The sequence below is a fragment of the Gillisia marina genome, assembly GCF_000258765.1.
In the GTDB taxonomy this organism is placed as follows: Bacteria; Bacteroidota; Bacteroidia; order Flavobacteriales; family Flavobacteriaceae; genus Gillisia; species Gillisia marina.
On the sequence record NZ_AJLT01000020.1, the window covers coordinates 1 to 57,671 of the forward strand.

General features: G+C 34.5%; 57 protein-coding genes, 1 other RNA gene and 5 pseudogenes (1 of these 63 running past the window's edge). 31 read left to right on the forward strand and 32 right to left on the reverse strand.

Annotated elements, in window-relative coordinates:
• From ON07_RS06125 to ON07_RS06135, 3 genes are all read left to right on the forward strand, one after another.
• Positions 1 to 947 (forward strand): T9SS type B sorting domain-containing protein (locus ON07_RS06125; protein ID WP_010229045.1); only part of this gene is annotated, 947 nt, incomplete at its 5' end.
• A 10-nt stretch (positions 948 to 957) separates the two neighbouring features.
• On the forward strand, positions 958 to 1,872 hold the full coding sequence (locus ON07_RS06130; RefSeq protein ID WP_029331586.1) for a PorP/SprF family type IX secretion system membrane protein: 915 nt from the start codon (positions 958 to 960) through the stop codon (positions 1,870 to 1,872).
• A gap of 83 nt (positions 1,873 to 1,955) precedes the next feature.
• Positions 1,956 to 3,797, forward strand: coding sequence for an OmpA family protein (locus tag ON07_RS06135; RefSeq protein WP_237708875.1), 1,842 nt, complete (start codon positions 1,956 to 1,958; stop codon positions 3,795 to 3,797).
• A gap of 458 nt (positions 3,798 to 4,255) precedes the next feature.
• Here the strand turns inward: ON07_RS06135 and ON07_RS06140 are convergent, their stop codons facing one another.
• The 5 genes and pseudogenes from ON07_RS06140 to pyrR all read right to left on the reverse strand — a co-directional run bounded on the left by ON07_RS06140 (position 4,256) and on the right by pyrR (position 7,858).
• The gene (locus ON07_RS06140; RefSeq protein WP_010229053.1) at positions 4,256 to 4,762 is read right to left on the reverse strand and encodes a CAP domain-containing protein; all 507 of its coding nucleotides are present in this window, start codon (positions 4,760 to 4,762) and stop codon (positions 4,256 to 4,258) included.
• A 174-nt stretch (positions 4,763 to 4,936) separates the two neighbouring features.
• Entirely contained in the window at positions 4,937 to 5,842 is a 906-nt protein-coding gene (locus tag ON07_RS06145; protein WP_010229054.1) for a ribonuclease Z, read from the reverse strand.
• A gap of 39 nt (positions 5,843 to 5,881) precedes the next feature.
• The gene (locus tag ON07_RS06150) at positions 5,882 to 6,214 is read right to left on the reverse strand and encodes a hypothetical protein (protein ID WP_010229055.1); all 333 of its coding nucleotides are present in this window, start codon (positions 6,212 to 6,214) and stop codon (positions 5,882 to 5,884) included.
• Positions 6,215 to 6,348: 134 nt separating this feature from the next.
• Complete coding sequence (locus tag ON07_RS06155) at positions 6,349 to 7,278, reverse strand: aspartate carbamoyltransferase catalytic subunit (protein ID WP_010229064.1); 930 nt, start codon at positions 7,276 to 7,278, stop codon at positions 6,349 to 6,351.
• Positions 7,275 to 7,858: pseudogene (gene pyrR / locus ON07_RS14710) on the reverse strand (bifunctional pyr operon transcriptional regulator/uracil phosphoribosyltransferase PyrR). Before pyrR ends, ON07_RS06155 begins: the two are co-directional and overlap by 4 nt.
• A gap of 417 nt (positions 7,859 to 8,275) precedes the next feature.
• Between pyrR and ON07_RS14715 the strand changes: the two are divergent.
• The 7 genes from ON07_RS14715 (at position 8,276) to ON07_RS14720 (ending at position 15,380) form a co-directional block, all read left to right on the forward strand.
• Positions 8,276 to 9,226: an MFS transporter gene (locus ON07_RS14715; RefSeq protein WP_316928099.1), complete on the forward strand. Its 951-nt coding sequence runs from the start codon at positions 8,276 to 8,278 to the stop codon at positions 9,224 to 9,226.
• Positions 9,216 to 9,542: a TfoX/Sxy family protein gene (locus tag ON07_RS06170; protein ID WP_010229068.1), complete on the forward strand. Its 327-nt coding sequence runs from the start codon at positions 9,216 to 9,218 to the stop codon at positions 9,540 to 9,542. Before ON07_RS14715 ends, ON07_RS06170 begins: the two co-directional genes overlap by 11 nt.
• 123 nt (positions 9,543 to 9,665) lie before the next feature.
• Complete coding sequence (locus ON07_RS06175; RefSeq protein WP_010229070.1) at positions 9,666 to 10,145, forward strand: hypothetical protein; 480 nt, start codon at positions 9,666 to 9,668, stop codon at positions 10,143 to 10,145.
• 2 nt (positions 10,146 to 10,147) lie between these two features.
• Positions 10,148 to 11,242 (forward strand): AmmeMemoRadiSam system protein B, encoded by a 1,095-nt coding sequence (amrB, locus tag ON07_RS06180; RefSeq protein WP_010229080.1) that lies wholly within the window; start codon positions 10,148 to 10,150, stop codon positions 11,240 to 11,242.
• Positions 11,243 to 11,400: 158 nt separating this feature from the next.
• On the forward strand, positions 11,401 to 11,817 hold the full coding sequence (locus tag ON07_RS06185; RefSeq protein WP_010229082.1) for a response regulator: 417 nt from the start codon (positions 11,401 to 11,403) through the stop codon (positions 11,815 to 11,817).
• A gap of 72 nt (positions 11,818 to 11,889) precedes the next feature.
• Positions 11,890 to 14,994 (forward strand): PAS domain S-box protein, encoded by a 3,105-nt coding sequence (locus ON07_RS15895; RefSeq protein ID WP_162097759.1) that lies wholly within the window; start codon positions 11,890 to 11,892, stop codon positions 14,992 to 14,994.
• 56 nt (positions 14,995 to 15,050) lie between these two features.
• Positions 15,051 to 15,380: a response regulator gene (locus ON07_RS14720; RefSeq protein WP_316928100.1), complete on the forward strand. Its 330-nt coding sequence runs from the start codon at positions 15,051 to 15,053 to the stop codon at positions 15,378 to 15,380.
• An 86-nt stretch (positions 15,381 to 15,466) separates the two neighbouring features.
• Here the strand turns inward: ON07_RS14720 and rpsA are convergent, their stop codons facing one another.
• From rpsA to lon, 3 genes are all read right to left on the reverse strand, one after another.
• On the reverse strand, positions 15,467 to 17,293 hold the full coding sequence (rpsA, locus tag ON07_RS06200) for a 30S ribosomal protein S1 (RefSeq protein ID WP_010229107.1): 1,827 nt from the start codon (positions 17,291 to 17,293) through the stop codon (positions 15,467 to 15,469).
• Positions 17,294 to 17,478: 185 nt separating this feature from the next.
• Positions 17,479 to 18,183, reverse strand: coding sequence for a (d)CMP kinase (cmk, locus tag ON07_RS06205; protein ID WP_010229109.1), 705 nt, complete (start codon positions 18,181 to 18,183; stop codon positions 17,479 to 17,481).
• Between the two features lie 112 nt (positions 18,184 to 18,295).
• The gene (gene lon, locus ON07_RS06210) at positions 18,296 to 20,746 is read right to left on the reverse strand and encodes an endopeptidase La (protein WP_010229111.1); all 2,451 of its coding nucleotides are present in this window, start codon (positions 20,744 to 20,746) and stop codon (positions 18,296 to 18,298) included.
• Positions 20,747 to 20,965: 219 nt separating this feature from the next.
• Between lon and ON07_RS06215 the strand changes: the two genes are divergently transcribed.
• Genes ON07_RS06215 through ON07_RS06230 form a run of 4 tightly spaced genes read left to right on the forward strand, consistent with a single transcriptional unit; the run spans position 20,966 to position 23,928 of the window.
• Positions 20,966 to 21,529, forward strand: coding sequence for an RNA polymerase sigma factor (locus tag ON07_RS06215; protein WP_010229113.1), 564 nt, complete (start codon positions 20,966 to 20,968; stop codon positions 21,527 to 21,529).
• Positions 21,519 to 22,085: a hypothetical protein gene (locus tag ON07_RS06220; RefSeq protein ID WP_010229115.1), complete on the forward strand. Its 567-nt coding sequence runs from the start codon at positions 21,519 to 21,521 to the stop codon at positions 22,083 to 22,085. The genes ON07_RS06215 and ON07_RS06220 overlap by 11 nt, the downstream gene beginning before the upstream one ends.
• On the forward strand, positions 22,066 to 23,172 hold the full coding sequence (locus tag ON07_RS06225) for a hypothetical protein (RefSeq protein ID WP_010229117.1): 1,107 nt from the start codon (positions 22,066 to 22,068) through the stop codon (positions 23,170 to 23,172). The genes ON07_RS06220 and ON07_RS06225 overlap by 20 nt, the downstream gene beginning before the upstream one ends.
• Before the next feature lie 24 nt (positions 23,173 to 23,196).
• Positions 23,197 to 23,928 carry a head GIN domain-containing protein gene (locus ON07_RS06230; RefSeq protein WP_010229120.1) on the forward strand — a complete coding sequence of 244 codons (732 nt, stop codon included), beginning with the start codon at positions 23,197 to 23,199 and terminating at the stop codon, positions 23,926 to 23,928.
• A gap of 41 nt (positions 23,929 to 23,969) precedes the next feature.
• On the opposite strand, the gene ON07_RS06235 is transcribed toward ON07_RS06230, so the two are convergent.
• Together ON07_RS06235 and ON07_RS06240 are read right to left on the reverse strand one after the other, a co-directional pair.
• Positions 23,970 to 25,304 carry an MFS transporter gene (locus ON07_RS06235; RefSeq protein WP_010229121.1) on the reverse strand — a complete coding sequence of 445 codons (1,335 nt, stop codon included), beginning with the start codon at positions 25,302 to 25,304 and terminating at the stop codon, positions 23,970 to 23,972.
• Between the two features lie 64 nt (positions 25,305 to 25,368).
• Positions 25,369 to 26,190, reverse strand: a complete 822-nt coding sequence (locus ON07_RS06240; RefSeq protein WP_010229122.1) for a M48 family metallopeptidase — start codon at positions 26,188 to 26,190, stop codon at positions 25,369 to 25,371.
• A 178-nt stretch (positions 26,191 to 26,368) separates the two neighbouring features.
• On the opposite strand from ON07_RS06240, the gene ON07_RS17725 reads away from it, so the two are divergent.
• The 6 genes and pseudogenes from ON07_RS17725 (at position 26,369) to lpdA (ending at position 30,312) form a co-directional block, all read left to right on the forward strand.
• On the forward strand, positions 26,369 to 26,710 hold the full coding sequence (locus tag ON07_RS17725; protein ID WP_316928101.1) for a hypothetical protein: 342 nt from the start codon (positions 26,369 to 26,371) through the stop codon (positions 26,708 to 26,710).
• Positions 26,637 to 27,239, forward strand: coding sequence for an alpha/beta hydrolase (locus ON07_RS14725; protein WP_316928102.1), 603 nt, complete (start codon positions 26,637 to 26,639; stop codon positions 27,237 to 27,239). The genes ON07_RS17725 and ON07_RS14725 overlap by 74 nt, the downstream gene beginning before the upstream one ends.
• Positions 27,240 to 27,265: 26 nt before the next feature.
• Entirely contained in the window at positions 27,266 to 27,766 is a 501-nt protein-coding gene (gene msrB / locus ON07_RS06250) for a peptide-methionine (R)-S-oxide reductase MsrB (RefSeq protein ID WP_010229123.1), read from the forward strand.
• Positions 27,767 to 27,777: 11 nt separating this feature from the next.
• Positions 27,778 to 28,176 carry a peptide-methionine (R)-S-oxide reductase MsrB gene (gene msrB / locus ON07_RS06255; protein WP_010229126.1) on the forward strand — a complete coding sequence of 133 codons (399 nt, stop codon included), beginning with the start codon at positions 27,778 to 27,780 and terminating at the stop codon, positions 28,174 to 28,176.
• Between the two features lie 17 nt (positions 28,177 to 28,193).
• Positions 28,194 to 28,601 carry a hypothetical protein gene (locus ON07_RS06260; protein ID WP_010229127.1) on the forward strand — a complete coding sequence of 136 codons (408 nt, stop codon included), beginning with the start codon at positions 28,194 to 28,196 and terminating at the stop codon, positions 28,599 to 28,601.
• Positions 28,602 to 28,919: 318 nt separating this feature from the next.
• Positions 28,920 to 30,312, forward strand: a pseudogene (lpdA, locus tag ON07_RS14730) (dihydrolipoyl dehydrogenase).
• Positions 30,313 to 30,407: 95 nt separating this feature from the next.
• Here the strand turns inward: lpdA and ON07_RS06270 are convergent.
• From ON07_RS06270 to ON07_RS06290, 5 genes are all read right to left on the reverse strand, one after another.
• Positions 30,408 to 31,130: a Dph6-related ATP pyrophosphatase gene (locus ON07_RS06270; protein ID WP_010229129.1), complete on the reverse strand. Its 723-nt coding sequence runs from the start codon at positions 31,128 to 31,130 to the stop codon at positions 30,408 to 30,410.
• 5 nt (positions 31,131 to 31,135) lie between these two features.
• Positions 31,136 to 31,555, reverse strand: a complete 420-nt coding sequence (aroQ, locus tag ON07_RS06275; protein ID WP_010229130.1) for a type II 3-dehydroquinate dehydratase — start codon at positions 31,553 to 31,555, stop codon at positions 31,136 to 31,138.
• Between the two features lie 35 nt (positions 31,556 to 31,590).
• Positions 31,591 to 32,157 (reverse strand): porin family protein, encoded by a 567-nt coding sequence (locus ON07_RS06280; protein WP_010229131.1) that lies wholly within the window; start codon positions 32,155 to 32,157, stop codon positions 31,591 to 31,593.
• Between the two features lie 302 nt (positions 32,158 to 32,459).
• Positions 32,460 to 32,876 carry a hypothetical protein gene (locus tag ON07_RS14735; protein WP_010229132.1) on the reverse strand — a complete coding sequence of 139 codons (417 nt, stop codon included), beginning with the start codon at positions 32,874 to 32,876 and terminating at the stop codon, positions 32,460 to 32,462.
• Between the two features lie 177 nt (positions 32,877 to 33,053).
• Entirely contained in the window at positions 33,054 to 33,674 is a 621-nt protein-coding gene (locus ON07_RS06290; protein ID WP_010229133.1) for a porin family protein, read from the reverse strand.
• 112 nt (positions 33,675 to 33,786) lie between these two features.
• Between ON07_RS06290 and xerA the strand changes: the two genes are divergently transcribed.
• Both xerA and ON07_RS06300 read left to right on the forward strand, forming a co-directional pair.
• Complete coding sequence (gene xerA / locus ON07_RS06295) at positions 33,787 to 34,689, forward strand: site-specific tyrosine recombinase/integron integrase (RefSeq protein WP_010229136.1); 903 nt, start codon at positions 33,787 to 33,789, stop codon at positions 34,687 to 34,689.
• A gap of 71 nt (positions 34,690 to 34,760) precedes the next feature.
• Positions 34,761 to 35,711, forward strand: a complete 951-nt coding sequence (locus ON07_RS06300) for an aldo/keto reductase (RefSeq protein ID WP_010229139.1) — start codon at positions 34,761 to 34,763, stop codon at positions 35,709 to 35,711.
• A 308-nt stretch (positions 35,712 to 36,019) separates the two neighbouring features.
• Here the strand turns inward: ON07_RS06300 and rny are convergent, their stop codons facing one another.
• From rny to ON07_RS06315, 4 genes are all read right to left on the reverse strand, one after another.
• Complete coding sequence (gene rny, locus ON07_RS06305; protein ID WP_010229141.1) at positions 36,020 to 37,585, reverse strand: ribonuclease Y; 1,566 nt, start codon at positions 37,583 to 37,585, stop codon at positions 36,020 to 36,022.
• Positions 37,586 to 37,635: 50 nt separating this feature from the next.
• Positions 37,636 to 37,755, reverse strand: a non-coding RNA gene (gene ssrS, locus ON07_RS16180) — 6S RNA.
• Between the two features lie 55 nt (positions 37,756 to 37,810).
• On the reverse strand, positions 37,811 to 38,104 hold the full coding sequence (locus ON07_RS06310; protein ID WP_010229144.1) for a cell division protein ZapA: 294 nt from the start codon (positions 38,102 to 38,104) through the stop codon (positions 37,811 to 37,813).
• 8 nt (positions 38,105 to 38,112) lie between these two features.
• Complete coding sequence (locus tag ON07_RS06315; RefSeq protein WP_010229151.1) at positions 38,113 to 38,403, reverse strand: hypothetical protein; 291 nt, start codon at positions 38,401 to 38,403, stop codon at positions 38,113 to 38,115.
• A 181-nt stretch (positions 38,404 to 38,584) separates the two neighbouring features.
• Here ON07_RS06315 and ON07_RS06320 point away from each other — a divergent pair, with 181 nt between their 5' ends.
• On the forward strand, positions 38,585 to 40,273 hold the full coding sequence (locus ON07_RS06320; RefSeq protein WP_029331592.1) for a M23 family metallopeptidase: 1,689 nt from the start codon (positions 38,585 to 38,587) through the stop codon (positions 40,271 to 40,273).
• A gap of 230 nt (positions 40,274 to 40,503) precedes the next feature.
• On the opposite strand, the gene ON07_RS06325 is transcribed toward ON07_RS06320, so the two are convergent.
• Complete coding sequence (locus ON07_RS06325) at positions 40,504 to 41,652, reverse strand: cysteine desulfurase family protein (protein ID WP_010229156.1); 1,149 nt, start codon at positions 41,650 to 41,652, stop codon at positions 40,504 to 40,506.
• 87 nt (positions 41,653 to 41,739) lie between these two features.
• Here ON07_RS06325 and ON07_RS06330 point away from each other — a divergent pair, with 87 nt between their 5' ends.
• A complete protein-coding gene (locus ON07_RS06330; RefSeq protein WP_155807155.1) occupies positions 41,740 to 42,681 on the forward strand; it encodes a hypothetical protein in 942 nt (313 codons plus the stop codon).
• Here the strand turns inward: ON07_RS06330 and ON07_RS06335 are convergent.
• Together ON07_RS06335 and ON07_RS06340 are read right to left on the reverse strand one after the other, a co-directional pair.
• The gene (locus tag ON07_RS06335; RefSeq protein ID WP_010229161.1) at positions 42,678 to 43,229 is read right to left on the reverse strand and encodes a Smr/MutS family protein; all 552 of its coding nucleotides are present in this window, start codon (positions 43,227 to 43,229) and stop codon (positions 42,678 to 42,680) included. The genes ON07_RS06330 and ON07_RS06335 overlap by 4 nt on opposite strands.
• Positions 43,226 to 43,438: a hypothetical protein gene (locus ON07_RS06340; protein WP_010229164.1), complete on the reverse strand. Its 213-nt coding sequence runs from the start codon at positions 43,436 to 43,438 to the stop codon at positions 43,226 to 43,228. The genes ON07_RS06335 and ON07_RS06340 overlap by 4 nt, the downstream gene beginning before the upstream one ends.
• 86 nt (positions 43,439 to 43,524) lie before the next feature.
• Between ON07_RS06340 and ON07_RS06345 the strand changes: the two genes are divergently transcribed.
• From ON07_RS06345 to ON07_RS06355, 4 genes are all read left to right on the forward strand, one after another.
• Positions 43,525 to 44,625, forward strand: a complete 1,101-nt coding sequence (locus ON07_RS06345; RefSeq protein WP_029331595.1) for a hypothetical protein — start codon at positions 43,525 to 43,527, stop codon at positions 44,623 to 44,625.
• A 73-nt stretch (positions 44,626 to 44,698) separates the two neighbouring features.
• A complete protein-coding gene (locus ON07_RS06350) occupies positions 44,699 to 45,280 on the forward strand; it encodes a T9SS type A sorting domain-containing protein (protein WP_029331596.1) in 582 nt (193 codons plus the stop codon).
• A gap of 84 nt (positions 45,281 to 45,364) precedes the next feature.
• Complete coding sequence (locus tag ON07_RS16185) at positions 45,365 to 45,550, forward strand: DUF2752 domain-containing protein (protein ID WP_237708876.1); 186 nt, start codon at positions 45,365 to 45,367, stop codon at positions 45,548 to 45,550.
• 126 nt (positions 45,551 to 45,676) lie between these two features.
• Positions 45,677 to 46,009 carry a CCC motif membrane protein gene (locus ON07_RS06355; RefSeq protein ID WP_010229166.1) on the forward strand — a complete coding sequence of 111 codons (333 nt, stop codon included), beginning with the start codon at positions 45,677 to 45,679 and terminating at the stop codon, positions 46,007 to 46,009.
• A gap of 266 nt (positions 46,010 to 46,275) precedes the next feature.
• Here ON07_RS06355 and hisS read toward each other — a convergent pair whose 3' ends face one another.
• Positions 46,276 to 47,646 (reverse strand): histidine--tRNA ligase, encoded by a 1,371-nt coding sequence (hisS, locus tag ON07_RS06360; RefSeq protein WP_010229168.1) that lies wholly within the window; start codon positions 47,644 to 47,646, stop codon positions 46,276 to 46,278.
• 360 nt (positions 47,647 to 48,006) lie between these two features.
• Here hisS and ON07_RS06365 point away from each other — a divergent pair, with 360 nt between their 5' ends.
• Positions 48,007 to 49,248: an ABC transporter permease gene (locus tag ON07_RS06365; protein ID WP_010229170.1), complete on the forward strand. Its 1,242-nt coding sequence runs from the start codon at positions 48,007 to 48,009 to the stop codon at positions 49,246 to 49,248.
• Here ON07_RS06365 and ON07_RS06370 read toward each other — a convergent pair whose 3' ends face one another.
• The 4 genes from ON07_RS06370 to rpsF form a co-directional block, all read right to left on the reverse strand.
• Positions 49,249 to 49,725: a DUF6495 family protein gene (locus tag ON07_RS06370; RefSeq protein WP_010229171.1), complete on the reverse strand. Its 477-nt coding sequence runs from the start codon at positions 49,723 to 49,725 to the stop codon at positions 49,249 to 49,251.
• Between the two features lie 158 nt (positions 49,726 to 49,883).
• Positions 49,884 to 50,333, reverse strand: coding sequence for a 50S ribosomal protein L9 (gene rplI, locus ON07_RS06375; RefSeq protein WP_010229175.1), 450 nt, complete (start codon positions 50,331 to 50,333; stop codon positions 49,884 to 49,886).
• A 13-nt stretch (positions 50,334 to 50,346) separates the two neighbouring features.
• Entirely contained in the window at positions 50,347 to 50,643 is a 297-nt protein-coding gene (rpsR, locus tag ON07_RS06380) for a 30S ribosomal protein S18 (RefSeq protein ID WP_010229177.1), read from the reverse strand.
• Positions 50,644 to 50,645: 2 nt separating this feature from the next.
• Positions 50,646 to 50,984: a 30S ribosomal protein S6 gene (rpsF, locus tag ON07_RS06385; RefSeq protein WP_010229179.1), complete on the reverse strand. Its 339-nt coding sequence runs from the start codon at positions 50,982 to 50,984 to the stop codon at positions 50,646 to 50,648.
• 184 nt (positions 50,985 to 51,168) lie between these two features.
• Here rpsF and ON07_RS06390 point away from each other — a divergent pair, with 184 nt between their 5' ends.
• On the forward strand, positions 51,169 to 51,879 hold the full coding sequence (locus ON07_RS06390) for a LytR/AlgR family response regulator transcription factor (protein WP_029331597.1): 711 nt from the start codon (positions 51,169 to 51,171) through the stop codon (positions 51,877 to 51,879).
• Between the two features lie 70 nt (positions 51,880 to 51,949).
• On the opposite strand, the pseudogene priA reads toward ON07_RS06390, so the two are convergent.
• The 5 genes and pseudogenes from priA to nadC all read right to left on the reverse strand — a co-directional run bounded on the left by priA (position 51,950) and on the right by nadC (position 57,618).
• A pseudogene (priA, locus tag ON07_RS14740) lies at positions 51,950 to 54,404 on the reverse strand (replication restart helicase PriA).
• Between the two features lie 336 nt (positions 54,405 to 54,740).
• Positions 54,741 to 55,130, reverse strand: a complete 390-nt coding sequence (locus ON07_RS06400; protein WP_010229183.1) for a DUF2147 domain-containing protein — start codon at positions 55,128 to 55,130, stop codon at positions 54,741 to 54,743.
• Positions 55,131 to 55,245: 115 nt separating this feature from the next.
• Positions 55,246 to 55,809, reverse strand: a complete 564-nt coding sequence (locus ON07_RS06405; RefSeq protein WP_010229184.1) for a chalcone isomerase family protein — start codon at positions 55,807 to 55,809, stop codon at positions 55,246 to 55,248.
• A gap of 16 nt (positions 55,810 to 55,825) precedes the next feature.
• A complete protein-coding gene (locus tag ON07_RS06410) occupies positions 55,826 to 56,716 on the reverse strand; it encodes a YihY/virulence factor BrkB family protein (RefSeq protein ID WP_050915854.1) in 891 nt (296 codons plus the stop codon).
• 43 nt (positions 56,717 to 56,759) lie between these two features.
• A pseudogene (gene nadC / locus ON07_RS14745) lies at positions 56,760 to 57,618 on the reverse strand (carboxylating nicotinate-nucleotide diphosphorylase).
• Between the two features lie 41 nt (positions 57,619 to 57,659).
• On the opposite strand from nadC, the pseudogene rlmH reads away from it, so the two are divergent.
• A pseudogene (rlmH, locus tag ON07_RS14750) lies at positions 57,660 to 57,671 on the forward strand (23S rRNA (pseudouridine(1915)-N(3))-methyltransferase RlmH) (it continues 463 nt past the right edge of the window).

A 57,671-nucleotide genomic window follows, 5' to 3' on the forward strand; every position in this document is an offset into this window, starting at 1 on the left:
CGGTAGTGATCAACAATGATGGAACAATCACGTATACTCCGAATGATAACTTTAATGGAACTGATAGCTTTACATATACTATTTCTGATGGAAATGGCGGAACCGATACTGCAGCGGTAATTATCATTGTGAATTCGGTAGATGATCGACCTAGCCCACCAATAATTACAGAAGTGATTCAACCCACTTGTGAGAATCCAACTGGCACAATAACTATCGAAACAGTAGAAGGTGTTACATATAGTATTAATGGAGTAGATTATCAAACTAGTGGAGTATTTAGCGATCTAGAGCCGGGAACCTATGAGGTAACAGCTCAAAGTTCTGGAGGTCTAACTTCTGAAATCACTATAATAACTCTTAATGAGCCTGAAGTGGTAGAAATACAAACCACCTCTATCGATCTTTGTATCGAGGATAGCACATATGACCTATTCAATCTATTATCTGGTGAATTTGACGAAACAGGAACTTGGGAAGGAAATACAGCAGCAGCTACTGCAGCTTTAAACGGTAGTGTTATAGATCCTGCCCTTTTAGTAGTTGGAAACTATTCATACAGCTATATTTTAACTGGAAACTGCCCATCGTCCACAAGTGTAGATGTGCGCATAAATGATGATTGTGTAGTACTTGCGTGTAACATAGACGATATAAAAAATAGTATCTCTAAAGCAGTAACGCCTAATGGAGATGGATTTAATGACTTCTTCACCATAGGTGTAGATCTTGATTGTGGATTCACATTCGATGTGAAGATCTTTAATAGATGGGGAGCAGAAATATATACCATGAGAAATTACCAAAACAATTGGGATGGATTTTCAGATAAATCATTTACAAGCTCAAATCAATTACCTTCTGGTACATACTACTACATCATAGAAATTAATGGTGCAAGTGGTTTAGAACCAATTCAGGGTTACATCTACTTAGGAACTAAATAAAGCTATAAACATGAAAAACTTCTATATCCTTATATCGATATTTTTTGTTGGTCTCTTCACATCAAATGCTCAGCAATTACCACAGTTCACGCAATATATGTATAATACTATATCTATAAATCCAGCGTATGCAGGAAGTAGAGATGGGTTTTCATTAACCGCATTGAACCGAAACCAATGGGCAGGATTAAGTGGCGGGCCGGTAACCCAGACGTTATCTATTAACACCCCCCTCAATAATGAAAAAATAGGTCTTGGATTTTCCGTGATCAACGATAAAGCGGGATATGAAAAATACACCTATTTATATGCAGATTTTTCCTATACCATAAATGTGGCCGATGATATAACTCTGGCATTTGGATTAAAAGGAGGAGCTAGTTACTATGATCTGGATGAAGATCTATTTGCAGAGCCTACTATTTTAAGTGATCCATTTTTTAATGATCAGTTTAATAAGTGGACACCAAATTTTGGAGCGGGAGTATATTTATCTGCTCAAAATTGGTATATGGGTCTGTCTGCACCAAAATTAATTAACAACGATAATAACGATTTTAGTGATTATGTAGCTCTAGAACAAGTACACTATTACCTTACTGGAGGATATGTATTTGATCTCAATTATGAATGGAAGCTTAGGCCTACAGCACTGGTTAAAGCAACTAAGGGCGCTCCCCTATCATTTGATATGTCCGCAACGGTTATCTATGATGAAAAACTATACCTGGGAGCTACTTATAGATTAGACGATGCGGTGGGTGCATTTGTAGATTTCCAGATCTTACCACCATTACGTATAGGCTATGCCTACGAATATTCAATTTCAGATCTTAGACCTTATACCTCTGGATCACATGAAATTCTATTGATCTTCGAATTAAGATCTAAGAATACTAAATACAAATCTCCTAGATTTTTCTAACCTAAATAAAACTATTATGAAGAATTTCAATTACATAATAATTCTACTATTTATTGGTAATAGTTTTATGGCTTCTGCACAAAGTGGCAAACAAAAAAAAAGCTGATAAATTATATAACGACTTGGCTTATATCGAGGCGGTAACTGTTTATAAAGAATTAATTGAGAAAGATTTTAATACAGTTTATAATCAAAGTAAACTTGGTGATGCCTATTTAAAACTTAGCAGTCCCGAAAATGCAGTTTTTTACTATGCAGAAGCTGTTAAAGATTCTAGCATATCTTCCGAATATTATTTTAAGTATGCCCGAGCTTTAAGAGGAGTTAAACGTTATGATGAATCTAAGGAATGGCTTAAAAAATATAGAACAGCTGGTAAAAATAAAGCTGAAGTAGATGAATTGCTATCTAAAGATATTGCAGATTTTAAAATACAAGCTAATTATACGTTGAGTAAAGTTGCTTTTAATTCTGAATTTAGTGATTTTGGAGCATATGAGCATAATGGGACTTTATATTATGTATCTGCAAAAAATGATGGGATGTCCAAAAAGAATAAAACATATTCTTGGAATGGAGAGCCATTTTTAGATGTATATCAGATGGATGCTAATTCAGAAATTAGTTCTTCTGTAAAAGGAGATATTAATACAGTTTTGCATGAAGGCCCATTAACCATTACAAAGGATGGAAAATACATGTATTTTACAAGAAATAATTATCTTAATAATAAAGAGGGTAAAAAACTAAAAGACCAAACCAATAATTTAAAGCTATATAGAGCAACCAATAATAATAATAATAATAATAATAATAATAATTCTTGGGGCGATGTTATAGAACTTCCATTTAATGATAATGCATACTCTGTGGGTAACCCAAGCTTATCTCCCGATGGAAAAACACTTTATTTTGTATCTGATATGCCGAATGGTTTTGGTGGAGCAGATCTATACAAAGCGGCAATTTTAGAAAATGGCGCTTTTGGAACTCCCGTAAATCTTGGGAACAAAATCAATACAAGTCTAGATGAATCTTTCCCTTTTATGGCAAAAGATTCCATTTTATACTTTTCTTCTAATGGTCATGTTGGATTTGGATTAATGGATGTTTTTAAAGTAAATCTATCTAAATCTCCTTTAGAAGTAATAAATATTGGAGAGCCGGTAAATAGCAATCTAGATGATTTTGCATATTTCCAAAAACCTGATAGCAATCTAGGGTATTTCGCATCTAACCGAGAAGGTGGGATGGGAAGTGACGATATTTATGGTTTCAACCTTTTAAAAACTCTGATATTAAAAGGTCAGGTTACAGATAATGTGAATTCCAAACCAATACCAAATGCGACTATTCGTTTAATGAATTCTGAAAATGTGCAGATTGCATTTTTGGAAACAGATAGTGACGGAAATTACGAGCAGGAAATAAATAGAAATACTACCTATCCTATTGAAGCAAAACATATAGAATATACAGAAAAGACTGGAACGGTAAATTCTAACAATACAGACGATTTAGAAGAATTGATCTATAATATCCAACTGGATCCTATTAAAGATGTAGAATACCTTGCCGAAATAAATAATATTTATTTCGATTTTGATAAGTCTAATATTAGACCAGATGCCGCAATGGAATTGGACAAACTGGTTAATTTAATGACTAACAAATATCCGGAACTTGTAATTAAGATTGGATCTCACACAGATAAGCGAGGTAGCGACCAGTATAATGAAGGTTTGGCAGAAAGAAGAGCAAAAGCTACTTATGATTATTTAGTATCGCAAGGAATTGCGGCTGAGCGAATTAATGCACATGAAGGGTTTGGAGAAAGAGAACCGGCAATACCATGTGATTCTTGTAGTAAAGAAGAACATCAGTTAAATAGAAGATCTATGTTTAGTGTAGTTAAAATGAACTAGATCCTTTACAAAAAGATTTAAACGCCCAGATACTAGTTATTATCTGGGCGTTTTCTTTTTTAATGATTCTGAACTAATGAAAAGTTATTCCATAACCTCTTTAATTATCTATAAACAATTAAATGGATGCTTCCTGTAGTGCGTTAAATACATTCAGGAAATTATCTCAGCATATCACAGAACGTCTATAACTCTTAAATATATTTAAGGTGATTGAATAGTATAATATTGGGTTGTACATAAAATGGAGTAACAAATAAATTATAAGCAACCCTACGATAAGTGTATTGTTTTATGAGCGTATTTAATCAAACAACTAAAATATTAGGAAAAGTGAGCATCCTAAAAACTAAAAAACCCACATTCAATTTTAATTGAATATGGGTTTTTCGACTAATATGCAGGGTATTAAAATTGCTGCTTTAATTAATTATTGGGGTAAATTAAAATTGTTGTTATTATCTTCTCATGAAAATATTGGTAAAATAATTTTTACCGTTTTTGTCTTTGTCTACAGAAATTCCGAAGTGTGTGTAATCCCCTTCAATATTTACTCTGTGACCATCACTTGCGATCCAAGCTTTTACAACGGCATCTGCGCTACTATAACCAAAAGCAACATTTTCTGCTACCGCTTTGGCTCCTACACCAGTTACTAAGTTGCTATAACGAACATTAAAATTATCATGGTTCACAACTTCATTGTTGGTCATATATACAGTATGGTCATCTGCTTGAAAGGTAACTTCATCTACTCTTGCAAGCTTGCTTAAGCCTTTACTTTCTCTATACTTATTCACGCCGGTAAGAATATCAGACTCTATACTAGTGTAAGCTATGGTATTTACTAAATCTGCAGTTTTAAGTTGAGTTTCATTTTCTGGAATTGAATTGTCTTTAGAGCATGATGCAAAAGCAAAAATGCATACTAAAACAATACAAAATTGTTTCGTAGAAGTTAACATAGGCAAGTAGGTTTAACGATTTGGTACTGCTAAACTACAAATAAAATCGACTAAATGCACTGAAGATGACGCAGTTAATCGATTTTACGTTAATTTTAACATGTTTTGTACGTTAAAGCCTACATTTAAAGCTATGTAAGGAGAATTGAAAGTAAGAAAATGAATGAAAAATCGTTAAAAGGTAAATATTTTACCATCATCGGCTAATTCCACCTGGTCAAATACAGTAGTTGCCTCTTCCTTAAACAATTGAATACTGGAATATCTTGTAGAATAGTGTCCAAGAATCAATTTTTGGACATTAGCTTGCTTTGCAATTTGAGCTGCCTGAATAGCTGTAGAATGTTTTGTGGGCGCTGCTAATTCTTTATTTATTTCTAAAAATGTAGATTCATGGTATAATACTGTAGTATTTAAAATCTGAGGGATTATCTCAGGATAATAAGCGGTATCACTACAAAATGCATAACTAAGAGGTTCCTCTGGAGGCCCTGTCACTAAATGATTCGGAATTATTTTTCCATCATTAGATTCTACATCTTTTCCCATCTTAACACTCTGATATAATGACACATCTATATTATACTTAACGATCTCATTAATTAAAAGCTTCCTAGGGCCCAGCTTCTCTTTAAACAAAAAGCCATTCGTATATATCCTGTGATTTAAAGGAATGGTCTCAACCGTTACCTTCTCATCCTCAAAAAGTAATTCAGGATCTTTACTGCTTAACTCATGAAAGAACAACGGATAATTTGTCCAAGATTTAGATAATTTCAGCTGTAATGTTATTATTTCCTTTATCCCCTTTGGCCCATAAACATGAAGTTCAGTTTCCCTATTCAATAATCTAAAAGTGGAAATAAGTCCAACGAGCCCAAAACAGTGGTCTCCATGTAAATGAGAAATAAAAATATGTTTAATGCGGGAAAATTTAACCTTATTTCTGCGCAATTCAACCTGAGTGCCTTCTCCACAATCTACCAAAAATAAATGATTATTAATTTCTAGTACCTGAGATGTAGGGTTTGTGAATGTTCTTGGGGTCGCTGCATAACAACCTAATATTGTTAATTTCATACTATGTCTTTATGCTCTTACGATAATAACAATGAGTGCTTAAAATCCAAGTTCTCTCTCCAAGTCTTCCATTTTTATGATATCTCCTGCTTCTAAAAGCGTTGGAACTACAATTAATTCATCTGGGATAGTATCTATGGAAATATTTGAATTAACCATTACGAAAGATTTCTTCTCTGCACGGTGGATATTGGAAATTTCAAGAAAGAGAAGTGCATCTTTCATATCGAAATTCTCATAACTTAAAAGATCTATCACCACATTATTATTTCTATAATCCGAATAGTTTTCAGTAATATTTTCTGCGAAATTTACAAGGTTGTTTTCATCATCCTGTAAAACAATAAAATCTTTCTTTCGTGTAATTTTCATATTTAATCTTTTAACCCCTTAATGAAGGTTTGTTTTCTCGAAACAAGTCTCGAATTTAAAAAAAATATTTAGCTCCTGAAAAACCGTAAAATAAAGACAGGCTTGTTTCAGTATTCTTTAAATCAGCTATAAAATTATCGATTTATTTTTGAAGCTAAAAGGTAAATTACCGCCATTCTTATTGCCACTCCGTTCTGAACCTGATCTAAAATTATAGCTTGTTTAGAATCGGCTACATCACTTGTAATCTCCACTCCCCTATTTATTGGTCCTGGATGCATTACCACAATTTGTTTATTAAGCGAATCCAATATTTCTTTATTCAAGCCAAATTGCTGCGTATATTCTCTTGTGGTTGGGAAATAGCTAATTTCCATTCGTTCGTTCTGAACCCTGAGCATGTTGGCAACATCGCACCATTCTAAGGCTTTTATTAGGTTGGTTTCCACCGTTACCCCTAAAGATTCTATATATTTTGGGATTAAAGTTTTTGGACCACATACTTTCACCTCTGCACCTTGCAATTTCAATGCAAAAATATTAGAAAGCGCAACTCTGCTATGCTTGATGTCCCCTACAATTAAAACCTTCTTACCTTTAACTTCTCCTAGTTTTTCACGAATGGAATAACTATCCAATAAGGCTTGCGTTGGGTGTTCATGGGTTCCATCCCCGGCATTTATAATACTTGCATCTACGTGCTTAGAGAGAAATATTCCTGCACCGGGATTGGGATGTCTCATCACCACCATATCCACTTTCATTGCAAGAATATTATTTACAGTATCTATAAGTGTTTCTCCTTTTTTTACTGAAGAAGAAGCTGCAGAGAAGTTTATAACGTCTGCACTCAATCTCTTTTCAGCTAACTCAAAGGATAATCTTGTACGGGTGCTATTTTCGAAGAATAAATTTGCGATGGTAATATCGCGTAAAGAAGGTACCTTTTTAATTGGTCTATTGATCACTTCCTTAAAATGATCGGCAGTTTTAAAAATCAGGTCTATATCTTCTTTTTTAAGATATTTAATTCCCAATAAGTGATTTACACTTAATTCGCTCATTTAGAATCTTTTTTCTGTGGAATTGCTTCCTGTTCTAGTTTTGGAGTTGGCAAAAGATACACTGCATCCTCTCCATGTACTTCTTTCCAATGTACTTTTACCTGCTCATCATTAATTGCATCTACTGTCTGCCATTGTAGTCCGGTTGTATCGGTAAATGCCTGCTGAATCTTCTATCTATTAATGTAAGTAATTCTATTTCTTTAGGCCTTCCAAAAGACTGAATTGCAGTTAAGGCTGAACGTATACTTCTTCCCGTATACAAAACATCGTCTATAAAGATCACTTGCTTATCTTCAACAATAAAATCGATCTTCGTTTTATTTGCTTCGAGAGGCTTCGTACTTCTTCTAAAATCGTCTCTATAAAAAGTGATATCGAGCTGTCCGGATTCAATATTCTTAATTCCATATTCTTCTTCTAGTAATTGAAGAATTCTGTCAGCCAAAAATACGCCACGAGGTTGAATTCCAATTATTACAGTATTTTCAAAATTTGGATGATTTTCTACCAACTGACAAGCCAAACGACGAAGGATAATGTTGATCTCTTTAGAATTAAGCAACATTTTTTGACTCATAATAGAAACTGATGATGTTTGTAAAGCAAAAGTAAGATTTTTTTTGATTAAAGAAAGTATAGTTTCTTATCGTTCTAGTGCTAGTAAAACAATTTGACAACTATTTTAGATTCGGTTAAGTAAGTGAAATATACTTCTACTTAAATTGATACATTTACTACAAATCTTTTTTTTGAATGAAAAAAATTAGAATCACAATTTTCATCATTGTTTTGGCTCAGTTTTGTTGTACTTCTCTTTGGTTTGCGACCAATGCCGTTTTAAACGATCTAATCTTAAACTTTCAGCTAAAAGGTAATCCTCTAGAACATCTAACCTCCGGAGTGCAATTTGGTTTTATATTAGGAACTTTACTTTTTGCACTCTTTTCAATAGCCGATAGGTTCTCCCCCTCCAAAGTTTTTTTTTGTTTGTGCATTGCTGGGAGCTGGAATTAATTTAGCAACAATATTAGATACACATAATTTTTTCAGCTTACTTTTAATCAGATTTTCAAGTGGATTTTTTCTCGCAGGAATTTATCCTGTAGGAATGAAAATAGCTTCCGATTATAGTGAAAAAGGCCTTGGCAAAGCCCTTGGTTTCCTTGTAGGAGCACTCGTTTTAGGAACTGCATTTCCTCACTTATTAAATGGAATTATTTTTAAGATTTCATGGCAAGCGGTGATAATAGCTACATCCACAATTGCATCAATCGGTGGTCTTTTAATTTTAGTATTTGTCCCTGATGGACCTCATAGAAAGAGAAATTATAAGCCCACATTCAAAACCGGGAAAGTAATTTTTAAAGACCCTAATTTAAGAACAGCAGCTTTCGGCTATTTTGGTCATATGTGGGAGCTCTATTCGTTTTGGGCTTTTGTGCCAATAATCTTAGCTACTTATTTTAGCTTGCATCAAACTTCAACGCTAAATATTTCCTTTTTCTCCTTTGTTATTATTGGAGTTGGTGGCATCGCATGTGCGCTAGCTGGTTTTTTAAGCAGTATTTATGGAGAGAAAAAAGTTGCTCGAACCGCTCTTTTCTTATCCGGCTGTTGTTGTTTAATATCTCCACTCCTATTCTTTACAAACTCAATAGTTTTATTTGTTGGGTTTCTCACATTTTGGGGAATGGTTGTAGTGGCAGATTCTCCCTTATTTTCAACCTTAGTAGCACAAAACACACCTGCGAAATATAAGGCTACTTCTTTAACATTAGTAAATTGTATCGGTTTCGCCATAACAATAATCAGCATTCAGTGCATTTCTCTTTTAAGTAATTATATAGATCCAAAATTTTTATATTTAATATTGGGAGCTGGGCCTTTGCTAGGCGTAATTGCTTTATTTCAAAAATCTAAAAAATCACAACACCATGGGAGTTAAAGGAGATAAGGAAAGTTCGAAAGGTAATAATGCCATCGAAGCTCTAATGGAAAAATTGGATTCTATAGAAGGATTAACGTATAAGAAAATGTTTGGAGGTTTTGGATTATTTCATGAAAGTAGAATGTTTGGGATTGTAAATTCTAAAGGAGACTCCTATTTTAAAGTTAATGAACAAACCAAACAATCCTATTTAAAAGCTAATTCTGAACAGCATAGTAAAATGCCCTATTTCACTATTCCTATTGTAGTTTTAAATAATCACGATTTATTAAATAAATGGGCGAAAGAATCCATAGAAATTTCAAAGAAATAATCTGAAGAAAAGATGGAAGCTTTCTACAAATTTTATGGATAAGTAGAAGAAAATTCTTCAGATTGAAGATAAATTTTAAATCTCATCTTATTTAAATTTTAAACAAATAAAGAACAACAATATATGAAGGTTGCCAGCATCAAGGAGCTAAAAGACGAACTTAAGCATCACTCTAAAGAAGAACTTCTAACTTATTGTTTACAGCTTTCAAAATTCAAAAAAGAAAATAAGGAACTGCTTACTTATGTTTTATTTGATTCTACAGATGAGGAGGAGTTCATCGCACAAATAAAAAAGGAAGTAGAAAGTCAGTTTGATACTATTAATAAAAAGAACTTTTACCTCATTAAGAAAAGTGTTCGGAAAATTTTAAAAATGATAAAAAAATACATTCGGTATTCAAAAAAGAAGGAAACCGAAGTTGAACTCTTATTATTCTTTTGCACTCAATTAGCTAATTTTTCACCTTCAATTAAAAGAAACACAACGCTACTAAATTTGTATAACAGACAGTTATTACTTGTTAAGAAAGGGATTACAATGTTACATGAGGATCTTCAGTATGACTATGAATTAGAATTACAGGAACTAACACTAAAATAGAAATGAAAAATTTTAAATTTCAATATATACTAATTTTCATATTCGGTATGCTGTCTTCACTATCATTTGGACAGGAAAAAAATGTAGCAAATTCATCCGATTCCAATATCAAATTAAGGCATTTAGAAGACACTATTGGATTTCCTCAATATAAATGGCAAATGGATAGTATTTTGTCCAGAATTGAACCGGAAGATAAACTTTCTACTTTAGAAATAAATAAAGCCACGATCTGTCCGCACGATGATTATGCATATGCAGCGGGGCTTTATAAAAAGACACTTTCCAGTATAAAAGCAAATACTATCGTTCTTGTAGGAGTTGCTCACAGAGCTAGAAATTTCAACTTAAAAGATAAGATTATTTTAGGATCCTATGACCAATGGGAAACTGCTTATGGAACTATTAAGATCTCTCCCTTAAGAGATAGATTGCTTTCAATAATTCCAGATAGTATATACATGGTTCATGACGAAATGATGCAATTAGAGCATTCGCTGGAAGCAATTACCCCTTTCCTTCAGCAGAAAAACAATAATGTAGAGATACTTCCAATGCTCGTTCCTTATAATTCATTTGAAAATATGGACGCTTTTTCTGAAGTTATTTCTATAGCACTTTCTGATCTTATGAAGGAGAAAAATATGAAATATGGAAAGGGTCTCGCAATTGTAATTTCTAGCGATGCCATACATTATGGAAATGAAGGATGGGGAAGCTCTAATTTAGCACCTTTTGGAGTGGATAGTTTAGGAACTGCTCAAGCTTATAATAAAGATCTTAAGATTATTGAAAGCTTTCTAACAAATGAAATTAGTGAAGAAGGAGTGAAAAATTTCAATAAAATTACGGTGAAAGAAGAAAATTATATGGAATATAACTGGACTTGGTGCGGTAGATATTCTATTCCCTTCGGAATTTTAATGTCGAACAAATTAAATCTCTTACTTTATAATGAACCATTAAAAGGAACTTTAGTAGATTATAGATCAAGCATTCACAATCCACATATCCAGGTAAATGATCTTGGAATGGGAACAACCGCCCCGGCAAATAGTAAACATTGGGTGGGCTATGCGGGAATTAGATATCACTAGTAATTCCCTTTAATCATGCTATGTTTAAATTATTTATTCAGTTTCACCGATTTTTTTTTTAAATTGCTAGTATAATACTATACAAAAACCAAAAAATATCGATTCTATAATCGCTCTCCCCAATTAGCGATTTAAATGTCACGTTAAATATTTCATTTATGAAAAAAAAACTAACCTGCATACTATTAGTTGATGACGATTTACCTACAAATTTTATTAACGAAAGAGTCTTAAGAAAAATTGATTGTACCGAAAAGATAATTGCAGTCCAAGGTGGATTTGAAGCCTTGGAATATTTAAAATCTACAGATAAAGAGAAGCATCCACAACCAGATTTGATTTTTCTAGACATTAATATGCCTGGCATGAATGGTTGGGAATTTCTTGAAAATTACAATCAATTAGAAGAAGATCAGAAGAGTAAAGCAATCGTAGTAATGTTAACTACCTCTCTTAATCCAGATGAAAGGGATAAAGCAAGTGAAATTCCTCAGATTTCCGCTTTTCTAAACAAGCCGCTATTCGTTGATGGTGTTAAGAAAATTTTACAAGAAAAATTTCCCGAGTATGTGTAATTAATACCAATAGCGTGCAAATAGGATATACTATCTTATTTATTATAAATGATGTTTGCAACCCCAATAAAAATGACAGTTTTAAAAAAATCCCTTTATAAAATTATTCAAAAAGAAGAGGCTGTTTTTAATTTTTTACAGGATTTTGCACTCTATGGTTATTGGTTTATAGAATTAGAAAAAACAAATGATATTTATATAGACCCGAAGCTCTTGAACTCCTTAGGCTTTGGCTCCAACTCTACTAAAAACAAACAGTTATTTACACAAGATATATTAAACAATAAAGAATTTGATAGGGTTTTGCTTGCTATAAAAAAGCACTATAAAGATCTTTCGAGTCCAGTAGACATAAAAGTTTCCTACGTGTCACAAGCAAGCCAGAACATTAGTTTTAATTGTAGTGCTATTGCCCTTAAAAATTCTGATAATATAATTTCTTCCATAATCGTTGCGAATAAATCCTTTGTTAATGGTTATGAAGCCTTACATGGAGGCCTGCAAAATGTCCAACGGCTTGAACGCATTATAGACGGTACCAACATTGGAACTTGGGAGTGGAATGTGCAAACGGGCGAAACTATTTTCAATGAAAAATGGGCAAATATTTTAGGCTATACCTTAGCAGAGCTACAACCAATCACCTCTGAAACCTGGGAGAAATTTGCACATCCAGATGATCACGAGCGTTCAAATAAGCTATTGGAAGAGCATTTTTCGGGGAAAACTGAATACTATGAAATAGAATCGAGATTTAAAAATAAGGCAGGAGAATGGATTTGGGTAAAGGATAGCGGGAAGGTAGTTAGCTGGACCGAAGATGAAAAACCTGAGTGGATGACCGGGAGCCACCAAGATATTACTGAGCGAAAGGAGCATGAGCTGCTATTGGAAAAATATCAGGATCTGTTAGATAGGTCCAACCATGCTGCAAAAATTGGTACTTGGGAAGTGGATCTTTTAAAAAATGAAGTAAACTGGAGCAGTATAACAAAAGAAATTCATGAGGTTCCAAAGGATTTTTCTCCAATATTAGCAGAAGCAATAGATTTCTATCCTAAAGGTATTCATAGAGATACTTTAGAAAATTCAGTAAAAGAAGCGATTGTAAAAGGTGAAAATTACGATATAGAAGTCCAAATTATTACCGCTAAAGGAAACTTAAAATGGGTTCGAGCAATAGGAATATCTGAATTTGAGAATGGAGAATGCAAGCGTTTATATGGTCTTTTTCAAGATATTAATAAAAGGAAAGAAGATGAAAGAATAAACCATGAACGTCAAACATTATTAGAAACTATTTTAAATAGCATAGAAGTTGGTGTGGTCTCTTGCGATCGAGAAGGAAACCTTACTCTCTTTAATAATGCAACAAAAGAATGGCATGGGCTACCAGTAGAACCTATACCACCATCAGAATTTTCAAATCATTATGGGCTTTTTCATCCAGATGGAGAAACCCCATTAAAAATGGAAGAAATTCCTCTAATACAAGCTTTATATACTGGAGAGATTACCAACAAAGAATTTATAATTTCTCCAAAAAAAGGAACTCAGCGCAATATTATTGCTACGGGCTCCCAACTTGTGGGAGAAGATGGAAATGTATTTGGTGCTGTTGTCGCAATGCAGGATGTCACCATTATTAAAAAGACGGAGAAGCAACTAAAAATTAGTGAAGCTGCATTTAGGGGTAATTTTGAAAATGCTGCCATTGGTATGGGTATTTTAAACCATAATACAGAATGGTTAGAAGTGAACGATCAGCTTAGTAATATTGTAGGATATACAAGAGAGGAATTACTTGATTTAAGTGTTTTCGATTTTACTCACAAAGATGATATAGCCAATAATATTGCATTGTTAAAAGATTTTATTTCCGGCGAGAAAAAATATTTAAATAATGAACAAAGGTTCATTCACAAAGATGGATCTATTGTATATGTTATTTTATCTGTATCTGTAGTAAAGAATGATGATGGAAGACCTTTATATTTTATTGGTCAAATTACAGACATTACTCCTCGAAAAATTGCAACACAGAAGCTTCACGAAGCGCTTGCACAACTGGAAGGGATATTGGATTCAAGTACCCACGTAAGTATTATAGGCACCGATCTAGATGGAACCATAACTACTTTTAATAGAGGTGCCGAAAATTTACTAGGATATTCCAGAGAAGAAATGATTGGTAGAGAATCTCCGGCTAAGATCCACTTAAAAAAAGAGGTCATAGAAAGAGGAGAGGAACTTTCCATCGAATTAAATAAAAAAGTAGAGAATTTCGATGTTTTTAGAGCTTTAGCCAATAATGGCAATCACGATACAAGAGAGTGGACCTACATCCGAAAAGATGGTGTTCAGTTCCCTGTACAGCTAACTGTAACCCCTGTAAAAGATGAAAACACAACAATTGGATATTTAGGTGTTGCTGCAGAGATCACTGAGATTAAGAGGGTAGAAAAAGAAATTAAATCCTTGTTAGCAGTTACGAGTGATCAAAATGAACGATTAAAGAATTTCGCACACATCGTTTCTCACAATTTGCGTTCCCATTCAGGGAATTTCGCAATGCTTTTAAACTTGTTTTTACAGGATTATCCTGATGCCAATGAGAATGAAATAATGAATATGTTGAAACTCGCTTCAGAAAATTTAAAAGAGACTATTGCTCATTTAAATGAAGTGGTTTTAATTAATACGAATATCGATGAGAGTTTAATTCCTATAAATATATACAAAACAACGGTTCAATCTATTCGTAATGTTGCGGGAATTGCTAATGAAGCAGATGTAGAAATTATTAATAACATAGACCCAAAACTTAATGTATTAGGCTTACAGGCCTATCTAGATAGTATTGTTCTAAACTTCTTGACCAACGGTATTAAATATAGGTCGTTGGAAAGAGCGTCTTTTGTAAAAATAGATTCCAAAGTAGAAGGAGAATATGTGGTTATAAGTATTGAAGATAATGGACTGGGAATAGACCTAAAAAAACATAAAGCAAAAATCTTTGGGATGTATAAAACCTTTCATAAAAATAAGGATTCTAGAGGGATTGGATTATTTATCACAAAAAATCAGGTAGAATCTATTGGCGGTAAGATTGAGTTGGAAAGTGAAGTAGATAAAGGAACAATATTTAAATTATATTTTAAGCATGAAAAAGATTGATATTGCTTGTATCATAGATGATGACCCAATTTTTGTATTTGGAGCAAAAAAAAATTATGCAATATGCAGATTTTTGTACAGCATTTATGATATTTCATAATGGAGAAGAAGCATTAATTAACCTCAAATCCATTATAAAAGCTGAAGAAAAACTTCCAGATATAATTTTACTAGATCTTAATATGCCTATTATGGACGGCTGGCAATTTTTAGATGAATTCACCAAAATTAAAACTGAAAAGAAAATTACTATTTATATAATCACATCTTCAGTAGATCCAATGGATATTGAAAAAGCCAAAGAATATAATAATGTTAATAATTATATTGTGAAGCCTATAACACTTGAAGCATTGCAAGATATATTACATGACAGCGTAGAATAATTTTTATTTAATAAACAGCAATAAAAAAGCCTCCTTAAATTAAGGAGGCTTTTTCTTTTAAGCTTAAAAACTAATGGGATGAAAGATTATCCTTTCCCTTCCATTTTGTCTTTTAATGCTTGAAGATCTGCATTTACATCACCAATAGTGGTTTTCTCGTTATTCTGAGCTGCTTTTTTAGCGGCTTGTTTAACGATTTTTTGCTCTTCTTCTTTATGTATAGCCATATGTGAAGCTACCACTCTCTTGAATTCTTTGTTGAATTCAATAATTTGGAACTCCGCAGACTCACCAGCATTCAATTTCTTACCATCTTCTTTTTCAAGATGACGTGTAGGAACAAATGCAGTAATATCCTCATTAAACTCTATGGTTGCACCTTTGTCAACTATTTCAGCTATCTCCGCAGTATGGGTTGTCCCAACAGCGAATTCAGTTTCATATTTATCCCAAGGGTTAGACTCAGTTTGTTTGTGACCTAAACTTAATTTACGTCCTTCCACATCTAATTCTAATACAACAACTTCCAACTTATCACCTACGTTAGTAAATTCAGATGGATGCTTGATCTTCTTAGTCCAAGAAAGGTCAGAAATATAAATAAGTCCGTCGATTCCTTCTTCCAATTCTACGAATACACCAAAGTTTGTAAAGTTACGTACAATCCCTGTGTGCTTAGAACCAACTGGATATTTAGAAGTAATATCTGTCCATGGATCTGCGCTTAATTGCTTAATACCAAGAGACATTTTACGATCATCACGATCTAAAGTTAAGATTTGAGCTTCAACCTCATCTCCTACTTTCACGAAATCCTGAGCTGAACGTAAATGCGTACTCCAAGACATTTCAGAAACGTGAATAAGTCCTTCAACTCCTTCAGCAACTTCAATAAATGCTCCGTAATCTGCAATTACAACTACTTTTCCTTTAACGTTGTCTCCAACTTTAAGGTTTTCATCTAAAGCTTCCCATGGATGTTTGTGTAATTGTTTTAAACCTAATTGAATTCTAGTCTTAGCTTCATCGAAGTCAAGAATAACAACATTCAATTTCTGGTCTAATTCAACTATTTCGTTTGGATGGTTAATACGAGACCAAGAAAGATCTGTAATGTGAACCAATCCATCAACTCCACCAAGATCTACGAATACACCGTAAGAAGTAATATTCTTAACAGTACCTTCTAATACTTGACCTTTTTCTAGTTGACCAATGATTTCTTTTTTCTGCTCTTCGATATCTGCTTCGATAAGCGCTTTGTGAGATACAACAACATTTTTAAATTCGTGGTTGATTTTCACAACTTTGAATTCCATTGTCTTACCTACGTAAGCATCGTAATCTCTAATTGGCTTCACGTCTATTTGAGATCCTGGCAAGAATGCCTCAATTCCAAATACATCTACGATCATACCACCTTTAGTACGACATTTAACAAAACCGTTAACGATTAATGCTTCATCATGTGCTTTGTTCACACGATCCCAAGCCATAATCACACGAGCCTTACGGTGAGAAAGGATCAATTGACCTGTAGCGTCTTCACGTACATCAATTAATACTTCAACCTCATCTCCAACTTTAAGATCTGGATTGTAACGGAATTCGTTTAAAGAGATAACTCCTTCACTTTTCGCATTGATATCGATAATCGCATCACGATCTGTGATGTTGATTACTCTACCAGTAGTTACTTCATCATCTAAAGTATCTACAAAGTTTTCAGCAACTAACTTCTCAAACTCTTCTAACTTAGTATCATCTACAGGATCGATTCCTTCTTCGTAGTTGTGCCAGTTAAAGTCTTTTAAGAATTGCTCAGGGTTTTCCTGTTGTGCAGACGGAGCCGCTTTTGTTTGAATTTCAGAGTTAGACTCCTGAACTTCTGGATTTTTTGTTTCTTCAGCCATTGCTGATGTAATATTTGTATTCTGAGTTTTTTATGGAAATTTCAGATAATTAAACACAGAAGTGATTATATATTTGATTTTCAGCCCTTTTCTATTTCCATTTCTTTATCTAAAAAGGAGTGCAAAAATACGTATTATTTTTTCTAATACAAAAGCCTGAAACCAAATAAAATAAGAAGCGAAAATTAAATTTTTTGAGCCGCAATTGTGTCCTGAGATAATTGAAGGATTTTCTGAAATTGCTCCTCGATATTCAAAGCAGAATTATCGATCTCGATAGCATCTTCTGCCTTTACCAATGGAGAGTCTTCCCTGGTAGTATCCAGATGATCCCGATCTGTTACATTCTTCAACACCTCCTCATAATTCACATCTTGCCCCTGCTCTTTCATCTCTTTATATCTGCGTCCTGCCCTTTCTTCTGCAGTAGCCGTCATAAAGATCTTGAGTTCGGCATTTGGAAAAACTACAGTTCCAATATCTCGGCCATCCATTACCACGCCTTTTTCTAAGCCCATTTCCTGCTGTTGAGCAACTAATTTTTCGCGAACTTCAGAGATCGCTGCTACCCTACTAACATATTGAGAAACTTCTAAGGTTCTTACCTCATCTTCTACATTTTCTTCATTTAAATAAATAGCTGCATATCCTAAAGATTCATCGAAAACAAATTTTAAGTTTAAGGAAGGTAAATCTTTTATCAGGCCAGGCACATCAAAAGAATCAGATTTAATATATCCTTTGCGCATTGCATAAAGAGTAATCGCTCTATACATGGCGCCAGTATCTACGTAAACATAGCTTAATTCCTTTGCTAACTGTTTAGCAACTGTACTTTTTCCTGTTGAAGAAAACCCGTCTATAGCAATAGTGATTTTATTATTTGTCAAACTAGTTGAATTTTTAAGTAGTGAGCATTTTATTGAAACGATTCCAAAGATAAATAATCCTCTTCGGAAATGATTAAAAAAATAAACCCCGAATCGCTTCGGGGTTTAAAAATTATAATTGTTTTGGGTTATTCACCTTATCGTGGGTGAGGGCAAGATCTATCACTTCTTTCATCTCTTTTACATAATGAAAAGTAAGACCCTTTAAATAATCTGCCTTGATTTCATCGATATCTCGTTTGTTATCCTCACAAAGAATAATCTCTTTTATTCGAGCTCTTTTAGCTGCAAGAATTTTCTCTTTAATCCCTCCAACAGGAAGCACTTTTCCTCTTAACGTGATCTCACCCGTCATCGCCAAACTCTTTTTGATCTTACGCTGAGTGAATAACGACACCAATGAAGTTAACATGGTAATTCCTGCACTAGGACCATCTTTTGGGGTTGCACCTTCCGGCACGTGAATATGAACATTATATTTTTCGAAGACCTCAGGATCTAAATTCAGCATTTCAGCATTAGATTTGATATATTCCATCGCGATCGTAGCAGATTCCTTCATCACTTTTCCAAGGTTACCGGTAATGTTTAAATTCCCTTTTCCTTTAGAAAGTATAGATTCTATAAATAAGATATCTCCACCCACACTTGTCCAGGCCAGTCCAGTTACAACACCGGCAACTTCGTTATTTTCATATTTATCACGTTCCATTTTAGGGCTACCTAAAATTTCAATAACATCTTCGTTACTAATCTTTATAGAATACTTCTCCTCCATCGCAATGCTTTTGGCTGCATAACGCACCATTTTTGCGATTTGCTTCTCCAATCCTCTTACTCCAGATTCTCTGGTATAGCCTTCAACTATTTTTTCTAATTGCGCTTTTCCAATCTTTATGTGTTCCTTAGAAAGTCCGTGTTCTTTTAGTTGCTTAGGCAATAAATGCTGCTTAGCGATCTCTACTTTCTCTTCTATGGTATATCCTGTTACATTAATGATCTCCATACGATCTCTAAGAGCCGGCTGAACAGTACTCAAACTATTTGCCGTAGCAATAAACATCACTTTGGAAAGGTCAAATCCCATTTCCAAGAAATTATCATGAAACTCACTATTTTGCTCGGGATCTAAAACCTCTAATAATGCTGATGACGGATCTCCATTATGCCCATTAGATAATTTATCTATTTCATCCAATACAAAAACAGGATTACTCGTTCCAGCTTTTTTAAGACTTTGAATGATTCTACCAGGCATCGCTCCAATATAAGTCTTTCTATGTCCTCTGATTTCTGCTTCATCTCTTAGTCCACCTAAGGAAATACGAACGTATTCTCTACCCAAGGCTTCAGCTATAGATCTTCCTAAAGAGGTTTTACCAACTCCCGGAGGTCCATATAAACAAAGAATTGGAGACTTCATATCATTTCTAAGCTTCAAAACTGCTAGATATTCTATGATGCGTTCTTTTACATCATCCAACCCATAATGATCTCTATCCAAGATCTTCTTAGCTCGTTTTAAATCGAATTTATCTTTACTAAATTCATCCCAAGGAAGATCAAGAAAAAGGTCTAAATAGTTTCTTTGAATAGAATACTCTGCAACTTGCGGATTCATACGTTGCATTTTGGAAAGCTCTTTTGTAAAATGCTTTTCAACCTTTTCGTCCCATTTTTTATCTTTAGCACGAACGCGCATTTCTTCCATTTCATCTTCATTGGAAGCACCACCAAGTTCTTCCTGGATAGTCTTCATTTGCTGATGTAAGAAATACTCCCGCTGCTGCTGACTCATGTCACTCTGAACCTTACTCTGAATTACATTTTTGAGCTCTAGTTTCTGATTCTCAACATTCATGTATTTTAAAGTATCCAGCGCTCTATTCTTCAAATTATTGGTCTTCAATAATTTTTGCTTTTCTTCCACACTTAAATTCATGTTAGAAGACACAAAATTTATCAAGAAAGATGGACTTTCAATATTCTTTATAGCAAAAGAGGCTTCAGATGGAATATTCGGACTTCCCTTAATGATCTGTAAAGCCAGATCTTTAATAGATTCTATAATCGCTCCAAATTCAGCATTTTTCAAATCTGGTCTAACTTCCGGCACTTCATCTACAGAAGCAGTCATATAAGGTTTTTCAGAAATAACCTCTTTTATTTTGAAACGCTTTTTACCTTGAATAATCACTGTGGTATTTCCATCGGGCATTTTAAGCACCCTAAGAATTCGAGCCACTACTCCGGTTTTATAAATATCTTTTGCTCCGGGATTCTCTACATCTTCATCCTTTTGAGCTACAACACCAATAACTTTATTACCGCTATTTGCATCATTTATAAGTTTAATAGAAGTATCCCTCCCTGCGGTAATTGGAATAACAACACCTGGAAACAACACTGTATTTCTTAATGGAAGTATTGGTAAAATATCCGGGAGTTCTTCTTTATTTATCTCCTCTTCATCTTCTGGGGTCATTAAAGGAATTAACTCTGCATCTTCATCGATTCCTTGAAATGACAAACTGTCAATATTTAATAATTTAGATTTAGCCATATCTTTATTTAGGTCAAACTGTCATTACAGTTCATTATTTATATCTACGCACAATCTGCTGCAAAGGTTTAATCCTACTGCTTCTGCACGTAGCGGGTATTATTTTAATCTGTTAATTCAATTGTTATGCCAGCTAAAAGAAATGCATATTTTTTTCAGAAACTGTAACAATTTAAAAACTAAGCTATCTTTATAGTAAAGGAGCCTAATAAAAATTTCTTGACACCAACCATTACTTATACAGACGATTTGATTGTACGTTGCCAGAAACAGGAGCAGCGAGCACAGTTAGAAGTATACAAGAAATATTATAAAGCGATGTATAATACTGCTCTTAGAATTGTGAAAGATACTGCGGAAGCAGAAGATATCATGCAAGAGGGCTTTATTAAGGCATTTTCTAAGATTGATACGTTTAAAGGGAAATCGACTTTTGGAGCTTGGATAAAGAAGATTATAGTAAACCTAAGTATCAATGCCTATAATAAGAGAATTAAATACAACCATGTATCCTATAACGATGAATTTAAAAATGAAATAATTGATGCTGATGTAGAAGGCATTTCAGAGGAAGAAGAAAACAACTGTAAAATTCAGCATATTTTAAAAAAGTTCGATTTCCTGAAAGAAAATTATAGAGTCGTTCTTACACTACATCTAATTGAAGGGTATGATTATGATGAAATATGTGAGATCCTAAAACTTAGCCCTGCAAATTGTAGAACAACCATCTCGAGAGCAAAAGAACAATTGAGAAAAATATTATCAGAAAATGAAAGATGAAGAATTATATAAACTCTTTAATACAGAGGACTGCGATCTAGAAGAGCCTAAAATCGGCCATGAGGAACGTTTTCTCACCAAATTAAATGAGTCCCGAAACATAAAAAACACAAGCAGTGAAAGTGTTGTTAGACCACTTTGGACATCTTGGATAGCTGTTGCTGCTAGTATTGTGTTCGTAATAGTAATTGCCGGAAGCTTATTAAACACAAACATCCTGGCAAAGCCCGCAGATCTTGCTGCTATTTCTCCTGAAATGAAAGAAACACAGGAGTTTTATGCAAAAGCTATTAGAGCCGAATTAGAAAAAGTAAATGAATCCAAGTCTCCGGAAACTAAAATAATTATTGATGACGCCTTAGTGCAACTGGAGCGATTAGATTTAGAATACAAAAAATTGAGAATAGATCTTTCTGAAAGCGGTAAGGACAAACGAGTAATATTTGCTATGGTATCCAACCTCCAACAGCGCATAGATTTATTAAATACAGTTTTAGCCCAAATTGAAGAAATTAAAGAACTAAAAAACAACAAAAATGAAAGCACTATTATTTAACATATTAATTCTTGCGGTTATGTATCCTGCAATTCCGTTTTGTGATGGGAATGATACTACATCAGATAAATTATCCGGGAAACACACTAAAGAGAAAAAGATCTCAAAATCTTATGAGGTGGCGGTAGATGCTTTGCTAAAGATTGATAATAGCTACGGAAATATAGATGTATCTACTTGGAACCAGAATAAAGTTCAAATTGAAGTAGTTATTAAAGTAAATGGAAACGACGAGCAAAAAGTAAAAGAAAAGCTAGATGAAATCTTTGTAAAATTCGACCAATCTTCTGCAGGTGTTAGTGCTAAGACCTACTTTGATGAAGAAAAAAGGTCCTGGTGGAATATGATCTTTGGAGAAAATAATAATTTAAATATGGAAGTTAATTATTTCATTAAAGCTCCTGTTACTAATAATGTTCATCTTCTAAATGATTACGGAAATATTTATCTAGATAAGTTAACCGGGAATGCAAAGATCAATTGCGATTATGGAAGTATTGATATTGGTGAATTGTTAGGAAATAGCAATCATATTAATATCGACTACTCAAGAAATAGTCACATTGGGGTTGTTAAAAATGCAGTTATTAACGCCGATTATTCTGAATTTGAAATAGAGGATGCAAAAACTTTAGATATCAATGCCGATTACACGAAGAGTAAAGTGAGAAAGGTGGAATATTTAAAATATAATGGTGATTATGGAAGTCTAAGTGTAGATAAGGTTAGAAAACTAGATGGTAATGGAGATTATGTGAGTACTAAAATTGGACAAGTGTATCAATCACTATATTTTGATCTTGACTATGGAGGTCTTGAGATAAATAAAATTATGAAAGGTGCCGGAGATATTAAGATCAAATCCAATTATGCAGGTGTAAAACTTGGCTATGCAATGGATCAAGCTTTTAATTTTGATATTGCATCTACCTATGGAGGCATTGATGGATTGGATGGTTTAGAGATGCAAAAGAAAAGTAATGAATCAACCAAAAAGAGTTATTCTGGCTATCATCTTAATTCTGGCAACCAAAGTAATATTGAGATAAGAAGCAACTACGCAAACATCACATTTCAAAAAAATTAACTAAACAATTAAAACAAATCGATCATGAAAAATGTAATTATTTTATTATGCCTTGTATTTATGGGCACAACCTCTATGAATGCACAATGGTGGGGCAGTAAAAAAGTGAATGGAAATGGAAATATGGTAACAGATACACGTAGTACCCCTAGCTACGATGCAATTGCCCTTGTAGGTTCTTTAGATGTACAGATCATTTCTGGAACTGAGGGAAAACTTAAAGTAGAAGCAGAAAGTAATCTACAAGAATATATTCTAACCGAAGTGAAAGATGGAAAGCTTAAAATTTCTGTTGAAAAAGATGTGTCCTTAAACCCATCTCGAAATATGAATATTCTAGTGACGGTTCCTGTAAAAACTATTAGTAGTCTTTCTGTAACCGGATCGGGGGATGTTTCCAATAGCGGAGTGCTAAAAGCAGAAGAGTTAAAAGTAGGAGTTACCGGCTCCGGGGATATTAACCTTACTGTAGAAGCAAAAGAATTATGGGGATCTATCACAGGATCTGGGGATATAAAATTAAATGGTAAAACACAAGACTTTAGCTGTAAAGTAACAGGATCCGGAGACTTTATGGCCTACAATCTAAATGCAAAAAATGTAGAAGCTGCAGTTTCAGGATCGGGAGATATCCAGGTATCAGCCTCTCAATCATTAAAAGCACGTGTTTCTGGCTCCGGAGACATAAGTTACAGAGGAAATCCAGAGAAGCAGGATTTTAAAACCTCAGGCTCTGGAGACATTTCCAAGCATTAGATTGAGATTTAAATAAATCAAACATAATAATCCCGTATGAGTCAACTAACTTTTACGGGATTACTTATTTTAGGTACTCGCAGTAACAAAAATACCCCTGCAACAAAAAACACTATTAAAAATAGAATAGCATTTCGAACACTTCCCGTTAACTGCGCTACAATGCCATACATAGACATCCCTATTACGATTCCTATCTTTTCAGAAACATCATAAAAGCTAAAATAACTTGCACTATCCAGTGTGTTCTCTGGAAGCATTTTAGAATAGGTAGAACGAGATAAAGCCTGGATACCACCCATTATAAGCCCTACAGCTGCTGCGGCGACATAAAACTCTTGCGGGGTTATTATGAAATAAGCATAAATACATATTAAGATCCAGAAGATATTTAAATAAATAAGTGTCTTAATATTCCCTATTTTAATTGCTATTCGAGATGTCAAGGTAGCACCTGCAACCGCAACAAGCTGAATTAAAAGGATACTAACTATTAATCCAGTAGTGGCATCCTGTTCTCCCCAGTCCAATTCTTCAATTCCAAAATACGTGGCAATTAACATAATTGTCTGTACAGCCATGCTGTAGGTGAAAAAAGCAACTAGATATCTACTTAGCCTCACCTGATGCTTAAGGGCGAACCAAATTTTCTTTATTTCCTTAAAACCGTTGAAAAGAACATTTCTAGTAAGCTTTTCCTTCTTATTTCCTTTTGGTAAATATTTATAGGTGTATTGGCTAAATCCAATCCACCAAACCCCTGTTAGAACAAATGACAATCTGGTAGGTAAACCTTCATCTTCAAAACCAAACCAATCATATTTCATGATCATAATCAAACAAATGATCAAGAGAATTACACTTCCAATATATCCCAAGGAAAAACCTTTGGCACTAATTTTATCCTGCTGCTCCGGAAAAGCAATATCCGGTAAGTATGAATTATAAAAAACTAGACTAGACCAAAAGCCAATTAGAGCAAAGAAGTAGCATAAAAGCCCAAACCACAGAAAATCTAGACTAAACCAAAATAGACCAATGCAAGAAATAGCTCCTAAATAGCAAAAGAACTTTAGAAAAGATTTTTTATTCCCAACATAATCTGAGATCCCGGATAGAAAGGGACTAAAAATAGAAACTACTAAAAAAGCTAAAGCAGTAACGTAACTGATTAAAGAATCGTTATTAAGATTGAATCCCATAAAATTTATGGTGTCATCTATAATTTTTCCATCGCTATCTTTAACAATTGTGATAGCACCATAAAAAATCGGGAAGATTGCTGAAGCGATTACCAAACTGTAAACTGAGTTGGCCCAATCATAAAATGCCCAAGCATTTAATAATTTCTTGCTTCCTTTAGGGGGATATTTCATTTTTTAAAAATAAAAAAAAAGCCGCTCTAAAAGAACGGCTTTCTAAAAAGTTATAATAAATATCCTATTTAAAGGTAGTTACACCATATTTTGCAGCTTCAGCTTTAGCTTGTGGTGCCCAGTTAGTAAGATTATTAATTCTAGTTTGAGAAGATGGGTGAGTACTCAAAAACTCTGGTGGAGCTTGTCCTCCACTATTTGCTGCCATTCTTCTCCAAAGATCTGCTGCTTCGTCTGGATTATATCCGGCAATAGCCATTAAAGTTAATCCAATTCTATCTGCTTCAGTTTCATGACTTCTGCTAAAAGGTAACATTACCCCCAATTGAGACCCTAATCCGTATGCTTGTGCAAAGATTTGTTGTGTTTGTTGGCTTCTTCCACTAACAGCAACACTTCCTGCCACTGCACCTAATTGTTGCAATTGGGCAGCACTCATACGTTGAGCACCGTGATCTGCAAGTGCGTGAGCTACCTCATGAGCCATCACCACAGCTAGTCCGGTTTCATCCTTAGCAATTGGTAAAATACCGGTATATGCTACTACCTTACCTCCTGGCATTGCCCAGGCATTCACTGCTTCGTCATCCACCAAGTTAAATTCCCAAGCAAAATCCTTTAAGTATCGTTGGTATCCATTCGCATTCAGGTATCTCTCCGATGCAGTAACTATTTTCTGACCTACATTTTTCACCATTCTCGCTTCAGAAGTCCCCGTAACAACTTTGTTTTCAGCTAAAAATTGATCGTACTGTGCAAAAGATGCAGGGAATATTTGATCGTTAGATACAAAGTTTAAATTCTTTTCTCCTGTAAAAGGATTGGTTTTACAACCAACCATAACAAAGACAGCAAAAACTGCTATAAATAAATTTTTAATTCTCATGATTTTTGGTTTTAGGTTGATAAAAATACAAAACAAGCGCCTTCACTAAATAAGGTTTATGTTTGCTTTAACAGTTATGGTTTTCCAAAAATGATACCATAATTAAAAACAAATCCCCTATTCATAAGAAACTAAGGATTCTTAAATTTTAATTAACTTCGCTTTTCTAATTAATTTTATGCCTCAAAAATCAGAGAAAAAGAAACCGGTTCAAGTGTTACTTGCACCAAAATATTTGTTAGTTACCGGGAAGGTGTTAACAGCAATCTCACCATTTCTTGCGAGTAGATTTGCTGCAAGACTCTTTCTTACTCCTTATAAATATAAACTTCCTGAAAGGGAAAAAGAAATGGATCTCCAGTCTCGAAAAGAAGCTATAACCGTTCCCTCAATAAATAGAGATATTGTTGTTTATCACTATGGAGAATCCAAGAAAAAAAATATTGTTGATTCACGGTTGGAGTGGTACCGGAACTCAGATGGCAGTGATTGCAAAAGAGCTTGTTCAGAAAGGATATAGTACCCTAAGTTTTGATGCTCCTGCGCATGGTAAGTCACCTGGAAAAATTAGCATGATGCCATTTTTTATTGAATCTATTCATCATTTAGAAAAACTTCATGGACCTTTTCATTCAGCCATTGGCCACTCCTTGGGAGGAATGTCTATTTTGAAGGCTGTAAAAAACGGCCTTGACCTAAATAAACTTATAATAATTGGAACCGCCAATAGCGTTACTCATATTACAAAGGACTTCGCAAAAAACATGAAGTTGAATGAAAAAGTGGCTAGAAAAATGAAAACTTATTTCGATTCAAAATTTGGAGAGGATATGGATAATTATTCTGGAGCTGTTTCTGCGAAAGCTGTAAAAATTCCCACGTTGGTAATTCATGATGAGGATGATGTAGATGTACATGTAAGCTCTGCTTATGAGATAGACAACAACCTAAGCGATAGCCAGTTATACATAACTAAGGGATTGGGACACAGAAAGATTTTAGGGGATTCTGAAGTAATTAACAAAATAACAACATTCATAGCGGTATAATCTTTGTAGTTTTAAAAATAAAAAACATGAAAAATTTATTTTTTGCATTTTTAGCAATTGTAGCCGTTAGTTGTAATAGTAGTGCTCAAAAGAGCAAATCTGAAGCAAGTTCAAAAGAAGTAGCTGCTACTTATGAAGTATCAAAAACCGATGCTGAGTGGAAAGAGATACTAACTCCAGCACAATATCAAATCCTTAGAAAGGCTGGAACAGAAAGACCTTTTTCGAGTGAACTAAATGACGTTAAAAAGCCTGGAACATTTGTATGTGCCGGTTGTGGAACCGAGTTATATAAAACAGCGCATAAATTTGATAGCGGAACGGGATGGCCGAGTTTTGATAGAGCAATCGAAGGTGGCATCGCAATGGGATCTGATTCTAAATTGGGATATACCAGAGATGAAATTCATTGCGCTACCTGTGGTGGGCATTTAGGACATTTATTTAACGATGGTCCTCGTGAAACAACCGGAGAAAGACATTGTATTAATGGAGATGCAATGAAGTTTATTCCTGAAACCAAATAAGATACTCAGAAATGAAAAAATATAATGTTGAAAAAACAGAAGAGGAATGGAAAAAATTGCTTTCCGAGGAACAATATAGAGTTCTAAGACAGAAAGGAACTGAAGCTCCAAATTCCGGGAAATATAACCTTCATTTCGATAATGGAGAATATCAATGTGCCGCCTGTAAATCAAAATTATTTGAAAGCAATAGCAAATTTGAAAGCGGTTGTGGGTGGCCGAGTTTTGATGAGGCCATAGAAGGAACTATAGAATATGTTCAGGATAAAACATTTGGAATGATTAGAACAGAAATTCTTTGTGCAAACTGCGGCAGCCATTTAGGTCATATTTTTAATGATGGCCCAACTCCTACCGGACAAAGATTTTGTGTGAACTCCGCTAGTATAGATTTCAATAAAAAACCATAACCTTTAAAATTAATATCATGAAAAAATTATCTACACTTATCATATGTGCTCTTTTTGCACTTAGCTCTTGTACTACAGATAGTGTACAAGGACCTCCAGGGCCTCCGGGACCAGAAGGACCTTCGGGAGTTAATGGCTTTATTGGAACCGCAATAGATGTAACCGGAGATTTCACTGAAGAAAACTTTTATACCCTTTCCTTATTTTTTGATGATATAGATTTAGAGGTATTTGAATCGGATGCTGTTCTAGTATATGTAAAAGCGGCTGATGGGCAAGACTCAAACGGTAATTCCATTGAAATTTTTAGAGCATTACCACAAACATACTTTTTTGGAGATTTTACCCTTCAACAAAATTTTGATTTCACTTTTGAAGATGTTTTTATCTTTCTAGACGGAGTTAATAGAGATGTACTCAATTAGATTTTGGAGCATTAGATTCAGAATTCAGATTAAACCAAAAATTCAGGGTTATTGTTTTACCGGCAGATTTCGCTCAGAATAGACAGCAATTAGATCTAAATAATATGAATGCTGTGATGAAGGCGTTGAATATTAGAGAGGCTGATGTTATTAAAAATTAGTAGACCTAATTAGATTATATTTTAATGGCTCTTTCCAACCGAAAGAGCCATTTTTTATTTGTTGCTAATTAAGGAAGTTTGGATAATTCTTATTCTTTCAATTTAGGCTTATATTCCCTAAATTCGCAACTCTAAAAATGTTTTAAAAATTCGAAATATGAGTAAATACGATATCATTGTTCTAGGAAGTGGTCCGGGAGGTTACGTTACCGCAATTCGCGCTTCACAACTTGGTTTTAAAACCGCTATCATCGAAAAGGAAAATCTTGGTGGAGTTTGTCTTAATTGGGGTTGTATTCCAACAAAAGCATTACTCAAGAGTGCTCAAGTATTCGATTATTTAAAACATGCTGAAGACTATGGACTTACCCTACAAAAACCGGATAAAGATTTTGGAGCTGTAGTAAAAAGAAGTAGAGATGTTGCAGATGGAATGAGCAAGGGTGTTCAATTCTTAATGAAAAAGAATAAGATTGATGTAATTGAAGGTTTTGGAAAGCTTAAAGGCGGAAAAAAAAGTTCAGGTTACAGATAAAGATAAGAAGACTAAAGAAGTTGAAGCAGATCATATAATTGTAGCAACCGGAGCAAGATCTAGAGAATTACCAAATCTTAAGCAAGATGGTAAAAAAGTTATTGGATATCGTGAAGCGATGACTTTAAAAACACAGCCAAAATCTATGATCGTTGTTGGTTCTGGAGCAATTGGAGTGGAGTTTGCTCATTTTTATAATGCTATGGGAACGGAGGTTACTGTGGTAGAATTCCTTCCTAATTTAGTTCCTTTAGAAGACGAAGATGTTTCTAAACAGTTTGAAAGAAGTGTGAAAAAAGCCGGAATTAAGGTGATGACCAACTCTTCTGTAGAAAGTGTAGACACTTCAGGAAAAATGATAAAAGCTAAAGTTAAAACCAAGAAAGGGGAAGAAACTCTGGAAGCAGAGATTGTTCTTTCCGCGGTTGGTATTAAAACGAATATAGAAAATATCGGTTTAGAAGAACTTGGTATTAAAACCGATAAAGATAAGATCGTTGTTAACGAATGGTACGAAACCAATGTAGCAGGAATTTATGCAATTGGAGATGTGGTAGATGGACCTGCTCTTGCTCACGTAGCTTCTGCTGAAGGTATTACTTGTGTAGAAAAAATTGCAGGAGTTCATGTTGAAGCAATCGATTATGGAAATATTCCAGGTTGTACGTATGCTACACCTGAAATTGCTTCTGTTGGAATGACAGAGAAACAAGCTAAAGAGGCGGGTTATGAGTTAAAGGTTGGTAAGTTTCCTTTCTCTGCATCTGGAAAAGCAAAAGCTGCCGGAACACCGGATGGTTTTGTAAAAGTTATTTTCGATGCTAAATATGGCGAATGGTTAGGTTGCCATATGATTGGTGCCGGAGTAACCGATATGATCGCCGAGGCAGTTCTAGGTAGAAAATTAGAAACTACAGGACATGAAGTTTTAAAAGCAATTCACCCACATCCAACTATGAGTGAGGCCGTGATGGAAGCAGTTGCTGCTGCTTATGACGAAGTGATTCATTTATAATATTTAAAATGTCACATCTCGATTACGATATCTAATTAGAGTCTATATATTGATTACAACAAAAAAAGCTTCGAAGTTTCGGAGCTTTTTTTATTTTATTTCGGGAGTAAATCGCAATACCAAAAAGCGATATCCCAAGATTGAGGTTTATCTTTAAAACAGTCATTTTCAGTTTTAGAAGGCGTATAAATTCTTTCAATAATTTCACCCAAATCAAATTTTACGGGTTCTTTAAAATTAGGCCCATCATATACAAAAGTGTGAAACTCTCCATTCTCGCCACAGGGGTCGACGTTTGAAGGTAAGCTCTCTATAAACTCCAAATCTATTTCCCTTCCACAAAAAGATTTATCTAACACTCTTGCATTTACACAAACCGTAATTGCCTTAAAGCCTTGAGCTATAAATTCAAGAATTAATTCTTTCGTATTCCTTTTCCATAATGGAAAAACTGGATTAATGCCAATTTTCTTCAACTGCGCTTCCCTATATTCCTTAAGATCTTTCAGAAATATATCACCAAAAACACTATGAGTAAAACCTTCATTTTTCAACTGAGTAACAGCTTCAGTCATTATGGAGTTATATTGCTCCATGGATACAGTCCCATTTAACTCAATCAACTGTAAAGGAATCCCGATTCTTTTTGCCTGTTGTACTAATAATTCTCTTTTCAAACCATGCATGGAAACTCTGTCTACTTCAGAATTAATCGTAGTTACGAGTTTTTCTACCTTATATTCTTTTTTCTGATGAATTAGATACAATGCAAGAGCAGCATCTTTCCCGCTACTCCAATTTAAATATGTCTTTTGCATGAGCCTCATTTCTTAATAAAGCTAGCAATTGCCAGATCGTAGCTTTGCAAGCCAAAACCTATAATTACACCTTTAGCTTGAGGTGATATAAAAGATTTATGCCGAAATTTTTCTCTGGAGAAAGTATTGGAAATATGTACTTCTACTACTGGAGTAGAAATGGCTTTAATAGCATCACCAATCCCTATGGAGGTATGCGTGTATGCCGCGGCATTCAAAATAATACCATCAAATTCCTTATCTGCTTTTTGAATTTCATCAATCAACTCCCCTTCTATGTTGCTTTGAAAGTGAGATAACTCTGCATCTCTAAATTGAAATTGAAGCTTAGAAAAATAATCTTCAAAACTCTTATCTCCATAAGTATCCGGTTCTCTAGTACCTAATAGATTCAGATTAGGGCCGTTTATTATAATTAATTTCATAATGTTAACATGTTGAAAATAAAGGAAATTTAATTTTAAAATCTATCTACAGGACTAAGTCTATACCCAATACCAATCATTATATTATTGAATTTAAAATCTTGAGAAGGCAATCCTAGAAAATCATCCACTTTCCTTCTACTTACTTCATAAGTATACCTTCCTTGGATAAATATAGATTTGGTAATATCCATTCCCAATCCAGCTCCTAATTCCCATCCAAACTGATCTTTGGTACCAGTAACATCATCACTGCCCAGTAAATAAGTTACCTGAGTTCCAGCTTGCACATTAAATCCTTTACCTCCAATTTGGTATTTGAGCATTAGCGGTAAATAGATAATATTAAAATCGTTTACATATGCAAAATTTGCTGCAGGTTGTAAATGAAACTTTTCATTGATATAAATATCAACAAAAGCCCCAGCATATACCCCGGAACCATAGTCGTTCCATTCTGCATTATCTCTTTCTCCATTTACTTCAGCATAAACATAGCCGCCAATAAAACCAACTTTTGTGTCCTTAGACCTCCTGTTTTGTGCATTTAATACTGAGGTAGAAATTAGAATAAATGATATAATTAAAGCTATTCTAGACATATCGTTGTTTTAAAATCAAAAATCTCGAGCTAAGCCACGAAATATAAATTGAAAAATACATTTTAAAATTCGGGTGCTCCCTTGAACTATCGGGATGCAACTATCATACTTCTATGAAAGAATAAAAGTAGCATAAATATCGATTTTGCACCTAATAAAATTGAAGCAATAAAAAAGCAGGTGCATAGCACCCACTTTTCATACTATTTTAAAATAATAAAAAAACTATAAGCCAAATTCTACTCCAAGGTTTATAGAAGCCACTGAGACTCCATCCATACTTACTCCGGAATAGGAAGCTACTAAGCCGAGGTTTCCAAAATTATAGCCACTTGTGGCCTGTAGTAAAACCCACCGTCGTTACCATCATCTATTCCTATTGCGTAACCTACGTCTGCCCCAACAAAGAAAGCCTCAGTAATTCCATACCTCGCCGAAGCTGCAGTAGGAAGAAATTGAATATCATCTAATTCAACTTTCCCAAAGCCGGTATCTATTTCATCTCCAAAGAAATGAGAATATCCAACCAATGGACCAACATCCAAGGCATCAGCTACCTCAAACATGTATGCCACATCAGTTCCTAACTGAAATGTAGCTAAGTCATCTATGTCGCCTACTGGTAAACCAGCATTCACACCGAATTTAAAATGACCTTGAGCAAGGGCTGTAGAGATCCCAAAAAATGCAATAAAAACTAGAATTAGTGATTTCTTCATAATTGTGATTTTTAAGATTAGTTATTTAAAGCTATCGAAAAAAATTAAACAATTTACTAACAATATCGCAATGAAGGGATTTATTTACACTGAAAATCAACATATTACGTTGTAACGCATGAAAAAGGGCGGAAGTATTAATTTCCTCCTTTCTTATTCACAAGAAAATTTAAATCTCTAAAACAAGAATCCTATCCCACCCTGTAATACAGAATGCTTCACATCGCTATTTCTAAATAAACCAGAATACGAATCATCATATACATCCGATAAACCGAAGTTATAACGAGCATTCACAAAGAATCCTCCTCTAAATTTATAAGATGCGCCTAAGGCAACACTTAAATCTACTTTGTTAAATTGGTCTTCATCTAAAGGTACATCTCCACCATCTCCGGATGGATTAGAATCAATTTCACTATTTACCAAAAATCCAACCTGTGGTCCGGCTTCCAGCGATAATCCATCTACTAAATATAATTTAGCTAAAACCGGCACGTTGATGTAATCCAACTGATACTCTACATCGTTAGCATCATTTCTACTTGCAATATCGTAACCTTGTCCAGAATAAAGTACTTCTGGCTGCACCGAAAATTTATCGGATAATGGAATTTCTGCTAAAAGACCTAAGTTAAATGAGGTTCTAGAATCTGGATTATCGAAATCTCCAAATCCATCACCACTAAAAGTGCTGGAATTTATTCCACCTTTAACACCAAACATCACATATTCCTGTGCGCTTAAATTACTTAAGCTTAAAAATGCGATTCCTATTAATAAAATTGACTTTTTCATTTGTTTCTAATTAAAGTTCACAAGCAAAATTAATCCTACATTTGTTAAAAAAGTGTTACTCAAACTTAAAGTATTACTAATTGTATTCCGCTAACAGTTCACAATCTTAAATATGACTTGGGCACAAGCTTTACTAGATTATAAAAATTATATGCTTATAGAACGTGGACTTTCCGATAATTCTGTGGCAAACTATTCCTTGGATATAGATAAGCTTATAAAATATCTTGAGGAAAATAAAATTTCCATCTCTCCTGTAAAAATTTCTGCTGAAATACTCCAACAGTTCATTTTTGAAATTGCCAAATCTTTAAACCCAAGATCACAATCTAGGGTGATTTCAGGATTAAAAAGTTTTTTCGATTATCTGGTTTTTGAAGGATATCGAGACCATAATCCGATGGAAATTATTGAATCTCCAAAAATCGGAAGAAAACTTCCAGATGTTCTTTCCTTGGCTGAAATTGATAAGATGATTCTGAATATCGATCTTACTAAAGCCCAAGGAGAAAGAAATAAGGCAATTATTGAAACCTTGTATAGCTGCGGACTTCGGGTATCTGAATTATTAGATCTTAAAATATCAGATCTTTTCTTTAAGGAAGGTTTTATAAAAGTTACCGGAAAGGGAGATAAGCAGCGCTTTGTACCGGTGAGCTCAATTACAGAAAATTATATTTCAGAATATCTTCAAAATTCTAGAAATCTGGTTCCAATAAATCCAAAAGCTTCAGATATCATATTTTTAAATAGAAGAGGTGATTCTCTTACGCGGGCTATGATTTTTACTATTGTTCGGGATCTCGCAAAGCAGGCTGGAATTCAGAAGAAAATAAGTCCGCACACCTTTAGACACTCTTTTGCAACACATTTGCTGGAGAATGGTGCCGATTTAAGAGCCATACAGCTTATGTTAGGTCATGAAAGCATAACAACTACCGAGATTTACATGCACGTAGACAAAAGTCATCTAAAACAAGTAATACATAGTTATCACCCTAGAAGTAATTCCTAATGTTTTGCTAAACCAATCCTATAATTTTTAATTGAGCTTCTTCCTGAGTAAATTCAATAAAAATTATAAAAATGAAACATTTAAAATTTAAGAACGGAGATGCAATGCCTGCCATTGGACTAGGTACTTGGAAATCTGATAAAGGAGAAGTTGGAAAAGCAGTAAAAATCGCGATAAAAAATGGCTATAGACATATAGATTGTGCAGCCACTTATGGCAATGAAGCTGAAATTGGAGAAGCACTTTCTGAAATCTTAAATGAAGGCATTGTAAAAAGAGAAGATCTCTGGATCACTTCTAAACTCTGGAATAATGCTCATAAGTCTGAAGATGTGATTCCCGCTCTAAAACAAACATTAAAAGATCTTCAATTAGATTATCTGGATCTATATCTTATTCACTGGCCGGTTGCATTTAAGCCAGGAGTTGCGTTCCCGGAAAAAGATGATGATTACTTATCTCTTGAGGAAACTCCAATTATTGAGACATGGAATAAAATGTTAGAAGCTAAAAAAGGGGGCCTTACAAAGCATGTGGGAGTTTCAAATTTTAGCGCAACCAAATTAAAAGATCTGTTATCAAAAACCGATGATGCACCGGAAGTAAATCAAGTGGAACTACATCCTTACCTGCAGCAAAACTCATTATTAGAATTTTGCAGTAAAAATAATATTCACCTTACCGCGTACTCTCCCTTGGGAAGTGGCGACAGAGTTGAAGCTATGAAAGCACCAGATGAACCTTCGCTTTTAGAAAATAATGTGATTCAAAAAATAGCAAAAAAACATGGGGCTTCACCAGCGCAGGTTATAATTAATTGGGACACCTTACGTGGCACTGCTGTAATCCCGAAATCTACAAATGAAGGTAGAATTATTGAAAATTTAGAAAGCACGGGCGTTAAACTAGATGAAGAAGATCTAAAGCAAATTGCCTCACTAGATGAACATTTTAGATATGTAACCGGTGAGTTTTTTGTTACAAAAGGAAATAGTTATAATGATCTCTACGACGAAAAATAGGATTAAATAAATGATTATATGTGTTTTTTAATGGTAATGTCTCGCCAAGCTATTTTTTACTTAATTTTCGATTTTCTAGTTAAAAAGATGATGCTGAAACAAGTTCAGCATGACGACAATACTGCAACATCACTCTGAATTTGTTTCAGGGTCTCAATAACAATTTTATTAGATTCTGAAACTCCCGAAACGTCGGGACAGAATTACGGCTTAAAAGTTTTCATGCTTTACTGATCATCTGTTATATTGTTTTTCATAATAAAAAAATCCCGCTGAGTGCGGGATTTTTTTATTATTGGAGTTTAAACTTACTTAGCAATATTCACTGCTCTTGTTTCTCTTATCACTGTTACTTTTACCTGTCCCGGATACGTCATATCCGTTTGGATTTTTTGAGAGATTTCAAAAGATAAATTTGATGCTTTATCATCTGTTACTTTTTCACTCTCCACGATAACCCTTAATTCTCTACCTGCTTGAATTGCGTAGGCTTTCTTAACTCCGCCAAATCCAAATGCGATCTCTTCAAGATCTTTTAACCTTTGGATATAAGAATCTAATACTTGTCTTCTTGCTCCTGGTCTGGCTCCGCTTATCGCATCACAAACCTGAATGATTGGTGATAGTAAAGATGTCATCTCTATTTCATCATGGTGAGCCCCAATTGCATTACACACCTCTGGCTTTTCTCCGTATTTCTCTGCCCACTGCATTCCAAGGATTGCGTGTGGTACTTCTGTCTCGGTATCCGGCACTTTACCAATATCGTGTAACAATCCGGCGCGTTTCGCTAATTTAGGATTCAATCCTAATTCTGCAGCCATCACACCACATAACTTCGCTACTTCTCTTGAGTGATGCAACAAGTTCTGGCCATAAGAAGAACGATACTTCATTCTACCAACTACTTTGATCAATTCTGGGTGTAATCCATGAATTCCAAGATCTATAACCGTGCGCTTTCCAATATCTATAATCTCTTCATCTATCTGCTTTCTGGTCTTTTTAACCACCTCTTCAATTCTGGCCGGGTGAATTCTACCGTCCGTAACCAATTTATGAAGTGATAATCGGGCAACCTCTCTGCGCACACTATCAAAACAAGAAAGTATAATTGCTTCCGGAGTATCATCTACAATAATCTCTACTCCTGTAGCTGCTTCTATTGCCCTAATGTTTCTACCTTCTCTACCAATAATTCTACCTTTAACATCATCACTCTCTAAATTGAATACAGAAACACAATTTTCAATTGCTTCTTCTGTACCAATTCGCTGAATAGTATTTATAATAATCTTCTTAGCTTCTTGCTGAGCGGTTAATTTAGCTTCTTCAATGGTATCCTGAATTAAGGCCATTGCATCTGCCTTTGCAGTATCTCTTAAAGTTTCTGTAAGCTGAGACTTGGCATCTTCAGCAGATAAACCTGAAATTACTTCCAGCTGTTGAATTTGACTGTGGTGTAGCTTATCTATTTCTTCTTTCTTCTTTTCTAAATAATCGTTTCTATGATCGTAATCTTTAATCTTGTTCTCTAAATCTTTGTTTAGATTTTTATTTTTAGCAAGTTCACTAGATACTTGAGACTCCTTGTCGCGGGTTCTCTTTTCAGCATCTTGAATCTTTTTATCTCTTGACAGAATTACTTTTTCATGCTCCGACTTTAATTCTATAAACTTCTCTTTAGCCTGAAGAATTTTATCCTTTTTGATGTTCTCGGCGTCAGCTTTTGCTTCTCGTAAAATTGCAGCTGCCGACTTTTTCGCACCTTTAGTAATTTTTGAAGCGTGATTCTTTTCTAGATATTTAGCGACTGCAAAACCAATTGCTACACCAACTATCCCGACAACTATCATAATAATTATTGATTCCATATATTTAATTTAATTGTATAAAAAAGCCTGTACTAGATCATGTTTTGTATAAACTCCTTTAAACAAGTCTAGGGCTAACAAGCTGATCAAGTATCCGCCCTCCCAAAAAATTGGGACACGGCTCGCTTTTACAACTTAAACTCACCCTTTTTAAAGAAATCGTGTTGAGTTTATCAAATTTAAATCACTAATACAGGCAGTAAACCTTAATGCTATTTAAAAGAACTAGGTAGTTAATTGCTCCTGAAGAAGATTGTTGAGCGCTTTCAACTTCTCTTCCACCAATTGCACTTCACTAGAATTATCTATAGATTTTTGCTCGGTTTGGGCTGCAAACTGCAAAGCGCACATAGCTAATACATCTTGCTTATCCCTTACGGCATAACTTTGCTCAAACTGCTTAATCATAGCTTCTATCTTTTTTGCAGCTTTACGCAATCCTTCTTCCTGTTCAGATTGAATGGTTAAAGGGTATACGCGGTCTGCAATAGATAGTTTTATTTTAAGCTTATCAGACATTTATTGTTTTATTCTGAAAGTTGAACAATACATTGATCAATTTCCCTTATTAAACCGTTTATTTTGAGCTTGGTTTCTTTCTTGTAATCATTACTGCCTAGCATCGCGTTGGCGGCTTTAAGTGTTTGAATTCTGTTCTCTGAAACCTTAAGCTCTTCAGCTAAACGTTCATTTTCAGTTTTCAAAATTGCTGATTCTTCTTGAACAGCTTTTTGAGACTGTTTCATCACTTCATACTTATGAAGCAATTTGCTAATCCTATTTTCAAGATTATCAACTATTTCTGTCAAATCACTCATAAAAGCTCAACGTGCTACTAATATTCACAAAGTTAACATACCGCTTCAAATTTCCCAATACTTTTAAAGCTATTTTCAAAATCGCTTAATTTTCCTCTAAGATACATTAAACCAAAGCTTTAAATATCTCTAAAAGTTTAATTATATTTATCGCCCCATAAATATGCTGTTTTATATGACCATGAAGAAGACTTTCGCCCTAATATTATTGCTTTTTACAGCTGCTACACAAGCGCAATCCAAAATACCTTCAGATTTCTTTCAAAACCCTCTGAATGTAGACTTAGTACTCTCGGGTACTTTTGGAGAATTACGCTCTAATCACTTCCATTCCGGAATGGATATAAAGACCCAACAGCGAGAAGGATTGCCAGTTGTAGCTGCGGCAGATGGTTTTGTTAGCCGGATTAACATTCAGCATTACGGCTACGGGAAAGCACTTTACATCCAGCATCCAAACGGTTACACAACTGTGTATGGGCATCTTCAAAAATTTTCTCCGGAAATAGAAGCTTATATCAAAAAGCAACAATACGCGAAAGAAACCTATGAAATTGAGCTTTTCCCAAAGGCAGACGAATTAAAAGTTACTGCCAGTGAACTGGTTGCGCTTAGCGGAAATACCGGCGGAAGTGGCGGTCCACATTTACATTTTGAAATAAGAGATGGGCAACAACGCCCTATGAATCCTAAATTATTCGGAATTGAAATTAAGGATACTCAAGCCCCTACCGTAAACAGCTTATATGTATATCCTTTAGGTGAGAATGCCCACGTTAATGGCTCTGGAGAGCGACAACGAGTTAAACTTACACTTCTTAAAGATGGATCTTTTAAGGCTGAACAGTTGAATGCCTGTGGCGAGATTGCATTTGGTGTGAATACGGTAGATAAGCAAGATGGGGCACCAAACAACAATGGAATTTATCAGATAGATGCAGTGTTAAATGGAGACTCCATTTTTCAGCTAAATTTCGATCGGTTTTCATTTTCAGAAACACGTCATTTAAATCAAATGATAGATTATGAGTATTTCAGCAATAATAAAAGCAGGATCACACGGCTTTACGTACAACCTAGCAATCCGCTTAGTGTTTACCGAAATGTGGTAGATAAAGGAACAATTACTATTCAAGATAGTTTAACCTATTTATACAATATTACGATTCGTGATTTTGCCGGGAACGAACGCTTGATCCGAGTACCAATCAAAGGCGAGCAACCTACCGATAAAATTTCAAAAAAAATCAATGAGACCGATTATCTTGTAAAGGCTAATGAAGCATTTAATGTTGAAGAGAATGGGATTGATGTATATATCCCAAAAGGAAGTTTATATGAAGACACCTATTTAGATATTTCATTTACAGGGGATACTATTCATTTTCATCAAGACGATACTCCCATCCACAGCAATATCACCATAGGTTTTAATGTTAGCGAGTATTCTGAAGAAAATAAGGAAAAGATGTTTATTGCCCGATTGGGATATCGTGGAAGACCAAGCTATTCTTCCACCTACAAAAAAGGAAATAGGTTCACTACGGGAGTTCGCACTTTTGGAGACTATACCTTAGTTGCCGATATTAAACCACCTTTCATCTCACCTGTGAATTTTAAAGACGGACAGTGGATTTCCAGTAACAACAATATAAAGGTTAGAATAACCGACGATCTTTCAGGAATAAAAAGCTATCGTGCTACCGTTAATGGGAAATTTATTTTAATGGAATATGAATATAAAAACAATACTTTAACTCATGACTTTAGTGATGCCGTTGTTACAGATACTGAAAATAAATTGAAAGTGATCGTAACAGATAACGTTGGTAATAGCAATACGTACGAGGCTACTTTCTTTAGGAAATAAGATTTTTTATAACGAATGTCATCCTGAGCCTGCCGAAGGATCTCAATAAAACAGCATCAATTTAGCTTGAGATCCTACTAGGGCTAAGTCAAGGTAACAATAGAAAAGAGCTGTCATTCTGAAGGGAACGCAGTGGACTAAAGAATCTCAATACAAGGGGAACAATTTTACTAGAAACCCACTCAACGCCGGGATGACATATGAATAGAATTGTCGATCATTCAAAAATCTTAACTCTCTATAAACTCTTTTAAGACAGAGATCACATAGTCCAACTCTTCTTTCGTGTTGAATCTAGAGAATGAAAACCTGAGCGAAGGCTTACTCATATCTTCTTCAGAAAGAAAAGCGCTTAAAACATGAGAGCCTTTATCACTTCCACTCTGGCAAGCAGATCCTTTAGAACATGCAATTCCCTTAAGATCTAATTGAAATAACAGCATCAACGCTTTTTCCGGTGGAATTGGCAAACAGATATTCACCAAAGTATAAGTGCTTCTAGAAAAATCTTTGCAGTTTCCGTTGAATTTCACTCCGGGAATATGTTCTTCTAATTGCTCTATAAAATAAGTTTTTAAAGAACTTACATAAGCCTTCTCTTCCTCTAAATTAGCATACGCCAATTTAAAAGCTTCTTCCAGCCCAACGATATTATGCACACTTTCTGTTCCGGCGCGATGTCCACGTTCCTGTTCCCCTCCAAAGATCAAAGGTTTAAGTCCGCTGTTTTTACGAATAAATGCAAATCCAACACCTTTTGGTCCGTGGAATTTATGAGCACTTACGGCAGTAAAATCGATCGGCGTTGCCTTCAAATCCATCGTATAATGACCAATAGATTGCACAGCGTCACAATGAAACAAAGCTTTGTGTTCTTTACATAAGGTTCCAACTTTTTGGACGTCCAGCAAGTTTCCGATCTCATTGTTCACATGCATCAAACTCACTAAAGTCTTTGCTTCAGAACCGCTTAATAATTCTTCTAAATGAGAAAGATCTACATTACCTGTAGCATCTATATTTACATAATCTACCTCGATCTCGTAACATTCTTTAAGCTGATTTACTGTGTATAAAACTGCATGATGTTCAATTTTAGAGGTGATAATTCTTTTCACTCCAAGATCCCGAACAGCAGAATTCAGCGCTAAATTATCGGCTTCAGTTCCGCCTGAAGTGAAGATAATTTCAGCCGCCGTTACGTTTAAAATATTGGCAATCGTCTTTCTAGCGTTTTCAATTAAAGATTTAGATGATCTACCATAACTATGTGTGGAAGAAGGATTTCCGTAAAAATCTTTCATTACACTTGTCATTTTATCTATAACTTCATCACGCATTTGCGTGGTCGCGGCACTATCTAAGTATACTTTTCTCATCGGGGACAAAAATAAAAGAAATAAAATTATTTTAAGGATGCTCTGCTATAAAATCCTAATGCTTTATTTTTGTTGAAAATGGAAGCTATGCGTAATTACTTTTATATCCTTTTTTTATTTGTTGGTTTCACCTCATGTGATGATGGTGATATCATAATAAATAATTTTGATTTTGAGGATGCAACTTTAACAAGTTGTAAAAAAGCAGGGAAAGCAAAAGTTCTATATATCATTAATAATGACGATATATTTGAAACAATTTCTCTTCAAGCTACGAATACGGCTTTCTCTGAGGAGGCAGATGTTCTAAGTACCAATACTTCCAGTGATATTAGATTTGATCTTTCTACTTCAAATAAGCTTACTTACCGAACTTATGATGGTACGGTGCCACCAAATTACTTTTGTTCAGATATTCCGCCAAGCAATCCTAAGGTAAATGAAGAGTTTATTAGTGTTGGTGGAACAGTTGTAATTAACACTATCGCAGAATTTAATTCCACAGATAAAGATGGAGATGGAGTACCTGATGCTGAAGAATTAGATGAAGATACTGATGGGGATGGAATTATGAATGTTGATGACAATGATGATGATGGAGATAATATACTTACGTCTACAGAAATAGCAAATTTTAATGAGGATGCTGTTAATGAAGATGGATATAGAGATACTGATGAAGATGGTACTGCAAATTATCTAGACGACGATGATGACAATGATACTGTAAAAACAAAACGTGAAGTTTCAGAGGAATCTCAAGATCCTACTGCTCCAGAAAACAGAAACGCTGATGGACTGGCGAATTATTTAAATCCACTAATTAAAGATGAATTTACAGGAGAAATAGCAATCGTACCAAATGTGATAAGTGTCACTTATAGGTCTTCTATTATCATACAAAACTTACAATTACAAAATCAAAATGGAAGCGGAGAAGTGATTTCTTTTGAAACCTATGATTTAGGAGATTTTATTTCAGCAACAACATTAATTACAAGCCCAACACCTGCTAATACCGATAATTAAGAGTTCTGATAAATATAAACCTCGGTAGCACCTAGGCCATATTTCTGAAAATTTGCATCGTAAAATTTAAGATTGTCATATCTACTTAGCAGATAATCTAGCTCTGCTTTTAATACACCCTCGCCCACTCCGTGGATAAACACGATCTTTGGAATGCGTTTAGAAATTGCAAAGTTAATTTGTCGTTTGGCGGTATCTAGCTGAATGTTTAAAATATCAAAATTGCTCATTCCTCTAAAAGAATTTACCAATTTTTCAATATGCAGATCAACTTCCATAGGTGGAGCACTACGATCTTTCGACTTCACCTTTTCAGCTTTAATCCTCTTAGTTGGCTGCTTTTCTTTGATTATTTGTGATATAGAAATATTTTCTGAAGCGATCATACTACTTTGCTCCTCCTCTATCTTAACTAATTCTGATGCATCAAATTCCATTAAAAACCCTTCAGAAGTTTCAACATAGATAATAGCTCCATCTATATTAATCACCTTTCCTTCCAAAGCGTCATCCAAAACCTCTACCTTATCGTTTACTTGAAATTTCATATTTCAGGTTTTTCTTCATTATTATCATCTTCATCATCCTTAGTTTCCACCCAAAAATTCGTTGCTCGGTACAATCCAAACATAATGATAACCAAACCTAAGATTTGCAAATACTTATTGCTATCCTCTCCGGAAATAGTATAAATCATTATTGCTCCTCCAATAACAATAAGTATTGTATTGATTATTTGACCGTATTTTTTATTCATAATCCATTGATAATTAACACTTAAAATACCAAATAGTTTATTATTCGATTAAATAAAAACCTATTTTTAATTAAAATTTTAAGGTGATGAGGCAAATATACATTTTAGTACTATTTATTGTACCATTCGTTGCACATTGTCAGCTAAGCATTCAACCTTATCAAAATTCAGATACTTACTTGTATTCTGAAGGAGCACTAGTATTTGTAGAGCAAGAACTCAATTTAATTCGTAATACTGGCGAAAATCCAAAACCAAACCTTTACTTAAGAAATGAAGCGCAGCTAATTCAAGGAAAATCCAATTCTAAAAATACTGGAGATGGAACCATTTCGTTGTATCAAGAAGGAGATGCAAGTAATTTCACTTATAATTATTGGAGCATGCCTGTTAGTAGTACTGGTTCTAATAATAGCTTCGGAAAACTATTTTTCGATCCCATTACTAAACTTGAAAGCATACCGGCGATAATTACATCAGACTACAATGGAACTTCTCAACCTTTAACCATTTCCAATAAATGGATTTATAAATTTTCCGGAACTGACTATTCAGATTGGCATTTTATTGGGAATAATTTCAGTATTCAACCGGGAGAAGGCTTTACTATGAAAGGGGTGAGCGGAACAAATACCGCTGTAAACATTTACAATATCTATAACAATCCTGGGAATAAGCAACGTTATGACTTTCAAGGAAGACCAAATTCCGGTGTTTATGAGTTAAATATTAACGAAGGCGACAGTAAACTTATAGGAAATCCATATCCTTCTGCATTAGATCTTAATGCTTTTCTTCAGGACAACACCAGCACTACAGGAATTGCCTATTTCTGGGATTCAAAAAATGTAGCCTCACATTATTTAAAAGAATACGAAGGAGGATATGGAGTTTACTCTCCCGGTGCAGGGATTTACGGCTACGTCCCGGCGATCTTCAACAAATTTGGAGGCAATGGTGACATACTATCTGAAACAGGGATAATAGGAGCTTATTACGCTAGAAGATTCTCTCCGGTAGGTCAAGGCTTCATCGTTATTGGAAGTCAGGATGGAAAAATAACATTCGATAATAAATATCGGAGCTTTATTAAAGAAGATCAGCTGTTATCTGAATTCAAATCTAAAAAATTGAGTTCAAAAAAACGTCGAAACGGAAGAGTTTCCAATGCTAAGGCTGAATATTGAATTGCAGAATAACTATATCAGACAACTCCTTTTAGTCCTACGCGATAATGCTACTAAATTTGCAGACCACGCCATGGACGCGATTAACCCCGAATTTTTAAGCTCAGATGCAGGCTGGTTGATAAATGATGACAATTACCTTATCAATATACAGCCATTGGATGAGCTGGAAGAAATTCCACTTTTTGTAGTCCTCGCAGAAGCTTCCGATTTGGTTTTTAGTATTGTTGAAATAAAAGGAATTAAATCTGATGTATTTCTACTAGACACTTCAAACAATAAGTACTACAATCTAAACAGCGGCTTAATTAAAATCTCTTTAGATGCAGGTGATTATTCAGAAAGATTTAAACTCACCTATACAAACAAAGAGCAAGTCTATATAAATTGGGAGGTTGTAAAAGACATCAATAATTTCAGCATTTTTCAAAACAATCCCGAATCGAGATTAGAAATAAGAATTCCCGAAAAATCGATTCCAAGAGATATTGTGCTTTATGACAGCTTAGGCAAGAAGATTCTAGAGAAAAAAGGGATCACTCATGAGAATTATCATGAATTTTCAACCAGAAAATTAAGCAAAGGCTTATATATTCTTAAAATAACGAATAAAGATGCTACGATAATTTCCAAAAAAGTGATAATTTCAAATTGATTTAAAGATCTCGGGAAATCCCACGAGTTCTGTTCCTTCATATAGGAACGAGAATATAAACTCTGAATGAGGGAAATTGAAATTATGGAAGAGCTATTACTTCCCTGTCTAAACAAACAACTTTTTGACATCGACTGTTATGGCTGCGGTGGGCAGCGTTCTATTCTATTATTATTGAAAGGTGATTTTCATGGAGCATTTTTTTATGTTTCCGGCTATCTATCCCATAATAATTCTTTTCGGTTTTATTATTTTCAACCTTTTCTATAGATTTCAAAAAGATTACTTCATCAAAATAACACTTATACTTATCACTGCAATTACGTTAGCTGTGAGCTATATAATTAAAATGTATTATTTTTTCAACTAAAACCAACTAATAAACGAATTCAACTTATGGAATTAAACAAACAAGAATTACCTAACGCTACGCTTATATTAATTTTAGGAATACTATCTATTTTAGGATGCTGCTGCTATGGGGTTGTAGGTGTAATATTTGGAATTATAACATTAGTCTTAGCTAAAAAAGCTATGGAAATTTATAATGCTAATCCGGAAATGTATTTGGGATATCAAAATGTAAAAATAGGACGAATTCTAGCAATCATTGGACTGGTGTTGAGCGCACTATTTTTATTAGCATGTATTGCGATGCTGATATTTTTTGGTGGTATGGAAGGTTTGGAGGAATTTCAGCGTGAAATGATAGAGAAACAAGGAATGTAATTTTAAAACATAAAAAAAAGCCCTGAAAATATAATATTTCCAGGGCTTTCTATTTGTATTAAGATTTATAGAGGTCAGTAGATAACTACATACGATTTTTATTAATTATTTTGTTGATTTTTAAATAGTTAAAACAATTCGTATTGTCCGTTTGAGGGCAGTCGAGAACTTTTCAGTTTAAAAAGGAGGTTTCGACTCCGCTCAACCTGACATCCCAACTACACATTATAATTTTGATATGAAAATAAATACTGACATCTAAAGATTTATTTCAATCGTTCTATCATTGCGTCTAAAGCTATTTTTTCCTGATCTCCGGAAACCATGTCTTTAAGTCCGTAAACTTGATTATTTATCTCTTCTTCTCCTGCAAGCACTACAAATGGAATTTCCCGCCTATTAGCATAATTCATTTGTTTCTTCATCTTGGCTGCATCCGGATAAATTTCCGCAGCGATTCCTGCATCCCTTAATTTTTGAACGGCCTTTAATCCATAAAGAGCTTCCTTTTCTCCGAAATTGATAAATAACACTTTTGTATTAGCAGTAACGGTATCAGGGAAAAGATCGAGTTCTTCCAAGACAAGATAAATTCTATCCAATCCGAATGAAATTCCGACTCCGCTCATATCTTTTAATCCGAAGATACCCGTAAGATCATCATATCGTCCACCTCCACCAATAGAACCCATCTTGACAGTTGCAGGTGGTGCAACTTCAAAAATAGCTCCTGTGTAATAGTTTAAACCTCGCGCTAAAGTGACATCCAAATCAAGAATGGCAGATTTTAAAGGCATTTCAGAAATCACATTCTGAATAAATTCCAATTCCTCCACACCTTTCATTCCTATTTCTGAGTTGGAAAGAATTCCCTTCAACACTGCTACTTTTTCTCCAAAGCTACCTTTCAGTCCAAAAATTGGTTGAATATTCTTTAATGCTTCCAAAGAAATTCCTTTTTCCAGCATCTCTTTTTTTACACCTTCTTCTCCTATTTTATCGAGCTTATCTAATGCTACCGTAAAATCAATTAATTTGTCTTGCTCCCCAATTACTTCAGCAAAACCAGATAATACCTTTCTATTATTAAGTTTTATAGTAACCCCTTTCAGATTAAGCCCAGTAAATACTTCATCATACAACTGAATAAATTCTACTTCTTGCCATAAGCTGTTACTACCTACAACATCTGCATCACACTGAAAAAACTCTCTAAACCTTCCTCTCTGTGGTCTATCTGCTCTCCATACCGGCTGTATCTGGTAGCGCTTAAACGGGAACTCCACCTCACTTTGATGTTGTACCACATATCTTGCAAAAGGGACCGTAAGATCGTACCTCAATGCCTTTTCACTAATAGAAGGCGTAAGTTTTAAACTGTCAGAATTTTTATAAGCTTCTTGGTCAGCTTTTTTAAGAAAATCACCTGAATTCAAAATTTTAAAAATCAGTCGATCTCCTTCTTCCCCATACTTTCCCATTAAAGTATCTGAATTTTCAAAACTTGGAGTCTCAATAGGCTGAAATCCGAATTTTTCGAATTGTGCTTTAATGGTATTCATTATATAAGTACGTTTTGAAACTTCTATTGGAGAAAAATCTCTGGTACCTTTAGGGATCGATGGTTTTTGTGCCATAATTTTATTTTGTGATAGTCTAGTGACCTATATTTTAAATACTGTTGAATTTTCAATAATGAAATAGAAAATAGAAATCCTTTTTCTTATTAGTAATCTTCCTAAAAATCACATCAAGCGTCCCGATAGCGATCTGGATCGAGATGTTATAATGACCCTTCAACTTCGTTCAGGGGGACAAAAAAATCAAACCAATAAAATTCCAGCATATTGCTTAAAAAGCGATGTTTTCAACAGTACTTTTCAAATTTATTAATGCTGCAAATATCTTAATTTTTAACCGAATCGAAACAAATTTCAAATTTTAAGTAACATATAGGTATCTTGATAGTCTAATCTTATTGTTAGACCGGATATATTATGTTTCAACTTTTTAAGGAAAATGTAAGAATAGCTTTTGAATCTATTAGAAGTCAGATTCTTAGAACCATTCTCACCGTATTAATTATAGCAATTGGAATTACTGCATTAGTGGGAATTCTTAGTGCCGTTAGTGCTTTGGAAAATACTATTAGTAGTGATTTTGCTTCGATGGGTTCCAATACTTTTAATTTACAACGTTATGAATTCACCACTCAGAGACGCGGCGGAGACGAAAAAGAAAAAGTAAATCCGATTCTATCTTACCGCGAAGTGCGAACTTTTAAAGAGAGTTTTGTATTTCCTAAAACTCAAACCTCCCTATCTTTTAATGGAACTGGAAATGCTGAAGTAAAATACGAAAATGAAAAAACAGATCCTGAAGTATCTGTTTTAGGAGTAAACGAAAATTACCTTACCAACTCCGGGCTAAAACTAGAAAATGGCCGGGAATTCAACTATTTCGATATTCAGAACAACAATAAGGTTGCCATTGTAGGAGCCGATTTTGCCGATGGTCTTTTCAAGAATACCAATCCCATTAACAAAACCATAAGTTTACGCGGAGTGAAGTTCCAAGTAATCGGAATTTTGGAATCTAAGGGTTCTACCTTCGGAAATAATCAAGATTTGCGGGTTTTAATTCCTATAGAAACAGCGAGATCTATTTTTACCCAACCAAATATCAATTACAATATTAGTGTAAAGGTGGATGATAAAGAGTTTATGGAAGCTGCACAAAGTGAAGCAATTATTACCTTTAGAAATATTCGCGGACTAAATCCTGTAGAAGACAATAATTTTGGGATAGAAAAGAGTGACGATCTTATAAACAGAATCCTTTCTATTACCGGCTATTTAAATATTGCAGCTTGGATAATCTCTATAATAACCATTTTTGGATCTTCAATTGCCTTAATGAATATCATGTTGGTTTCTGTGGCAGAAAGAACTCGAGAAATTGGAATCCGAAAAGCCTTGGGTGCAAAGAAAAGCACAATAGCCACTCAATTCTTCATGGAAACCCTAATAATTGGACAATTAGGAGGAATTCTAGGGATTATTTTAGGGATTTTAATTGGATATGCCGTAGCCTCTGTAGCCGACTTTGATTTTGTTACTCCATGGAAAGCCATGTTGTGGGCAACAGGGATTACCATTTTAGTAGCAATACTTGCAGGAAGTTACCCTGCCAATAAAGCGGCTAAACAAGATCCTATAGAATCCTTGAGGTACGAATAATTAATTATTCTCTACCATATCGTTAAAATACTCGAACAACTTCCCTTTGGTAATAACAGCTCCTTGTTTTATCAATGCAAATATGTCTTTATTTCTGTCCTCGCTTATCGCTTTGGTAGACGTATAAAGATTTACAGCATCGTCTAATAAGTTAGTCTGCAACCATTGGTATCCTTCTCTGGTAGTAATATCTATTGCTTCGTTCTCTACTTTTACAGCGACAAGTTTAATTTCTGCCATTGTAATATGAAACAGGTACATTTGATGCTTAGAAAAATGCTCTAGGTAGGTAACTTTCTCTAAAACACCTTCCCAAATGAGATCACTAAAAACATCCAATTCATCTTCTGCAACTTCCGGCTTTTCCTTTTTAATCTTTTCCCACTCATCTGCAGTGATAGATTGAGAGGCCAGAAAGTTTATAAATTCCTGATGTAATTCTTCAAATTGTTCTTTGGATAGTCTATTATATTTCATCTTTGAAATCCTGAAAAGTTAAAATGCATATTTCTTATTCATATAATGTCTGAAGAAATAGCACATTTTTAATTTGTACTCTTTAAAATAAGCATAAAAAAAAAGCTGCTCAAAAAATATCGTGGATATTCTTTAAGCAGCTCTAATAAATTATTCGATTAAGCCTCAGCTACGACGTCAAAAGTAAAGGTAGAGATCATTTCACGGTGAAAACGCAAAGTTGCCTCATATTGTCCTAAACGCTTGATGTTCCCACCTGCGATCGAAATAAATTTCTTTTCCAATTCTACACCTTCTTTTGCTAATGCATCAGATAAGTCTCCATTGGTAATAGATCCAAACATCTTGTCTCCACCACCTGCTTTTGCAGTAAGTTTCAATTCCAATCCGTTTAGTTTAGCAGCTTGTTTTTTAGCTGCATCTATGTTCTTTTGTTCTTTAAAAGCTTGTTGCTTAATAGTTTCAGCTAATACCTTCTTTGCTGAAGGAGTTGCTAAATCTGCAAAACCTTGAGGAATTAGAAAATTTCTACCATAACCATGCTTTACAGTTACCATATCATTCTTAAAACCCAAGTTTTCTACGTCTTTTTTAAGTATTAATTCCATAATTGCCTCTTTCTTATTTTAATAAATCCGCAACATACGGCATTAGTGCTAAATGACGAGAACGTTTAACCGCTACAGCCACTTTACGTTGATATTTTAAAGAAGTTCCAGTTAAACGACGAGGTAACAATTTACCTTGCTCATTTACGAAGCCCAATAACCAATCTGCATCTTTATAGTCGATATATTTAATACCGGATCTTTTAAACCTACAATACTTTTTAGCCTTGTTGGTTTCTATATTCAACGGAGTTAAATACCTGATTTCTCCGTCTTTCTTTCCTTTTGCTTGTTGTTCAATAGATGACATAACTACGCTTTTTCTTTGTTTCTATTTCTTCTTTTTTCAGCCCAAGCAATTGCATGCTTATCTAAACGTACAGTTAGATAACGCATCATACGCTCTTCTCTTCTGAATTCAACTTCTAAAGGGTTAATAACCTCTCCTGGAGCTTGAAATTCGAATAAGTGGTAAAATCCACTTTTTTTGTGTTGGATTGCATAAGCTAATTTTTTTAGCCCCCAATCTTCTTTGGATACCATCTTGGCGCCGTTAGAAACAAGAAAATCTTCGTATTTCTTAACTGTCTCCTTTATCTGTTCATCAGATAAAACGGGATTCAAGATGAAAACAGTTTCATAATGATTCATACTAATATGATTTAAATTAATTGGCTGCAAAAGTAACACTATTTTTATTATCCACAAAGCCTTTCCTATTACCTATTATAGATTTTGCAATCCCAAAATGGTATTTCATCGAAACCTATTTCCATTTATCTTGCTTTAATAGAATTTTATGAGTAATATTGTTTATACTTAACCTTACCAAGACGTGGACGAAATTTTACTTAAATGTGCGGTTGTGGATGATTCCAGCTTACAACGGTTATCGATTGTAAAGCTAATAATGGATCACCCTAACTTAAAGGTGGTTGCACAATACAATAATGCTATAGAGACTAAGAATGGTTTGCTGGATACAGAGGTAGATCTTATATTTTTAGATATTGAAATGCCGATCCTTACAGGATTCGAACTTCTAGATGACCTTCCAAATAAACCTCAAATTATATTCGTAACTGGTAAAACTAAATATGCATTTAAAGCATTCGATTACGATGCTGTAGATTATATACATAAGCCTGTTAATAAGGAGCGTTTTAATAATGCAGTTGCAAAGGCGATCAATCTTTACCAGTTAAAGACGAATGGTGTTCCCGTAGAAGACGAGAATTTCATTTTTGTGAAAAGTAATCTTAAGAACAGAAAAGTATTTCTAAGTAAGTTAAAATATATTGAAGCTCTTGGGGATTATGTAAAGTTTGTAACCGAAAAAGATACGTTCGTGGTTCTTGCTACTATGAAATCTTTTGAACAACAATTACCTTCAGATAAGTTTTTAAGAATTCATAAATCCTATATCGTGAATCTTGAAAAGGTAGAGCGTTATAACAGTAAGAATATCGAGATCGATAAACAACAACTTCCCTTAAGTAGACATAAGAAAGCAAATCTTATTGAAGCATTAAGCGCGATGCAATAATTTTCAAGCTTTTAAAAGACCCCTATTAAACCTTTATTTTTTATTAAATATAAATGAAGGCTGATTCCTATTAGGAAGGATCTACATTAGAGATTACTCGTACACTTCTCCACATTCCAATAGCTTTAAAACTGGTTAAGATTTTCTGAATATACTTTTTTGTTTTTCCCAATGATTGGTTAGGCGGAATCTTTAAAAGAATATTTTTATAATATTCACTCCTTATTCGTGCCACCGGCGGAAATTCCGGCCCTAATACATTTTCCTTAAATACATTTGTCAGAGACTTTGCAATCCAGTCGGCTGCATCGTTGGTTTTAGAGTAATCCTTACTTTTAATTGTAAATTTAATAAGCTTATAATATGGAGGATATTGGTATTGGTAGCGGTCTTCTAACTGCTCCTTATACATTTCCAGATAGTTATTTTCTGAAACCTGCTTTACAATTTGATGATGCGGATTGTAGGTTTGAATAATCACATTCCCCCTATTCTTAGTCCTTCCCGATCTCCCGGCCACTTGAAGCATTAGCTGAAAACTACGTTCGTGTGCTCTAAAATCCGGAAAATTTAATAAGTTATCGGCGTTCATAATACCTACCAATCTTACTTTTCTGAAATCTAATCCTTTACTTAGCATTTGTGTCCCTACTAAAACATCGATACTCTCCTGCTCAAAAGCACTTATTATTTTTTGGTGTCCATGCTTGCCACGAGTAGTATCTAGATCCATACGGCCAATTCTTGCTTCCGGAAGTAAAGACTTTAATTCTGTTTCAATTTGCTCGGTTCCAAATCCTTTAGTTGTTAATTCTACGCTTTCGCAAGCCATACATTGCTTTTGCATTGCCATATGGTAGCCGCAATAGTGACAACGTAATTGATTGTTATTATTGTGGTATGTAAGACTAACATCACAGTTAGGACATTGCGGTGAGTGCCCACATGTAAGACATTCTAATATTGGGGAATAACCTCTTCTATTCTGAAATAAAATCACCTGCTCTCCTTCTTCCAGAGTTATTTTGATCTCTTCCAATAACCTATCAGAAAAATGCCCTGTCATTCGCTTCTTTTTGTATTTCTCCTTGAGATCTACAATTTCGATTTCAGGAGGCAAGACATTCCCATACCTCCGATCTAATGAAACAAGCTTATATTTATTATGAGTAGCATTATAATAAGATTCTAAAGAAGGGGTAGCCGAACCCATTAGCACTTTTGCATCATGAAACTTTGCCAGAACTACCGAAGCATCCCTTGCATTGTATCTTGGCGCAGGATCAAATTGTTTAAAGGTAGTCTCATGCTCCTCATCTACTACAATAAGACCCAAATCCTTAAATGGAAGAAATATCGCTGAACGTGCTCCTAAAATGATCTTTGCTTTCTCATTATCATTTAAAACATGATTATACACTTCCATACGTTCATTCACGGAATATTTACTGTGATATACCAACACCTGCTCTCCAAAAAAAGATTGTAATCTGGAAACCAATTGCGCTGTTAAGGCTATCTCCGGAAGCAAATAAAGAACCTGCTTTCCTTCCTTGATCACTTGCTCAATAAGTTTTATATAGATCTCCGTCTTTCCGGAAGAGGTAATTCCATGCAGCAAGCAAACATCTGTATCCTGGTAAGCTTCTGTAATTTCATTAAATGCAGTTTGTTGCCATTCATTTAATTTCATTTTTTGATTCACCTCATCGATATCGAACTGAATTCGATCTTTTTGCAAATGATATTCTATTAAAATATTCTTATTTATAAGACTCTTAATTACAGCCGTAGAAGTGCCACTGGCTTTGGAAAGTGCTTTTAACTCAAGAGGTTTCTTGGATTTAGCCTGAAGCTGAAAAAAAAGTTAGTATTACTGCCTTTTGCTTGGGAGCCTTAGTTAGCCCATCCAGCAACAAATGCATTTCCTTTTCTTCTAAAAACTTTTCATTCAATTTCACATAGCGTATCAACTTTGGTTTGTACTGCTCGAAAATTTCCTGATTTACAATCACAACTCCTTTAGACACCAACCTATTGATAACAGGTAAGACTGTTTTCTTATCCAACAGCTGTATGATCTCTTGAATTTTAAGGGACGATTGCCGTTGCAAAGCTTCATAAATCAGGTATTCCTGATCATCCATTTCTACCTCTTCACCATTCCCAGATGGCAACAACTGAATTAAACTTTCACTTTCCAATAAGAATCCTCCGGGGAGCGCCGCTTTTAGCACTTCCCCTTCGGCACACATGTAGTAAGAAGAAATCCATTTCCAGAATTTTAATTGATTTTCTGTAATTATTGCGGTATCATCGAGAATTTGCTCAATCTCTTTGGCTTCATATTTTTCCGGAGCTGTTGTATGAATAGAGGCAACTATTGCTGTATAGATTTTAGATTTCCCAAAAGGAACCGCGACCCGCATTCCGGGAGTAAGAATTTCAGACTCAGCTTGAGACACTTCATAGGTAAATTGCATTTCTAATGGTAGCGGTAGAATTACATTTATATAAAAACCCATGCAGTATCTTTAAGTTGATTAACAAATTTAATGTATAACCTCTTTTTGTCCTAATAGCTCTCTTCTCTCGTCACCCTGCATTTATTTCAGGGTCTAAATATTATATTGATTCACATTGAAAAGAGATCCTAAAACTCTTAAACGGTCGAGATAAATTGTAGTCGAAGGGACTTAAAAACATCTCGATCCCGATAACCATCGGGACGCTCGATGTGACACTATGAAGCAATAGAGTTTGAAAAAAGTATTTCAACAAATTTAAACTTCTTTTTAAATCAAATAAAAAATCCACTCCTTAAAAGAGTGGATTTTTTTAACAATTCAACATTCAATAATTTAATTGGCTCGCAACCAAGTTTGAGTTCGGTAGAAAAAGGATATATATCCTCTTACTTTCAATTTCTCAGGATTGTCCTCATCCAACCAGATCTTACATCTATAAACCTTTCCGGTCTTTGGATCTGTCACCGTTCCACCTTCATATTCATCACCTGTTTTTTCCAATCCTGTCATTACTACCATGCCTTCAATAGGCTTGTCCTTCAATTCGCCTTCACACTTAGTGCATACTCTGTCCCTATCGTCTTCATTTAAAATCCTAACCACCTTGCCGTTAAGCTCATCACCTACTTTGTAGATCTCTATGATCGAGGTAGATAAGCCAGTTTCTTCATTTACAGTCTTCCATTTCCCCAACACAGATTGTGCTTGAGAATTAAAGCTCATACAAAGAAGTAGGAGGCATATTAAAGTAGGATTTTTCATTTTCATATCTGGAAAGCAATTATATATTCTAAAGAAGGTCGTAAGATTGGAGATTATCCCTTAACAAAAGGTTTAATTAGCTTTTACCTAACATTGCCTGCTTAAGATCCTTATCTGCCGGTTTCTTAGATAACCATATTCCAAATAATGCTCTCTTAAACTCCATACCTTCAATGGTTCCTAACAATTTATTGTTCTTGTAAACTTTCACACCTTCTTTAGGCAAATATACCATATCAAAAATGTCGTTTTTCTTTATTTCTTCTGAAAAATAACTCTTGAATTGAAATATCTCTTTAGAAATTCCTGAAGTCTTTCCGCCTGTAGCATTTTCAAAACCTTCATTTACAGCATCGATCATTTTATCACTAGTGATTAATTTTGAAACAATGTGTAATTTAATAGCCATTGGCTGATTCCCATTTACAATTCCATTAGCATCAGCATTCTTTTTGTCCAAGTATAAAGCTCCGGCGTACATATCCATCCAAAACTTTTCTCTAACCCCTACTCCATTCAGCGCTAATTTTTCGCCATCGAAAGTAACAGAATTTGGCAAAGTAACTCCGGCAGCTTCAGTTTGTGCAGATGTGGAAGTAATAGTTACCATTGCAAACAATAACAATAAAACATTTTTCATTTTAATTTGAGTTTAGTTAATTTAATTTAGTTTTCTTTTTCATTTTAAGTAACGAGGCATTCAATTCAAATCCGAGTAACAATATATTAGAATTTAACCATATATAGACCATAAGTACTAAAAGTGCTCCTATAGACCCATATAATTCGTTGTATCTACTAAAATTTTCGATATACAAACCAAATAGATAGGTGTTTAGCAAGATTAAAATAGTAGTAAATAATGCTCCTACCGAGAAAAATCGTGCCTGCCTGCCTTCTCGCGTTCCTGAATAATACAAGGTTGCCACAGCTGTATAAATCAATAATATAAAGGCGGTGTATTTTACTAATTTTGGTGACAAACTTTTATCTCCAAAAATCCCTAATTGACTGATGTCATCTACTGCATATGTTAGATAAACCGCTAATATTACTGTAATTAGCAACAACAATGCCATGATTATTGAAATCCCTATTGCCACAAAATATTGACGAAAGACAGATCTATTGGTGCTAGTATGATAGGAATATTCGAAGCCCGTGAAAATAGAATTCACTCCATTGGTCATTAAAAATACAGACAGAATAAATGTTACAGATAATAAACCTCCTCTAGGAGTGCTGGCAATATCATAAAATACTTCATCAAAAAATTCTGAAGTTGTTGGCGGTAAAAGAGAGTCCATAAATACCAAAAACTGCAACTGAAAATCGTCTATAAATTGGATATATGGTATAAGATTCAAAATGAATAGCAAAAAAGGAAACAGCGCCATAAAAAAACTAAAAGCAATAGCACTTGCCCTGGTAGAAAATGTACCATGAATTATCCCTCCGGTATAGATAACCCATAGATCATGAAAGGTAAGTCCATCCAGCCCTGGTAAAATTATTTTACGGGTTCTATACTCCCAAGCATCAGATATTCTAACTAATAATGATTTGGAAGATTTTTTTCGCTCGCATGCACTACACTGCTTTTAAACTAAGATCCATATTATAAATTGAATGCGTTAAAGCCCCACTAGAGACATAATCTACTCCACATTCTGCATATTTTCTAACAGTATCCAATGTAATTCCCCCACTAGATTCTGTTAAGCATTTTTTTATTTATAAGTTGCACAGCCTTTTTTGTCTCTTCGTAATTAAAGTTATCTATAAGAATTCTATAAACACCATCACTTTCTAATATCTCTTGGATCTCCTCCATATCCCTTGCTTCCACAATGATTTTGAGATCTAGCTCATTATTCTTAAGGTAAGTTTTAGTTTTATCTATTGCTTGCGTAATCCCTCCGGCAAAATCTATATGATTATCCTTTAGCATGATCATATCGTAAAGGGCAAATCTATGATTCTCACCTCCGCCTATTTTAACCGCCCACTTTTCTAAAGCTCTAATGCCGGGAGTCGTCTTTCTGGTATCTAAAATTTGAGTATTAGTGCCTTCTAGCTTTTTTACAAATTCGTTTGTTTTAGTAGCAATAGCACTCATTCTCTGCATCGCATTTAATACTAATCGTTCTGCTTTTAAAATAGATTGCGAAGAACCTTCCACATAAAAAACAATATCCCTTTTCTGAACTCTTTCTCCATCCTCAATTAAAGTTTCCACTTTAAGTTCCGGGTCTATATAATTAAAAACCTGCTTAGCAAACTCCACTCCGGCGATAATACCGTTATCCTTTACGAGCAGTTTAGCTTTACCTTTTGCTTCCTTTGGAATACAGGCCAAAGAACTGTGGTCTCCGTCTCCAACATCCTCTCGTATAGCATTAGAAATAATTAATTCAATTTCCTTTTGAAATTGTACCTGTGAAATCATCGCAATAGTTATTTTTGTAAATGTAGCAAAGTCTTAGTAAAATGACCATAAAA

Excerpts from the sequence above, each read along its gene's own strand:
- ON07_RS06370 (WP_010229171.1), bottom strand. The coding sequence starts at position 49,725 with ATGAAATATAATAGACTATCCAAAGAACAATTTGAAGAATTACATCAG.
- ON07_RS06315 (WP_010229151.1), bottom strand. The coding sequence starts at position 38,403 with ATGAGTGATTTGACAGAAATAGTTGATAATCTTGAAAATAGGATTAGC.
- ON07_RS06400 (WP_010229183.1), bottom strand. The coding sequence starts at position 55,130 with ATGAGCTTTAATTCTCAAGCACAATCTGTGTTGGGGAAATGGAAGACT.
- hisS (WP_010229168.1), bottom strand. The coding sequence starts at position 47,646 with ATGGCACAAAAACCATCGATCCCTAAAGGTACCAGAGATTTTTCTCCA.
- aroQ (WP_010229130.1), bottom strand. The coding sequence starts at position 31,555 with ATGAAATTAATTATAATAAACGGCCCTAATCTGAATCTATTAGGTACT.
- ON07_RS06270 (WP_010229129.1), bottom strand. The coding sequence starts at position 31,130 with ATGCAAAAGACATATTTAAATTGGAGTAGCGGGAAAGATGCTGCTCTT.
- ON07_RS06350 (WP_029331596.1), top strand. The coding sequence starts at position 44,699 with ATGGACGCGATTAACCCCGAATTTTTAAGCTCAGATGCAGGCTGGTTG.
- amrB (WP_010229080.1), top strand. The coding sequence starts at position 10,148 with ATGAAAAATTTTAAATTTCAATATATACTAATTTTCATATTCGGTATG.
- ON07_RS06235 (WP_010229121.1), bottom strand. The coding sequence starts at position 25,304 with ATGAAATATCCCCCTAAAGGAAGCAAGAAATTATTAAATGCTTGGGCA.
- ON07_RS06405 (WP_010229184.1), bottom strand. The coding sequence starts at position 55,809 with ATGAAAAATGTTTTATTGTTATTGTTTGCAATGGTAACTATTACTTCC.
- xerA (WP_010229136.1), top strand. The coding sequence starts at position 33,787 with ATGACTTGGGCACAAGCTTTACTAGATTATAAAAATTATATGCTTATA.
- ON07_RS06230 (WP_010229120.1), top strand. The coding sequence starts at position 23,197 with ATGAAAAATGTAATTATTTTATTATGCCTTGTATTTATGGGCACAACC.
- rny (WP_010229141.1), bottom strand. The coding sequence starts at position 37,585 with ATGGAATCAATAATTATTATGATAGTTGTCGGGATAGTTGGTGTAGCA.
- ON07_RS06290 (WP_010229133.1), bottom strand. The coding sequence starts at position 33,674 with ATGAAAAAGTCAATTTTATTAATAGGAATCGCATTTTTAAGCTTAAGT.
- rpsR (WP_010229177.1), bottom strand. The coding sequence starts at position 50,643 with ATGTCATCTATTGAACAACAAGCAAAAGGAAAGAAAGACGGAGAAATC.
- ON07_RS06185 (WP_010229082.1), top strand. The coding sequence starts at position 11,401 with ATGAAAAAAAAACTAACCTGCATACTATTAGTTGATGACGATTTACCT.
- ON07_RS06365 (WP_010229170.1), top strand. The coding sequence starts at position 48,007 with ATGTTTCAACTTTTTAAGGAAAATGTAAGAATAGCTTTTGAATCTATT.
- ON07_RS06300 (WP_010229139.1), top strand. The coding sequence starts at position 34,761 with ATGAAACATTTAAAATTTAAGAACGGAGATGCAATGCCTGCCATTGGA.
- ON07_RS06325 (WP_010229156.1), bottom strand. The coding sequence starts at position 41,652 with ATGAGAAAAGTATACTTAGATAGTGCCGCGACCACGCAAATGCGTGAT.
- ON07_RS06240 (WP_010229122.1), bottom strand. The coding sequence starts at position 26,190 with ATGAGAATTAAAAATTTATTTATAGCAGTTTTTGCTGTCTTTGTTATG.
- ON07_RS06330 (WP_155807155.1), top strand. The coding sequence starts at position 41,740 with ATGCGTAATTACTTTTATATCCTTTTTTTATTTGTTGGTTTCACCTCA.
- msrB (WP_010229123.1), top strand. The coding sequence starts at position 27,266 with ATGAAAAATTTATTTTTTGCATTTTTAGCAATTGTAGCCGTTAGTTGT.
- ON07_RS15895 (WP_162097759.1), top strand. The coding sequence starts at position 11,890 with ATGACAGTTTTAAAAAAATCCCTTTATAAAATTATTCAAAAAGAAGAG.
- ON07_RS06155 (WP_010229064.1), bottom strand. The coding sequence starts at position 7,278 with ATGAGCGAATTAAGTGTAAATCACTTATTGGGAATTAAATATCTTAAA.
- ON07_RS06340 (WP_010229164.1), bottom strand. The coding sequence starts at position 43,438 with ATGAATAAAAAATACGGTCAAATAATCAATACAATACTTATTGTTATT.
- ON07_RS14720 (WP_316928100.1), top strand. The coding sequence starts at position 15,051 with ATGCAATATGCAGATTTTTGTACAGCATTTATGATATTTCATAATGGA.
- rplI (WP_010229175.1), bottom strand. The coding sequence starts at position 50,333 with ATGGAATTAATACTTAAAAAAGACGTAGAAAACTTGGGTTTTAAGAAT.
- msrB (WP_010229126.1), top strand. The coding sequence starts at position 27,778 with ATGAAAAAATATAATGTTGAAAAAACAGAAGAGGAATGGAAAAAATTG.
- ON07_RS06280 (WP_010229131.1), bottom strand. The coding sequence starts at position 32,157 with ATGTCTAGAATAGCTTTAATTATATCATTTATTCTAATTTCTACCTCA.
- ON07_RS06310 (WP_010229144.1), bottom strand. The coding sequence starts at position 38,104 with ATGTCTGATAAGCTTAAAATAAAACTATCTATTGCAGACCGCGTATAC.
- ON07_RS14735 (WP_010229132.1), bottom strand. The coding sequence starts at position 32,876 with ATGAAGAAATCACTAATTCTAGTTTTTATTGCATTTTTTGGGATCTCT.
- ON07_RS06175 (WP_010229070.1), top strand. The coding sequence starts at position 9,666 with ATGAAGGTTGCCAGCATCAAGGAGCTAAAAGACGAACTTAAGCATCAC.
- ON07_RS06150 (WP_010229055.1), bottom strand. The coding sequence starts at position 6,214 with ATGAAAATTACACGAAAGAAAGATTTTATTGTTTTACAGGATGATGAA.
- ON07_RS06225 (WP_010229117.1), top strand. The coding sequence starts at position 22,066 with ATGAAAGCACTATTATTTAACATATTAATTCTTGCGGTTATGTATCCT.
- rpsA (WP_010229107.1), bottom strand. The coding sequence starts at position 17,293 with ATGGCTGAAGAAACAAAAAATCCAGAAGTTCAGGAGTCTAACTCTGAA.
- ON07_RS06220 (WP_010229115.1), top strand. The coding sequence starts at position 21,519 with ATGAAAGATGAAGAATTATATAAACTCTTTAATACAGAGGACTGCGAT.
- rpsF (WP_010229179.1), bottom strand. The coding sequence starts at position 50,984 with ATGAATCATTATGAAACTGTTTTCATCTTGAATCCCGTTTTATCTGAT.
- ON07_RS06260 (WP_010229127.1), top strand. The coding sequence starts at position 28,194 with ATGAAAAAATTATCTACACTTATCATATGTGCTCTTTTTGCACTTAGC.
- ON07_RS06130 (WP_029331586.1), top strand. The coding sequence starts at position 958 with ATGAAAAACTTCTATATCCTTATATCGATATTTTTTGTTGGTCTCTTC.
- ON07_RS06355 (WP_010229166.1), top strand. The coding sequence starts at position 45,677 with ATGGAATTAAACAAACAAGAATTACCTAACGCTACGCTTATATTAATT.
- ON07_RS06335 (WP_010229161.1), bottom strand. The coding sequence starts at position 43,229 with ATGAAATTTCAAGTAAACGATAAGGTAGAGGTTTTGGATGACGCTTTG.
- ON07_RS06345 (WP_029331595.1), top strand. The coding sequence starts at position 43,525 with ATGAGGCAAATATACATTTTAGTACTATTTATTGTACCATTCGTTGCA.
- ON07_RS06170 (WP_010229068.1), top strand. The coding sequence starts at position 9,216 with ATGGGAGTTAAAGGAGATAAGGAAAGTTCGAAAGGTAATAATGCCATC.
- ON07_RS17725 (WP_316928101.1), top strand. The coding sequence starts at position 26,369 with ATGCCTCAAAAATCAGAGAAAAAGAAACCGGTTCAAGTGTTACTTGCA.
- lon (WP_010229111.1), bottom strand. The coding sequence starts at position 20,746 with ATGGCTAAATCTAAATTATTAAATATTGACAGTTTGTCATTTCAAGGA.
- ON07_RS16185 (WP_237708876.1), top strand. The coding sequence starts at position 45,365 with ATGGAAGAGCTATTACTTCCCTGTCTAAACAAACAACTTTTTGACATC.
- ON07_RS06140 (WP_010229053.1), bottom strand. The coding sequence starts at position 4,762 with ATGTTAACTTCTACGAAACAATTTTGTATTGTTTTAGTATGCATTTTT.
- ON07_RS06320 (WP_029331592.1), top strand. The coding sequence starts at position 38,585 with ATGAAGAAGACTTTCGCCCTAATATTATTGCTTTTTACAGCTGCTACA.
- ON07_RS06145 (WP_010229054.1), bottom strand. The coding sequence starts at position 5,842 with ATGAAATTAACAATATTAGGTTGTTATGCAGCGACCCCAAGAACATTC.